The organism is Nostoc sp. (assembly GCF_036917415.1).
In the GTDB taxonomy this organism is placed as follows: Bacteria; Cyanobacteriota; Cyanobacteriia; order Cyanobacteriales; family Nostocaceae; genus Nostoc.
The window spans coordinates 1-54,043 of record NZ_JBALDJ010000097.1 but is presented as its reverse complement, the minus strand read 5'-3'; the positions used below and the strand labels follow the sequence as shown (position 1 = coordinate 54,043).

The 54,043-nt window shown below is 42.2% G+C and carries 58 protein-coding genes, 1 tRNA gene and 3 pseudogenes; 25 read left to right on the top strand and 37 right to left on the bottom strand.

Annotated elements, in window-relative coordinates; genetic code table 11:
* Positions 1 to 281: 281 nt before the first annotated feature.
* From recR to V7K41_RS22000, 3 genes are all read right to left on the bottom strand, one after another.
* Entirely contained in the window at positions 282 to 839 is a 558-nt protein-coding gene (gene recR / locus V7K41_RS22010) for a recombination mediator RecR (protein ID WP_334851618.1), read from the bottom strand.
* A 127-nt stretch (positions 840 to 966) separates the two neighbouring features.
* Positions 967 to 1,461, bottom strand: a complete 495-nt coding sequence (locus V7K41_RS22005) for a hypothetical protein (protein WP_334851616.1) — start codon at positions 1,459 to 1,461, stop codon at positions 967 to 969.
* A gap of 145 nt (positions 1,462 to 1,606) precedes the next feature.
* Entirely contained in the window at positions 1,607 to 2,644 is a 1,038-nt protein-coding gene (locus V7K41_RS22000; RefSeq protein ID WP_334851615.1) for an aldo/keto reductase, read from the bottom strand.
* A gap of 494 nt (positions 2,645 to 3,138) precedes the next feature.
* Between V7K41_RS22000 and V7K41_RS21995 the strand changes: the two genes are divergently transcribed.
* From V7K41_RS21995 to V7K41_RS21985, 3 genes are all read left to right on the top strand, one after another.
* The gene (locus V7K41_RS21995; RefSeq protein ID WP_334851613.1) at positions 3,139 to 5,031 is read left to right on the top strand and encodes a lipoxygenase family protein; all 1,893 of its coding nucleotides are present in this window, start codon (positions 3,139 to 3,141) and stop codon (positions 5,029 to 5,031) included.
* Between the two features lie 58 nt (positions 5,032 to 5,089).
* Positions 5,090 to 6,439, top strand: a complete 1,350-nt coding sequence (locus V7K41_RS21990) for a cytochrome P450 (protein ID WP_334851612.1) — start codon at positions 5,090 to 5,092, stop codon at positions 6,437 to 6,439.
* 244 nt (positions 6,440 to 6,683) lie between these two features.
* Positions 6,684 to 7,244: a hypothetical protein gene (locus tag V7K41_RS21985; protein WP_334851610.1), complete on the top strand. Its 561-nt coding sequence runs from the start codon at positions 6,684 to 6,686 to the stop codon at positions 7,242 to 7,244.
* Positions 7,245 to 7,294: 50 nt separating this feature from the next.
* Here the strand turns inward: V7K41_RS21985 and V7K41_RS21980 are convergent, their stop codons facing one another.
* Both V7K41_RS21980 and V7K41_RS21975 read right to left on the bottom strand, forming a co-directional pair.
* Positions 7,295 to 8,035: a chromophore lyase CpcT/CpeT gene (locus tag V7K41_RS21980; protein WP_334851608.1), complete on the bottom strand. Its 741-nt coding sequence runs from the start codon at positions 8,033 to 8,035 to the stop codon at positions 7,295 to 7,297.
* A 206-nt stretch (positions 8,036 to 8,241) separates the two neighbouring features.
* A complete protein-coding gene (locus V7K41_RS21975) occupies positions 8,242 to 8,739 on the bottom strand; it encodes a GNAT family N-acetyltransferase (RefSeq protein ID WP_334851606.1) in 498 nt (165 codons plus the stop codon).
* A gap of 83 nt (positions 8,740 to 8,822) precedes the next feature.
* Between V7K41_RS21975 and V7K41_RS21970 the strand changes: the two are divergent.
* Positions 8,823 to 8,996: pseudogene (locus V7K41_RS21970) on the top strand (IS630 family transposase); the annotation flags it as partial.
* A 29-nt stretch (positions 8,997 to 9,025) separates the two neighbouring features.
* Here the strand turns inward: V7K41_RS21970 and V7K41_RS21965 are convergent.
* The gene (locus V7K41_RS21965; RefSeq protein ID WP_334851604.1) at positions 9,026 to 10,009 is read right to left on the bottom strand and encodes a polysaccharide deacetylase family protein; all 984 of its coding nucleotides are present in this window, start codon (positions 10,007 to 10,009) and stop codon (positions 9,026 to 9,028) included.
* 613 nt (positions 10,010 to 10,622) lie between these two features.
* Between V7K41_RS21965 and V7K41_RS21960 the strand changes: the two genes are divergently transcribed.
* A complete protein-coding gene (locus V7K41_RS21960; protein ID WP_334851602.1) occupies positions 10,623 to 10,751 on the top strand; it encodes a hypothetical protein in 129 nt (42 codons plus the stop codon).
* A gap of 21 nt (positions 10,752 to 10,772) precedes the next feature.
* Positions 10,773 to 11,093, top strand: a complete 321-nt coding sequence (locus V7K41_RS21955; RefSeq protein ID WP_334851600.1) for a helix-turn-helix domain-containing protein — start codon at positions 10,773 to 10,775, stop codon at positions 11,091 to 11,093.
* Positions 11,094 to 11,390: 297 nt separating this feature from the next.
* Here V7K41_RS21955 and V7K41_RS21950 read toward each other — a convergent pair whose 3' ends face one another.
* Positions 11,391 to 11,678 carry a DUF1822 family protein gene (locus V7K41_RS21950; RefSeq protein ID WP_334851598.1) on the bottom strand — a complete coding sequence of 96 codons (288 nt, stop codon included), beginning with the start codon at positions 11,676 to 11,678 and terminating at the stop codon, positions 11,391 to 11,393.
* A gap of 85 nt (positions 11,679 to 11,763) precedes the next feature.
* On the opposite strand from V7K41_RS21950, the pseudogene V7K41_RS21945 reads away from it, so the two are divergent.
* Positions 11,764 to 11,919: pseudogene (locus V7K41_RS21945) on the top strand (DUF6888 family protein); the annotation flags it as partial.
* Positions 11,894 to 12,076 (top strand): DUF6887 family protein, encoded by a 183-nt coding sequence (locus V7K41_RS21940; protein ID WP_334851596.1) that lies wholly within the window; start codon positions 11,894 to 11,896, stop codon positions 12,074 to 12,076. The pseudogene V7K41_RS21945 and the gene V7K41_RS21940, both read left to right, overlap by 26 nt.
* 134 nt (positions 12,077 to 12,210) lie before the next feature.
* On the opposite strand, the gene V7K41_RS21935 is transcribed toward V7K41_RS21940, so the two are convergent.
* The 5 genes from V7K41_RS21935 to V7K41_RS21915 form a co-directional block, all read right to left on the bottom strand.
* Complete coding sequence (locus V7K41_RS21935; RefSeq protein WP_334851595.1) at positions 12,211 to 13,425, bottom strand: ATP phosphoribosyltransferase regulatory subunit; 1,215 nt, start codon at positions 13,423 to 13,425, stop codon at positions 12,211 to 12,213.
* Positions 13,425 to 14,381, bottom strand: a complete 957-nt coding sequence (locus tag V7K41_RS21930) for a J domain-containing protein (RefSeq protein ID WP_334851594.1) — start codon at positions 14,379 to 14,381, stop codon at positions 13,425 to 13,427. The genes V7K41_RS21935 and V7K41_RS21930 overlap by 1 nt, the downstream gene beginning before the upstream one ends.
* Before the next feature lie 73 nt (positions 14,382 to 14,454).
* Complete coding sequence (locus V7K41_RS21925; protein ID WP_334851592.1) at positions 14,455 to 15,267, bottom strand: inositol monophosphatase family protein; 813 nt, start codon at positions 15,265 to 15,267, stop codon at positions 14,455 to 14,457.
* A 298-nt stretch (positions 15,268 to 15,565) separates the two neighbouring features.
* A complete protein-coding gene (locus tag V7K41_RS21920; RefSeq protein WP_334851590.1) occupies positions 15,566 to 16,111 on the bottom strand; it encodes a thermonuclease family protein in 546 nt (181 codons plus the stop codon).
* Between the two features lie 172 nt (positions 16,112 to 16,283).
* Positions 16,284 to 16,652, bottom strand: coding sequence for a 2Fe-2S iron-sulfur cluster-binding protein (locus tag V7K41_RS21915; RefSeq protein ID WP_292867508.1), 369 nt, complete (start codon positions 16,650 to 16,652; stop codon positions 16,284 to 16,286).
* A 106-nt stretch (positions 16,653 to 16,758) separates the two neighbouring features.
* On the opposite strand from V7K41_RS21915, the gene V7K41_RS21910 reads away from it, so the two are divergent.
* A tRNA-Ser gene (locus V7K41_RS21910) sits at positions 16,759 to 16,843 on the top strand.
* A gap of 402 nt (positions 16,844 to 17,245) precedes the next feature.
* Positions 17,246 to 17,401: a hypothetical protein gene (locus tag V7K41_RS21905; protein ID WP_334851588.1), complete on the top strand. Its 156-nt coding sequence runs from the start codon at positions 17,246 to 17,248 to the stop codon at positions 17,399 to 17,401.
* A 350-nt stretch (positions 17,402 to 17,751) separates the two neighbouring features.
* Here V7K41_RS21905 and V7K41_RS21900 read toward each other — a convergent pair whose 3' ends face one another.
* The 4 genes from V7K41_RS21900 to V7K41_RS21885 all read right to left on the bottom strand — a co-directional run bounded on the left by V7K41_RS21900 (position 17,752) and on the right by V7K41_RS21885 (position 23,180).
* Complete coding sequence (locus tag V7K41_RS21900) at positions 17,752 to 19,986, bottom strand: glycoside hydrolase (RefSeq protein ID WP_334851586.1); 2,235 nt, start codon at positions 19,984 to 19,986, stop codon at positions 17,752 to 17,754.
* 78 nt (positions 19,987 to 20,064) lie between these two features.
* Positions 20,065 to 20,295: a NifU family protein gene (locus tag V7K41_RS21895; protein WP_012408256.1), complete on the bottom strand. Its 231-nt coding sequence runs from the start codon at positions 20,293 to 20,295 to the stop codon at positions 20,065 to 20,067.
* A gap of 706 nt (positions 20,296 to 21,001) precedes the next feature.
* Positions 21,002 to 22,765 (bottom strand): sensor histidine kinase, encoded by a 1,764-nt coding sequence (locus V7K41_RS21890; protein WP_334851584.1) that lies wholly within the window; start codon positions 22,763 to 22,765, stop codon positions 21,002 to 21,004.
* Positions 22,766 to 22,943: 178 nt separating this feature from the next.
* Positions 22,944 to 23,180, bottom strand: a complete 237-nt coding sequence (locus V7K41_RS21885; protein WP_334851583.1) for a hypothetical protein — start codon at positions 23,178 to 23,180, stop codon at positions 22,944 to 22,946.
* Between the two features lie 633 nt (positions 23,181 to 23,813).
* On the opposite strand from V7K41_RS21885, the gene lepA reads away from it, so the two are divergent.
* From lepA to V7K41_RS21870, 3 genes are all read left to right on the top strand, one after another.
* Positions 23,814 to 25,625: a translation elongation factor 4 gene (gene lepA / locus V7K41_RS21880; protein ID WP_334851581.1), complete on the top strand. Its 1,812-nt coding sequence runs from the start codon at positions 23,814 to 23,816 to the stop codon at positions 25,623 to 25,625.
* 238 nt (positions 25,626 to 25,863) lie between these two features.
* Complete coding sequence (locus V7K41_RS21875) at positions 25,864 to 27,051, top strand: glycosyltransferase family 4 protein (protein WP_334851579.1); 1,188 nt, start codon at positions 25,864 to 25,866, stop codon at positions 27,049 to 27,051.
* Positions 27,052 to 27,129: 78 nt separating this feature from the next.
* The gene (locus V7K41_RS21870; RefSeq protein WP_334851577.1) at positions 27,130 to 27,279 is read left to right on the top strand and encodes a hypothetical protein; all 150 of its coding nucleotides are present in this window, start codon (positions 27,130 to 27,132) and stop codon (positions 27,277 to 27,279) included.
* 43 nt (positions 27,280 to 27,322) lie between these two features.
* Here the strand turns inward: V7K41_RS21870 and V7K41_RS21865 are convergent, their stop codons facing one another.
* The 3 genes from V7K41_RS21865 to larC form a co-directional block, all read right to left on the bottom strand.
* Positions 27,323 to 27,574, bottom strand: a complete 252-nt coding sequence (locus V7K41_RS21865) for a hypothetical protein (protein WP_334851575.1) — start codon at positions 27,572 to 27,574, stop codon at positions 27,323 to 27,325.
* Positions 27,534 to 27,635 carry a bacteriorhodopsin gene (locus V7K41_RS32970; protein WP_442943249.1) on the bottom strand — a complete coding sequence of 34 codons (102 nt, stop codon included), beginning with the start codon at positions 27,633 to 27,635 and terminating at the stop codon, positions 27,534 to 27,536. The genes V7K41_RS21865 and V7K41_RS32970 overlap by 41 nt, the downstream gene beginning before the upstream one ends.
* 247 nt (positions 27,636 to 27,882) lie before the next feature.
* Positions 27,883 to 29,166 carry a nickel pincer cofactor biosynthesis protein LarC gene (larC, locus tag V7K41_RS21860; RefSeq protein WP_334851620.1) on the bottom strand — a complete coding sequence of 428 codons (1,284 nt, stop codon included), beginning with the start codon at positions 29,164 to 29,166 and terminating at the stop codon, positions 27,883 to 27,885.
* Between the two features lie 138 nt (positions 29,167 to 29,304).
* On the opposite strand from larC, the gene V7K41_RS21855 reads away from it, so the two are divergent.
* The 3 genes from V7K41_RS21855 (at position 29,305) to V7K41_RS21845 (ending at position 32,561) form a co-directional block, all read left to right on the top strand.
* Entirely contained in the window at positions 29,305 to 29,964 is a 660-nt protein-coding gene (locus V7K41_RS21855; RefSeq protein ID WP_334851573.1) for an L-threonylcarbamoyladenylate synthase, read from the top strand.
* A gap of 405 nt (positions 29,965 to 30,369) precedes the next feature.
* Positions 30,370 to 31,590: a HetZ-related protein gene (locus V7K41_RS21850; protein WP_334851571.1), complete on the top strand. Its 1,221-nt coding sequence runs from the start codon at positions 30,370 to 30,372 to the stop codon at positions 31,588 to 31,590.
* A 494-nt stretch (positions 31,591 to 32,084) separates the two neighbouring features.
* Complete coding sequence (locus tag V7K41_RS21845) at positions 32,085 to 32,561, top strand: PD-(D/E)XK nuclease superfamily protein (protein WP_334851569.1); 477 nt, start codon at positions 32,085 to 32,087, stop codon at positions 32,559 to 32,561.
* Here the strand turns inward: V7K41_RS21845 and V7K41_RS21840 are convergent.
* Complete coding sequence (locus V7K41_RS21840; RefSeq protein WP_334851568.1) at positions 32,533 to 33,390, bottom strand: DNA adenine methylase; 858 nt, start codon at positions 33,388 to 33,390, stop codon at positions 32,533 to 32,535. The two genes, V7K41_RS21845 and V7K41_RS21840, sit on opposite strands and share 29 nt — an antisense overlap.
* A gap of 165 nt (positions 33,391 to 33,555) precedes the next feature.
* Here V7K41_RS21840 and V7K41_RS21835 point away from each other — a divergent pair, with 165 nt between their 5' ends.
* From V7K41_RS21835 to V7K41_RS21825, 3 genes are all read left to right on the top strand, one after another.
* The gene (locus tag V7K41_RS21835) at positions 33,556 to 33,762 is read left to right on the top strand and encodes a DUF751 family protein (protein WP_104908071.1); all 207 of its coding nucleotides are present in this window, start codon (positions 33,556 to 33,558) and stop codon (positions 33,760 to 33,762) included.
* 123 nt (positions 33,763 to 33,885) lie between these two features.
* Positions 33,886 to 34,305, top strand: a complete 420-nt coding sequence (gene rbfA, locus V7K41_RS21830) for a 30S ribosome-binding factor RbfA (RefSeq protein ID WP_334851566.1) — start codon at positions 33,886 to 33,888, stop codon at positions 34,303 to 34,305.
* A gap of 1,123 nt (positions 34,306 to 35,428) precedes the next feature.
* The gene (locus tag V7K41_RS21825; RefSeq protein ID WP_334851564.1) at positions 35,429 to 35,665 is read left to right on the top strand and encodes a DUF4327 family protein; all 237 of its coding nucleotides are present in this window, start codon (positions 35,429 to 35,431) and stop codon (positions 35,663 to 35,665) included.
* Between the two features lie 223 nt (positions 35,666 to 35,888).
* Here the strand turns inward: V7K41_RS21825 and V7K41_RS21820 are convergent, their stop codons facing one another.
* The 3 genes from V7K41_RS21820 to V7K41_RS21810 form a co-directional block, all read right to left on the bottom strand.
* The gene (locus tag V7K41_RS21820; RefSeq protein WP_334851562.1) at positions 35,889 to 36,128 is read right to left on the bottom strand and encodes a hypothetical protein; all 240 of its coding nucleotides are present in this window, start codon (positions 36,126 to 36,128) and stop codon (positions 35,889 to 35,891) included.
* Positions 36,129 to 36,188: 60 nt separating this feature from the next.
* A complete protein-coding gene (locus V7K41_RS21815; protein WP_334851560.1) occupies positions 36,189 to 36,542 on the bottom strand; it encodes a hypothetical protein in 354 nt (117 codons plus the stop codon).
* A gap of 393 nt (positions 36,543 to 36,935) precedes the next feature.
* Positions 36,936 to 37,124 carry a hypothetical protein gene (locus V7K41_RS21810; protein ID WP_334851558.1) on the bottom strand — a complete coding sequence of 63 codons (189 nt, stop codon included), beginning with the start codon at positions 37,122 to 37,124 and terminating at the stop codon, positions 36,936 to 36,938.
* 112 nt (positions 37,125 to 37,236) lie between these two features.
* Here V7K41_RS21810 and V7K41_RS32965 point away from each other — a divergent pair, with 112 nt between their 5' ends.
* Positions 37,237 to 37,563 carry a TetR family transcriptional regulator C-terminal domain-containing protein gene (locus V7K41_RS32965; protein ID WP_442943247.1) on the top strand — a complete coding sequence of 109 codons (327 nt, stop codon included), beginning with the start codon at positions 37,237 to 37,239 and terminating at the stop codon, positions 37,561 to 37,563.
* Positions 37,564 to 38,038: 475 nt separating this feature from the next.
* Positions 38,039 to 38,944 (top strand): cation diffusion facilitator family transporter, encoded by a 906-nt coding sequence (locus tag V7K41_RS21800; RefSeq protein WP_334851555.1) that lies wholly within the window; start codon positions 38,039 to 38,041, stop codon positions 38,942 to 38,944.
* A 114-nt stretch (positions 38,945 to 39,058) separates the two neighbouring features.
* Here the strand turns inward: V7K41_RS21800 and V7K41_RS21795 are convergent, their stop codons facing one another.
* From V7K41_RS21795 to V7K41_RS21740, 12 genes are all read right to left on the bottom strand, one after another.
* A complete protein-coding gene (locus V7K41_RS21795; RefSeq protein WP_334851553.1) occupies positions 39,059 to 39,463 on the bottom strand; it encodes a response regulator in 405 nt (134 codons plus the stop codon).
* A gap of 654 nt (positions 39,464 to 40,117) precedes the next feature.
* Complete coding sequence (gene guaA, locus V7K41_RS21790) at positions 40,118 to 41,740, bottom strand: glutamine-hydrolyzing GMP synthase (RefSeq protein WP_334851551.1); 1,623 nt, start codon at positions 41,738 to 41,740, stop codon at positions 40,118 to 40,120.
* A gap of 228 nt (positions 41,741 to 41,968) precedes the next feature.
* The gene (gene cbiD, locus V7K41_RS21785; RefSeq protein ID WP_334851549.1) at positions 41,969 to 43,081 is read right to left on the bottom strand and encodes a cobalt-precorrin-5B (C(1))-methyltransferase CbiD; all 1,113 of its coding nucleotides are present in this window, start codon (positions 43,079 to 43,081) and stop codon (positions 41,969 to 41,971) included.
* A 153-nt stretch (positions 43,082 to 43,234) separates the two neighbouring features.
* A complete protein-coding gene (locus V7K41_RS21780) occupies positions 43,235 to 43,417 on the bottom strand; it encodes a type II toxin-antitoxin system HicA family toxin (RefSeq protein ID WP_334851548.1) in 183 nt (60 codons plus the stop codon).
* Entirely contained in the window at positions 43,414 to 43,605 is a 192-nt protein-coding gene (locus tag V7K41_RS21775) for a hypothetical protein (protein WP_334851547.1), read from the bottom strand. Before V7K41_RS21775 ends, V7K41_RS21780 begins: the two co-directional genes overlap by 4 nt.
* 85 nt (positions 43,606 to 43,690) lie before the next feature.
* Entirely contained in the window at positions 43,691 to 43,990 is a 300-nt protein-coding gene (locus V7K41_RS21770) for a DUF705 domain-containing protein (protein ID WP_334851545.1), read from the bottom strand.
* 245 nt (positions 43,991 to 44,235) lie between these two features.
* A complete protein-coding gene (locus tag V7K41_RS21765) occupies positions 44,236 to 44,451 on the bottom strand; it encodes a hypothetical protein (RefSeq protein WP_334851544.1) in 216 nt (71 codons plus the stop codon).
* A 3-nt stretch (positions 44,452 to 44,454) separates the two neighbouring features.
* Positions 44,455 to 44,706, bottom strand: a complete 252-nt coding sequence (locus tag V7K41_RS21760; RefSeq protein ID WP_334851542.1) for a DUF6887 family protein — start codon at positions 44,704 to 44,706, stop codon at positions 44,455 to 44,457.
* On the bottom strand, positions 44,693 to 44,881 hold the full coding sequence (locus V7K41_RS21755; protein ID WP_334851541.1) for a DUF6888 family protein: 189 nt from the start codon (positions 44,879 to 44,881) through the stop codon (positions 44,693 to 44,695). Before V7K41_RS21755 ends, V7K41_RS21760 begins: the two co-directional genes overlap by 14 nt.
* A gap of 45 nt (positions 44,882 to 44,926) precedes the next feature.
* Positions 44,927 to 45,223, bottom strand: a complete 297-nt coding sequence (locus V7K41_RS21750; RefSeq protein ID WP_334851540.1) for a DUF7734 family protein — start codon at positions 45,221 to 45,223, stop codon at positions 44,927 to 44,929.
* 36 nt (positions 45,224 to 45,259) lie between these two features.
* Positions 45,260 to 45,856 carry a DUF3177 family protein gene (locus tag V7K41_RS21745; protein ID WP_334851538.1) on the bottom strand — a complete coding sequence of 199 codons (597 nt, stop codon included), beginning with the start codon at positions 45,854 to 45,856 and terminating at the stop codon, positions 45,260 to 45,262.
* A gap of 589 nt (positions 45,857 to 46,445) precedes the next feature.
* A complete protein-coding gene (locus V7K41_RS21740; protein WP_069074399.1) occupies positions 46,446 to 46,691 on the bottom strand; it encodes a Calvin cycle protein CP12 in 246 nt (81 codons plus the stop codon).
* Between the two features lie 374 nt (positions 46,692 to 47,065).
* Between V7K41_RS21740 and V7K41_RS21735 the strand changes: the two genes are divergently transcribed.
* Complete coding sequence (locus V7K41_RS21735; RefSeq protein ID WP_334851536.1) at positions 47,066 to 48,301, top strand: FIST signal transduction protein; 1,236 nt, start codon at positions 47,066 to 47,068, stop codon at positions 48,299 to 48,301.
* A 524-nt stretch (positions 48,302 to 48,825) separates the two neighbouring features.
* Here the strand turns inward: V7K41_RS21735 and V7K41_RS21730 are convergent.
* Positions 48,826 to 49,953: a metallophosphoesterase family protein gene (locus V7K41_RS21730; protein ID WP_334851535.1), complete on the bottom strand. Its 1,128-nt coding sequence runs from the start codon at positions 49,951 to 49,953 to the stop codon at positions 48,826 to 48,828.
* A 397-nt stretch (positions 49,954 to 50,350) separates the two neighbouring features.
* On the opposite strand from V7K41_RS21730, the gene V7K41_RS21725 reads away from it, so the two are divergent.
* The 3 genes from V7K41_RS21725 (at position 50,351) to V7K41_RS21715 (ending at position 52,765) form a co-directional block, all read left to right on the top strand.
* Complete coding sequence (locus V7K41_RS21725) at positions 50,351 to 51,223, top strand: S-methyl-5'-thioadenosine phosphorylase (RefSeq protein WP_334851533.1); 873 nt, start codon at positions 50,351 to 50,353, stop codon at positions 51,221 to 51,223.
* A 515-nt stretch (positions 51,224 to 51,738) separates the two neighbouring features.
* Positions 51,739 to 52,542 carry an Rpn family recombination-promoting nuclease/putative transposase gene (locus V7K41_RS21720; protein ID WP_334851532.1) on the top strand — a complete coding sequence of 268 codons (804 nt, stop codon included), beginning with the start codon at positions 51,739 to 51,741 and terminating at the stop codon, positions 52,540 to 52,542.
* Between the two features lie 7 nt (positions 52,543 to 52,549).
* Positions 52,550 to 52,765 (top strand): DUF4351 domain-containing protein, encoded by a 216-nt coding sequence (locus tag V7K41_RS21715; protein ID WP_334851530.1) that lies wholly within the window; start codon positions 52,550 to 52,552, stop codon positions 52,763 to 52,765.
* 437 nt (positions 52,766 to 53,202) lie between these two features.
* Here the strand turns inward: V7K41_RS21715 and V7K41_RS21710 are convergent.
* Positions 53,203 to 54,043, bottom strand: a pseudogene (locus V7K41_RS21710) (AAA-like domain-containing protein); the annotation flags it as partial.

Here is a 54,043-nt window from a genome sequence, read left to right as displayed (position 1 = left end):
ATTCGTAAACAGTTAATTCAATTTGACTGTCTTCGCAGTGCTATGGAAGATGTTCTTGGTACAGCGTCCTAACCAGCCTGGCGGCTGCTATATCTTCCTGAATACTACAAAGATTTATCTAATCTAGCTGTGCTTCCAGTAACAGGTATGGCTTTGTGTTTTGTCCACGAACTAGTACATGAAGGCGCTACTATTATCCAGGGGCGAAAGTATGTCTTGCGATCGGATGTTATGTACAGTCAATAGTCTAGAAAGTGATTAACCAGCAAAATAAACAAAATTTAATCTAACTCCCGGCGTCCTTCCAACGCCCTCGCCAAAGTCACTTCGTCTGCGTACTCCAAATCGCCACCTACAGGTAAACCAAAAGCAATCCGCGTCACCTTGGTAAATGGTTTCAATAGCTGACCGATATACAGGGTTGTTGTCTCCCCTTCTACACTCGGACTAATTGCGAGAATTACTTCTTGGGGTTTTTGCTGACTCACCCGGCGCTGCAAAGCTAGTATAGTCAATTGATCTGGCCCAATTCCATCAATTGGCGAAATCACCCCGCCCAAAACGTGATACTTGCCTTTGTATTCGCGGGTTTTTTCCAGCGCAATCACATCGCGAGGATCTGCAACAACACAGATAGTATTGTTGTCACGGTTGGGATTGCGGCAGATTTCACAAACAGGTTCAGCAGATAAGTGAAAGCAAACAGAACACAAGCCTATTTGTTTTTTTGCCTCAATTAAAGCTTGTGCCAAAGCTTCTACTTCTGCTTCTGGTCGCTTCAAAATATGCAAAGCCAGTCGTTGGGCACTTTTGGGGCCAACTCCCGGTAGGCGTTGCAATTGTTCAATTAACCGTGCTAAAGGGCGTGCGTAAACCGTTGTCTTGTCTCCAAAATGTTTTCACTTTAACTATGATGACATTTTTTCAGTACTTCCATCAGGCGCAACACTTCCAACTCACGATCGCTTAGTACAGCATTTCATTAATTTGTAGTGAATTAAAGAAAGGCAATACCTTGCAATGCCAATGCATCCCAATACAATTAGGACTTACGCACAAGTTACGGAATAACGAACCGCAGAGGCACAGAGAAGCCAGTGCGTTGGGCGGGTTCCCCGACTTGTAGCAACTGGCGCGGCACGGAGAAATCAGAGTTTGAGAGATATTTTGCGTAAGTCCTAACAATATTAATGCATCTTTCTGCAATGGCAATGCATCCCAATACAATGTTAATGCGTCCCTCTGCAATGGCAATGCATCCCAATACAATGTTAATGCGTGCCCCTGCAATGCCATTGCATCCCGATACAATGTTAATGCATCATCCTGCAATGCCAATGCATCCCCCTGCATTAAAAACGCTACACTTTTACGCAAAACTGTACTTAGTTCTGGATTTTGCAGCTGCTCTGCCAGTTTTGTGCCCACAGCAGGATAAGCTAAAAATCTTTTAATTTGCATCCTCCAAAAAATAAATCTCTTGTGGGGTGGGCATCTTGCCCGCCCTAGTTGTGCAAATTAAATGCGCAACAGCTTATACGGTTGTTTGCTGTGAGCTGCCCAAATCGCTTTCATCCTTAGTTTTCAAACACGCCCTAGCTAAAATTTATCCTAACCACTCAGGATTTTTGGCTGTACCATCAAACTGGCTAGTAGTTTTAAACAGTTCATACTGACCTTTGAGAGCAGCTTGGCGAGTCCGATTCAGTAATGCTCTAACTTGTTCCTGGCTCATGGGTGTAAAAGTACGTACTGCCTCGAAAGCTTGGTTTAAGATGGGCATACTTTCAATACCTGTAATCACCGTTGAAGTTGGCAGATTCATCGCGTAATGCAGACATTCAATCGGTTTGACCACATTGCTTTTGAGAATGTTTTGGTCGCCCATTGATTTCATCCCCAGTACAGCAATTCCATCTTGAACCAGTCTGGGTAAAACCTGCCTCTCAAAACTGCGGAAATGGGCATCCATAACATTTAACGGCATCTGCACTGCATCAAAACGGAAGTTGTTTTGATTGGCAACTTCCAACATTCTCAGGTGTACTAAAGGGTCTTTGTGTCCAGTAAAGCCTATGTAGCGAATCTTGCCAGCTTTTTGTGCTTCCACAACTGCTTCCATTGCACCACCAGGGGCAAAAATCCGGTCTGGGTCTTCCATGCGAATGACTTCATGATGTTGCAACAAATCAATCCGGTCTGTTTGCAAACGTTTTAAAGATTCATCAATTTGTTTAGCAGCAGCTGCCTTTGTGCGACCGTCGATTTTAGTCATCAGGAAAGCTTTTTGACGATAACCATTTTGCAGAGCTTTACCCATGCGAATTTCGCTACCTCCATTATGGTAATCCCAGCTATTGTCCATAAAATTAATCCCGCGATCGAGAGCAGTACGGATCAGCTCAATACCCTCTTGTTCGTCTTTTGGTCTACCAATATGATGACCACCTAGACCAATTACAGATATTTGTTCTTTGGTGCGTCCTAGTTGCCTATAGAGCATTTCACCTTTTTTAATCTGGAGTGGGGTAGACTGATTTTGCGCTAAAACTTGTTTGGTTAAACCTTGTAAAGCAAATACCCCGGCTCCACCTAAACTAGAAGCAGAAACTACCTTCAGTAAATTTCGTCTGCTAATATCCACAAATTTATCCTTTTGCCACAGTATGAAAACTTGCCTTCATAGCTTTGCATAGAGCAAAATTCGCTGCTTCTAACTGTTGAAGGATAAAAGCAGTAAGGTAGAGATAAATTTTTGATAGAGGGAAGGTAATAGAAAAATATGCGATCGCTGTGTAAGCAGAGGAAGCATTAGAGACATCGGCAGCAGAGGAAGAATCTGATAGTCCTATTCCTGATATTGTTTCAGTGGTTCAAATGTCAACTCAAACACAATACCTTAGTACGAAAGTCTTTTTTGAGAATTGTTTCTAAATTTTGGCAAATATTATTTGTATTGCTAAATATTCCTTGCAAGATTTATAAATATTTGGTGCATGGTTCAGGAGTTGATAAAATCCAGAAAATTTCTGGAGAAAAATCGTAATTTTAAACTTGATTGCGATAATATGTTTAGCTAACTCAAACCTGTTTATTCTAAACTATTAAAGTTCCCCGTACTAAACATGAGTAAAGTCAATGACTGCTTCATCACTAGATAATTCAATCAGTTCATCAAGTACTCATACTTTAGATATAGCTAGGCAACAGTATCAATATAACTACATCCATATACCATCTATCGCGATGCTAGATCGGCTTTCTATTGCCGAAGAGTTCACCACTAACTGGTATTTTTTATTAGCCCAGCAGTTACGAGTTGTGTTTATCAATACCTTGATTGTGAACAGAGGCAATCAAGGTTCTAAATCGATTCGTGATGATGTCGGAAAGTTTATTTTAGAAGCCTTGCTCAAGGGAGCAGTACCAGTCAGACTCAGCATTCTGGCAAGAATCTTGCAAATTATCCCTCAGTTTTTGCTCAATGGCATATCTAAGGATCTTAGAGAACTCGACGATCTTTTTTATTCTATTTTGAAAGAAAACGGACTTGTGATCCTCAGAGATGCTCTAAATAGGATAATTAACCTTCTATATGAAGGACAGCCTACAGGACATGCAACCAGTCTCAAGGACTACGAAAATTTGTTTCCAGTGATTGGTGTACCAGCGATCGCTAAAATTTACCAAGAAGATGAAGTATTTGCCTACATGCGAGTAGCTGGCTACAATCCCGTCACGATTGAGCGAGTAACGACTCCAGGCGATCGCTTCCCAGTCACAGACGAACATTTCCAAGGAGTAATGGGAACTGACGATTCATTAGCAGCAGCCGGACTTGAAGGCAGGCTCTACTTAGCTGACTATAAAATTTTAGATGGTGCGGTCAACGGTACATTCCCACACGAGCAAAAATATCTTTATGCTCCCCTAGCACTGTTTGCCTTACCCAAAGGCTCAGACCCCACCCGTCTATTGCGTCCGATAGCCATTCAATGCGGTCAAACCCCAGGCCCAGATTATCCGATTGTTACCCCTAACTCCGGTAAATACTCTTGGCTTTTTGCCAAAACAGTAGTCCAAATAGCAGATGCCAACTTCCACGAAGCTGTTACTCACCTAGCAAGAACTCACTTGTTAATTGGTGTTTTTGCGATCGCCACCGCTCGACAACTGCCACTCACCCATCCCCTAAAAATTCTCCTGCACCCGCATTTTGACAGCACTTTAGCAATTAACGATGCCGCTCAACGTATTCTCATAGCTCCAGGCGGTGGTGTCGATAGATTACTTTCAGCATCAATCGACAACTCTCGCGTTTTAGCAGTGCTAGGATTACAAAGCTATGGTTTTAACAGCGCCATTTTACCCAAGCAATTCCAACAGCGCGGTGTAGACGATCCTAACCTATTGCCTATTTATCCTTACCGGGATGATGCACTACTAGTCTGGGATGCCATTCATCAATGGGTTTGGGACTACCTAAACCTTTACTACACCACGGATGAAGACATTCAAAAAGACACAGCCCTGCAAGCGTGGGCAGCTGAAATCTCAGCTTACGATGGTGGTCGCATCCCCGATTTTGGCGAAGATGGGAGCATCAAAACGCGCAATTATCTAATTGATGCCACTACGCTGATTATTTTCACTGCCAGTGCTCAACACGCTGCGGTTAACTTTCCGCAAAAAGATTTTATGGGCTACGCCGCAGCGATTCCAATGGCAGGTTATTTACCAGCCTCAACTCTCAAAAGAGAAGTTACTGAGCAAGACTACCTTAATTTGCTCCCTCCCTTAGATCAGGCACAACGGCAATACAACCTACTTAGCTTGTTGGGGTCTGTGTACTATAACAAGCTGGGCGATTATCAGCAAGGAGACTTTACAGACCAAAAAGTAAAACCATTCTTACAAGCATTCCAGAATAATCTTCAGCAGGTAGAAGACACCATCAAGCAACGTAATTTACACCGTCCACCCTATGAATATCTACTTCCTTCTAAAATTCCTCAGAGCATCAATATCTGAATTGCAGACAAATGACCAATGACCAATGACAAATGACAAATGACTCAAAATAAATACCATGACACTTAAAGATAAAGTCCTCAAAGCTCACGATCGCCAGCTTTGGCTTGCACCTATACTAGCTAAAGTAGGTTACGACACTGCGATCGGCAAGTTTCTACGCTTGATTTTTTATTACATGGATGCATCAATCATGCTCAACGCATGGCGAGACTTTCTCTACATCCGTAAGGATAATATTGGAGACAAGTATTTTGCAGTAGACCAAGCAATTATGCATTCCTCTCACTCCCAGGTGAGAGAACTAATGCAAACCCAACCACAACTGCGGGGAAATGATTTAGGCATTATCAGAATATTAGCTCCTAGCTACTTGCTTGATAATCCTCTGAGCTTGGGAACAAACGGTAACGAACACACAGGACTACGTACTGTAATCTTACAAGCCTTACCGGAACCGTCTCAAAAAATAGACTTTTTAGGGAATCTAGTTGAGGAAAGGCTTTTAGAGGCTGCTAAACAAGGCAAATTACACATCGGCAACGATTTGCCAAAGATCATGCTATCGATTTTGCATCAACTGGTTTTTCAGATATCTTTATCTGAGGAAGAAATCACAGCATCCGATAGTTACACTAAAGGTTTGCCTCTCGCATCCTTACCTAATTTTATCAGCAAGTATCTGCTAGCAATCTTAACAGCGCCAAAAATTCGGCATCGTCAATATTTAATTAAGCGATATAAACAATCAGCTTTATGGGCATCTTACTTTGAAACAGGTGCTCAGTATCAGTTGAACGAACACCAAATCGCTAATACCCTTTTCGATATGATTCATATCGCTGGTACTGCCGGCACACGTGCGCTTTTGGGATCTGTGATTGGTGTTCTCTGCTTAGATAATACCCTTAGAAAGGATGTTGTATCAGAAATCAATGCAGTCTGGAATGGCAAGAAAAGTTTAGATCCAGATGCTCTAGAAAAGTTAACACTTCTTAATCAAGTGATTCTAGAAACGGCTCGTCTCTATCCACCTGTACGATTTGTTAGCCAACTCACCACTGAAGCGGGTGAAGTTGAGATTGGAGAACAAAAATGTCCATTCCAAAAAGGTACTCGCTTGCTTGGCTCTATTCTTACAGCTAATCGGGATGCCAATAGATACCAAAATCCAGATAATTTTGACCTAACACGAGATTTTTCAGATATCTTATCTTGGAACGGCGAAGGGCATGAGCGAGCCTGTCCTGGTAAATCCTTATCAATTGGCTTTATCAAAATTTTCTGTTTACATCTGTTTCACAACTATCAATGGGACTCAATTACAGAAGTCAAATGGGATTTTGAAAAAGTGACTGCCGTTACTCCTAATAATTTAGTACTACAAGGTTTTGCTCAACGACTGTGAGTCAGGGACTTCCAATTAAAAAAACATCTCATCGTAGGGGCGCACAGCTGTGCGCCCCTACCTCTCGTCCTCGATTAAGGAAGCTTAAAGCAAGTGGTATTCCTGAATTATAATTTGGTAATTGTTCTGGTTTTTTGAGTTGATTTTACTCTTTTTCTAGTGCAAGATTACTCATCTTTTCTCTGACTCGCATCTTGAAAAATTTAGGTATTCATTTAGCCAAAAGGAAGTAATTACAAATTATATGGCTGAATTAATTGAGAAAAAGCAACTTAATAATATTGCTACCTGGATGATTCCAATCAAAGAAACAAACTTACCATCTGTCCTGAAAGGTGTGTTTTTTATGGATGGTAATCCACTGCCAGATACTTGCATTACTATGTACAATTTAGAATGGGATATACAGAATAGAACTTTGCTTTTACCGATCTTTGCCCCATTACAGTGGACTTTTCATGACTCGATTGCTGGCTGGATATTACTACGTTTAATTCAATGGTTTCAAGTAAGTTACAAAATTCAGTTTGAAGATGAAACTTTGCAACAAGCTCAAGTCACACCTATTGTGCTAGGAATACCAATTTCAAAATCGATTGTCAATTTCACAATGTCCCAATACAAAAATTCTCTCAATGGAGATATTTGGCACAGAAAGAACGTTTGGTTCGGCGGACTTTCTCGGGCTGGTGAGTATACTCTCCGTAGGGTTGTTGATAAAGATGGTTGTTATACTCCTGCTTTTAACGATATGCTTACCAGAGTCCAAAATGAATGTTTAGTGATTGGACACCACTCAAATTGATCCAGCTCAGGTTAGTCAGCTAAAGCTTAGAGCCTTGTCGCCCCCCATCGCTAACTTGAAACAGAGGTTTTATTCTTTTTTGATTTCTGTTTTCGCAAATCTGAAATTGTATTTTTTGTACTCCAAATTCCCAAAGCCAGCAACCCGAATGTGACAGAGGGTTCTGGAACAGAATTAACTCGACGGAATTCGATGGGTGTGGCCACAAGTAAATTGCCTTTGTTGTCAAAAATTTTGTCTAAGGAGTCGATGCTACTCTGTTTAATAGTTACATCGGAAACCACTTTGAAGCCATTACTTGTTATACAGCCATTGGGAGCGTTATTCCCAATGTAGCTGTTCGGCTCCCAAAATAATTGCAGATTACAGGTGTTGTTCTTGACATTGTTAATACTAAGCTGTCGCCTAGACTGAGAATGATTGCACAACCCGCGTACAGTATTTTCATTTAAAAAGCTGCTAATACTTAGATTCACAGCAGAATTTTCTTCATTAAAAGAATAAAGGCGTAGCCGCTCAAAACCTGGACTTTCTTGCTCTAGATAAACGTTCTGTGTGTCAGCCAAAGGATTAGTATCATCCAGTTGCACACTACAATTTGACATAGTGATTAATGGCACAGAGGGGCTATTAGCAATCTGTTGGGCATTATCAAAAAAACCAGTGAACCACTGTGCTACTTCCTGAACCTGTGTTTTAATTGGGGGCGCACTGGTATCAGCACGGCTTTGTTGAAGAAATGAAAATGTTGTTACCAAGAATGTCAAAATTGATACTTTGAGTAAATGCATAGAGGTTTGGATTTCAACAAGAGCAGATTACAGACTTATGGACAAATAATTTACACCATTAAGCCCCATCTTTCGTCATGAAATAAATTTCTTGGCTGTTGGCTAATAACCCTCTTGTGTCACTTTCCAGATTAAGCCAATAGTAAATAACTTAAATTATCCAGATTAACCACTCAGTTTCATCTCAAAGAGAATCTATCAAGTAGTTAGCCATTATACGCGAATATCAAAAATTCAGTGCTTTCATAGATGAACTCTGCCATCTTGCACATACCCATCTTTTGATGTGCTTGAAGTGATGCTTTGTTGTTTGCCTTGATGAACAGTATTCCTTCCCGCTCTGGTAAAAAATCTTTCAACTTAGCAAACATTACCGCAGCAATACCTTGCCCACGCATAGTTTCATCAACACAAATGGGGCCATACAAATAAGCATCTTTTGTACCAGGATAGGCTTGTAACATCACCTTTATAATTGGTAAATTAGCAGTTGTCTTTGACCAACTGAGTAAGAATCCTACAACTTGACCATCTTTACGGGCTACAACGCTCGGCATTTGAGAGATAGTCATCATCACAGCCTCTGGCTCAAGATGACCTAACAACATACCACCATGTTCTGCGTCATTGGCTTGGGCCAACTTGACGATTTCAGTAACATCATTGAGGCTGGCACAGTCAATCACTACATCATTGAGACACATATCTGGTTGACATAAATAAGAGAAAGACTTGGAGCAAAAGAATTTTCTTTTAGAAGAATAACAGAGAAGAACATTTGCTCGCCTCTGCACCACAACAAAATCCTGTAGAGGATATTTGGTTGCAGGCGAAAAGAATAATTCGAGAGTTTTATTTTTTCTGTGATTCTTTCTCTGTAGTCAAGGCTTTATTTGAACTCTCAGTAAATTGTCAAATTTTGGACTTTCCAAAGCTCCATGAATATGGTGTTTTCTCATGAATTATTTAGGATTGCTATAGATGATATTTTTACCTCTTTTGAGGCACTAATACAGGCAGTTTACGTCTATCGGCTGCAAATTTAGCGTGTTGTCCAACAGTCAAAACATTAAACTGACTGGATATAATTTCTAAACTTTTGTTCACTATTGCCAGCTTTTTGTAGGTAGGGACACTCATACCTGGGAAGAATGATAGTTCTGGCACATCTTCTTGACTTACAAAGTCTGTAGGATGAAGTAGCAAAGAAGGCTGAATGTGTGTAATTTTACACAGCCATAGGGCAATTCGCAAGTAGAATAAAGCCACTTCCGAAGAAAATGTACTTAGAAACATTATGTAACTGAAGTGAATTGGCACTTTAAAAATTGGCATGGTGGTAACGGGAATCTCAGTCAGTTTATCCTTATCTAGTTGCCACTGGTAAGGTTTTAGAGGCTGCAAACCCTCTTTAAAACCGCCAAACAGCGCTTCCCGTTTTTTACGTTCTTCCTTGCTCAATTTACAAGTTATTAAATAGTATGCTCGTGCTATGGGCCCCAAAAATGTGGGAAAAGTCGAAGCATCATATTCGTATCCCCGGCGTGCTAAGACTTTCAATACTGCTGGAGAAAAACTGTATCCTGGCCCCCGAAAGCCGATAGGATGTTGATGAGTGACACGCTTGATATGTTCTTCGGCGAGCGCCACCTCTTCTTCAATCTCATTCTCTGAATATAGATGTAGCCAAGGATCGTGATAGAATGAATGGTTGCCAATTTCGTGACCAGCACTAGCGATCGCTTGTATTGCCTTAGTATTCTTTTCTAGCGCTGCATCCTGACCGACAATGAATACTGTGATTGTCAAATCCCATTGCTGGAGAATATCTAAGAAACGAGGTACTGCGATATCGAGGTAAGAAGGATAAGTCTCCCAACCCAAAGCGCCCTGATTTTTTAAATAAGACCAAATATTATCCAAGTCTAAAGAAAGACTGGCTATTGGTTTGTTTCCTTTTTGCTTTGTTCTCATTATGAATTAAATTATTTGGACAATTTTAAGCGTCAATTATAGTCTAAGGTTTGGACTTTATTGGTCAAATTTCATAGTTCGACCAGGGGTGAGTTTAAGGGAAAACTCAAGCTAGAATATTTGCGGCTCCTAATTTTCAAAATAAAGAGTTACTTTAAGAGCAGCATTTCATAGACATCGCCCGTCATACAGCAGTTTGCAACAAGCGTGAGGTACAAAACCGAGACTCAAAAATTAAATTATTCTTCTCCCTCCTGCATAGCTGCCTCCTGCCTCCTGCCTCAAAACTAGTGACTTTGTACTTCATCCAAACGAAAACTGCTGTATCATGTCTGCTTGATTACTTCTTAAACCTAAAGAACCCCACCCCGCCAAAGTTACGCTTTGTCTCCCTTACCTTTAGCAAAACTACAGTGTATACACAAGTCTAAAATAGTTTACTCACCTGGTTTTTCGTGTCAGTTTTACCCCACCCTAACCCTCCCCGTATGTATTGGGGAGGGAACTAGTACAACACGGCGGAAATAAAGTACCCATATTATGAGATACTAATCAAACAAGGGCGCGTGAAAGGAACTGGGACATGGCACGATTAGCTCCAAAATGATTAAACTTGACTCAGTGCGATCGCCAAGAGCTAGAAAAGCTACTGAATCGTCATAACACACCACAACAAATCGCACTAAGAGCGCATATTATCTTGCTAGCAGACAAAGGAAATAATAATCGTGAAATTGGGTGAGAACTGAGTATCAGCCGATTCATGGCTCGGAGATGGAGAAATGGGTGGTTAGAGTTAACAGAGCGTTTGATTCCAGTAATTGAAAGATTACAGGACTTTGAACGCAGTGGTACGCAACCGTTGTTTAATATGGAGCAAGTAGTGGAATTATTTGCTCTTGCTTGTAGTAAGCCAGAAGACTACGGACGACCTATAAGTGATTGGACGGCAAGAGAATTAGCACAAGAAGTAGAAAAACAAGGTATTATCGATAGTATATCTCCACGTCATGTGGGGCGGTTGTTAGAAGAAGCTGAAATCAAGCACACGCGAGAGCCGTTACTGGTTAACCCCCCCTGTTGATCGCGAATTTGATACCAAAGTTGAAAATATATCTAATCTATACATCACAGCAATTGAACGTGCGAAAATAGCTAAAACTTTGATCGGTGCTTTGAGAATGGGTACTCGACGATAATAGTTAGTGAATAAAGCTAACTTGGCATTAGGAAGCTGGCTCTGGCTAAATAAATCCCATAAATGCCAGGGAAGCCTACGCAAAATATCATTTTCTCTGTTAGATGTTGTAGAGCATCTAATAATAATAGGGACAGATTGATCGGTGCGGACTCTTGCATTTACCCGAATGCGATCGCTTCGTCAGAGCGATCGACACTCTAAAAAGCCTCGCACACTGGGAATATACAAGTCTGCAATATTTTCTACCAGGCGATTGAGAGGATTCCAGCTATAACTTGCTTCTAAATCCGTATCGATACCTAACAGTTGTAAATAACGCCTAGTTACTAACACGGCTAGTGTATTCCGATAAACCTGTTGCGAGCGCTCTTGGGTTGGCTGTTGTTGAGCAAACTGGTACGCCTGACTTCGGTGGGTAGCTGTAATGGGAATTGCGATCGGCATAAATTTTGCTGTGGTATCAATCATGATTTGTGTGAAGAAAACGGCTGAACTTTGCGGAATATTATTTAGGTAATAACTTTCTGAATAGAGGGAAACATCGTGTTTTACAAAATCTTTTCAGCTAACAAAAATGTACACGCCTATATATTTAATAACTACCGACACTAGAACAGGCGACTTAATCATTATTGCTGGTGAAGAGATAGAAGCATCAATTAGCCCAGAAGGAAAGGTGAGTTATGAGTCAACCGAAGCCGAATTTTGAACAAATGACCATGAAAGACCTAAGACAGTACATCTTAGCTCATAGAGATGACGAGGATGCTATTCATGCAATGGCAATACGTTTTCGCAATCAAGGGAAAACAGGTACAGTTGAAGAATTTTTAGAACATGTCAAAGAGCAAACTCTTGAGGATTAGGGAGTGAGAAGTGGTGAGATGGGGAGGTGCGGAGATGGGGGAGATGAGGAGACAAGGGGACAACTTGCAACAAGTCTTTCCCTTTGTCTTCTATCCTTTTACTTCCCAGTGTCCTCTTTACATGCCCAATTCACCTAACGCAATGATTCTATTTTTGGTGAGCCATCAGCTTTAATCCAGGCAATTTGGGCAATGCCGCGATCGCTTGCATATTGGCGAATCGCCTCTGCATCCCTTCCGCCCAAATCAATTTCTACCCGCACCAAATCAGTAGAATTTCTGAGTTTTTGCGCGTAGACAAAGGCAGCGGCGTTAGCGTTAGCTGTCTCTGGTGCTACCAACCAGTCACTGGCTGGAGTTTCTTGTGGTAATTGCTGAGTAGATAACAAAACTTGGTATAAATCTTCGATACTTAGTCCAAAACCAATACCAGGTATGTTTTCTCCTAGAGGATGATATAGCCCTAAAAGCTGGTCATAGCGACCACCGCGCCCTAAAACTCTGGCTTGGGATTCGGTATCGTTGACAACCTCAAAGACGATGCCAGTGTAGTAATCTATGGTTTGGATCAGGCTGAGGTCGAGGATTAACGGAAATTTTTTCTCTGATTCTAGTAATTCTACTAGGGATTTGAGGTTATTCACTGCCTCTCGCTGTTCTCGATCTAGATCCAAACTACTGACTTTTTGTAATACATCTGCACTTGGCCCGCGTAAATCCATGATGACTTGGGCGCGATCGCGCAGTTTGTCACTTAGAGGTAAATTATCTATGGTGATGCGGTCAAGATGAGCGATCGCACTGCGAACTTTATCCTGTAAATTAGCAGGAAAGGCACTCAGGAGCGATCGGGTAATTCCCGCCTCACCTAAAATTAAATGCCATCCCTGCAAACCTAATGCTGCCAAACAATCTGCTACCAATAGCAGTACTTCGGCATTCGCCAGCAATCCACCAGCACCTAACAACTCTACTCCAGCTTGATAAAACTCTTGCTGGCGATTGTGTCTACTTTCCCAAGTGCGGCGAAACACATTGGCATTGTAGTACAACCGTTGTGGATAAGTGACACCAGCCATCCGAGTGACAACGGTACGAGCAATAGATGCTGTTAATTCTGGACGTAGCCCTAATTCATCATCTTCGCCATTTTGTTGTAGTTGAATCACCATCTGACGCTGGATTGCTTCCCCCGCCATCAGGGTATCCATGCGCTCTAAAGTCGAGGTGATTATCCTGTGATATCCCCAACGATGAAACACTTGCTGTAACCGATCTTCAATCCAGCGTTTTTTCTCCACATCCAAGGGCAATAAATCCCTGGCTCCCGCTGCTGGTTGATACACCATTATTTTTTCTTCCCACCAAACAAACCACCGAACAAACCACTACCAGATTTATCTGGTTGCTTATCTCCATTATTGGGGGATGAAGTCACCTTACGATCGCTAGGTTGTTGTCCTAAAGCCTTATCTATTTTAGGTTTCCATTGCAATGCCGTTTCGTCACTGGGGTCTAATTTTAGAGCGTTATCAAAGTGGATTTTTGCCATTTTTAGCTGATTTTGCTTCAAATACACCATTGCAATCAAGCTATGACAGCGACTATTTTTTGGTTCTAGCTTCAGGGCCTCTTGCAACTCTACTTTGGCTGGGGCAAATTGGTTTTTGTCAATCAAAGATTGAGCGCGACGAATATACTGTTCTACAATCAAGTCTTCTTTTGCTGGTGCTGGTGTTGGTGCTGGTGCTGTATTTTTTGGTGTATTTGGCTGAGGTGTAGCTGATTGGACTTTGGATTGAGCTGGTGGCGGCGCTGCGGATGCTTTACCTGCACTCCGCATTAAATACACTAAATTCAACTCACTAGCTTGGGCAATGACTTGCTGCGCTTGTTCTAAAGAATCATATTGGGTTTGGGCTAGTTTCGCGATCGCAGTTTTATAGAAATGATCGATATTAGCTGCCTCAACTAACTGTTTGGCCAAGTCGGTGTTTAGAGTTACCGAAGTAGACTCTTGTACCAGACGCTTGCCAATTTGCGACAAAATTAGAATATATTCAGTGCGAGTGCGATCGCCAGAGAGTTTTTCGTAAGCTGGGTTAACCAGCTTTGATAACAATTCATTACCGAGATGTTTTTTAGCAGCAGTTTCAGTAAAACTACTGTCTGGGTGCAAACGACGGGCAACTTGGAGATAGCGTTTGCGAATCTCTTTGACATCGGCATCAACTGGAACGCACAATACTGCGTGATGATCTATGAAATCATATTTAAATAGTCCACGATCTATTTTGAAAGACATATAGAGTTTTTGCACCAAGGGAGCAGTTAGATTGCTTTTAGTTTACCCAAAGTCTGGGGGAAAGCCCCATCTGCTACACCCATGCTGACAGTGGCGGAACCTGTAAAAGTTCGTTACTGAGGGAGTCGTGAATATAACTATTTGTGGTAAGAATTCTACCTGACTCAATTTTGACAGCAGTGCCATCGTAGGCGGTGACTTTGCCTCCAGCTTCTTGTACCAAAATTATCCCAGCGGCAATATCCCAAGGAGAAAGTCCCCGTTCCCAGTAACCATCGACACGTCCACAGGCAACATAAGCCAAATCTAGCGATGCCGAACCGCTACGTCTAACTCCTTGGCTAAGATGGGTGAGGTGACTAAATTCTGCGTAGTTGTTATCAGAGGTTTCGCGGCGATCGTAGGCAAACCCTGTTACTAGTAGGCTTTTACTCAGTTCAGATGTTACCGAAACCTTGATGGGCTGACGGTTACGTGTTGCTCCTAAGCCAGCAGCAGCACGGAATAGCTCATTGTGAAATGGGTCATAAATTACACCAACTTGGGGAACGCCATTAATTAGCAGCCCGATGGAAACGGCAAAAAATGGGTATTGATGAGCGTAGTTGGTTGTGCCATCGAGAGGATCTATTGCCCAGAGATATTCATTCTCTTGATCACCTAATTTCCCTGATTCTTCAGCGAGGATCGAGTGCTGGGGAAAGTGGCGGCGCAAAATTTCTAAAATCAACTCCTCTGAGGCTTTATCAGCAGCCGTGACTAAATCACCAGGGCGTCCTTTTTCAATAATTGCGTCTTCTAACTTACCCAAGTAACCTTGCAAAATAGCACCAGCAGCTAAGGCTGCTTCCGTAGCAATATCTAGAAAAATTTGTATATTTGTCATTTGTTATTTGTCATTTGTCATTTGTTATTTGTTATTTGTTATTGGGCACTTGTAGTGAGCGAAGCCGTTGGCGCAGCCTCTCGTAGAGAAGTATTGGGAATTGGGCATTAGTTTCTCCTACTCCCTCATCTTCCCCTGCCTCCCCTGCTCCCACAAATTAAAAATGAGGCCATTCAACGCTACGCCTCATCTTCCCCTGCCTCCCCTGCTCCCACAAATTAAAAATGAGGCCATTCAACGCTACGCCTCATCTTCCCCTGCCTCCCCTGCCTCCCCTGCTCCCCTACTCCCCTGCTCTTCAAAGATTTTGGCGGCGGAACTCGGCGGGAGTGAGGCGCATGGGTTTTTCTGGGTTCCAGATTCCTTGCCCCATGAGTCTAGCCCATTGTTGGGCACGTTCTAAACGCAGGTCATACTTATGGTTAGGCGATCGCCCCACAAACATTGCATTTCCTTGTTTGACTAATTCTTCATTCAATAACACCTTATTTTTCCACACATAAGCTAGAGTTCGCCCAATTTTGTCTTTTGCTTCTAAATCAAACTCCAGCGTTACCGATTGTTCTACACCACCAATTAGATTCTCTAACTGTTCTTTTGCTGCTTCCCCCCAAGGGCGCTGTCGCAAATCTGGTGCATCAATACCCACTAACCGCACTTGAGAAATCAAATTTGGTTGTTCAGCCATGCCTAAAACTTCCAAACTTTGCCCACTAACTACCCGCGCTACTTTCACCTGAGCCTCATTGTTTGGCAGCTGGTTTTTACCTTGGCAACTCACCAAGAGTAATAAACAAGCCAAAATAGCTATTTTTCGCACCCAGTTACCAAGAGACACAGGCATTATCAATTCTCCTATGGTCGCTGCTGCGCGTAGCAAGCAGAACCTCTTGCCCCCTGCTCCCTGCCCCCTGCCTCCTGCCCCCTGCCCCCTGCCCCCTGCCCCCTGCCTGCCCCCTGCTCCCTGCCCCCTGCCTCCTGCCCCCTGCCTCCTGCCTCCTGCCTTCTTCAATTGTTTATTCCTCATCTAAGGGTAAACCCGCTTTAATTCTTCCCCTAGCAAAATAGCGTCCAAACTGGAGTTCGTAGACTTCATCTTCGTCTTGTGTCTCCACTTCCAAGTCAGAACGGGGGTAACTCACACACAACAAGGCATAACCTTGGCGACGTAAATCTGGCGACAAGCCGATCGCCTCTGGTTGGTAAATTTCTCCTGATAACACTCTCACAGCACAAGCAGTGCAAGCCCCGTTGCGGCAGGAAAACGGTAGTTCCACCCCTTGTTTTTCGCCAGTGTGCAGGATGTAGCGGTCTTCTGGCACTTGTAGGGTGTATGTTTTGCCAGTAGCGCGATCGCGAACTTTAATTGTGTATGTACGGGACATCTGGATTTGCGTTTTGGGATTAGGACTATCAGATTCAATTTAGAATATCTTTCTTTATCTTTGCATTTTCTGGGATTGTATAGTACGATCGTAAATTGTGGCACCTGGAGAGGTGGCCGAGCGGTTTAAGGCGCAGACCTGGAAAGTCTGTTTAGGGAAACTTAACGAGGGTTCGAATCCCTCCCTCTCCGTTGAATGTATACAGTCCAAGGCTTTCAAACTTAGGTATTTGCCATTTTACCGTTTTGTGCACTGACTTGTGGTTTAGTAAAATGGTTTAGTTGGTTTAGTGAATTGGTTGAATCAATAACACCAAGTGCTATTGCTTGTACTACTGGCAATCATAATAAACTGTCATTGATGTTGAGTAATAATGATGGTTTTGCTTATAATCGGTGACTGATAAGTGAAACACCTGCGGAACTAAAGCCGTCAAAATTAACTTAAATTCTTGCATAACAAAACTTTAAGGTGCAGAATTGAATGTTTTTCTCAAGGACAGGCTATAGCTTGCTCTTATCAATGAATCATCCATAATTGAATACATCCTTTACTTAATACCTGCAACCCCATTTCCCAGAGCAGACTCGATTGTGAAAAACGCTTATCCGAACCGTATTGAGAGATGTGCGATCGCCATAATTACCAAAGTCAACGCAACCAATCGGACATCGAATGGTCATCTTTATGCCCCATGCACATATCAAAAAGGCGATCGCATCCTAAATAGTGCTCGATTAATAATATAGGACTTACGCACTGTACAAATTAACCATAATATGAGTTATGGTTTTTGGTTGTTTCAGGCGCTTTGTATAACCCCAATTTATTCCCATATTTGCGTAGCCGTAGACTGTCGTAGACTTCGCTGGGTGCTAAACACGGCTGAAATACCCAAATTACGTATAGTACTTATGTACGATGCGTAAGTCCTAATTAAACATGAGTTCAACGAAAAATTCAGCTTTTTACTCCCCTCTCCGAGACGGAGAGGGGCTGGGGGTGAGGTCAAATAAGACTTGTCGAACTCACGTAACATTAGGGGCGTTACATCTGTACGCCCCTAATTGGTATTTCGTAAAACCAAAGGTATTGAGTTCTAAGGCACCTCAATGGGAATCAAAGCATTTTCTGGCAAATAGTTAGAAAAACGCCCTTCATCTGCAAGCACCAAAATCAGACGTAGAGGATAATCTGGCGGAACTTGCAAGTCTGCCCACGGCACTGCCAACTCTAAACAACTATTTATTGCTACTTGAGCGCGACTGAAACGGGGATGCCATTGATAATTGTCTCCAGCTTCCCGAAACTGAATCGATTGCGTCAGCAAGTTAACTTCTAAAAGATGGTGGAAAAGGTAATTAAGTGGGGCTGCATCTGGTACATCTGCTAAGGGAACTGGGCTGTTGACCATTGTTTTTTCTGGATAGAACCACAGCAAATTCAACTCTGCTGGCAAATCCTGCCCTGGTGCAGCACCACTTTTAAAGTCTAGCCGCAAATAGAAATTTAAGTGATCCACCCCATACCAAAGTCGCTGGATGACGCTGCTATTGTGCATCGTTCCCCGCGCCCCGCCGATTTCTATGCGTCCAGCTTTGTCCCAGTCTTGTTCGTCACCCCTACCATCAATCACGGGATGAATAAACCCTTGTGGAGTGTGGTTTCCCTGTGCTTGGTGGTTTTCCACTGGTTGCTTGAGATAGGGCGGTACAGGTTCATTTAATGCCTTGTAAATACCAAATAAGTGTTCTCGAAACAACCGATCAAAGATGGCATCCTGATTTGAGGAGTGTCCTGCACCAAACCACCAGAACCAGTCGGAACCCTCTGCGGCATACAATGCTTCCCATGCTTCTGGATTGTTTTCTTCCGTCGCTTCGGGATGACTTGCGAGCATAATCCTTGCTTCTGTCAAATAATCCCAAGCACGATTTTTGGCGGGATCGCCGATCCAAGTGGTGAAACTGCCATCTACCCAAGAACCGCTATGTAGTTGTCCTCCAGGAATGGTGGCTGTGGCTGGAAATTCTTCGAGAAATTCGGAGACGGTGACAAGTTTGAGGCGAGGTTCATCGCTCAAACTTTGATACAAAGCTTCTAGAAAGGGTTTGCCATCTTGGGGATAAAATTCCCAGCAATTCTCCCCATCCAGAGCGATGGTAACTAGCCAAGGTTGTTCGCTTTGACTATCTCTTTGCATTTTAGCGATCGCTTGCAAATGTCCCACTAAATCTGCTGCTGCCTGTTTCGCTGGCATCGCGCTATAAGTAAAGCCAATCAAATCTGATAATCTGTGGTCGCGAAACACAATTGACAAGTCACCCTCGGCAGTTTGCAGGCGATAGGGTCGATACAAAAGTTCTGGTTGCTGCACATTCCCCGCCCCATCCCGATGAAAAAGGTGTTTCAGCGTCCACCCCAAGACGGCTTCATCTGAGCATATCCACTTAAACCCTTGGTTAATAATATCTGGAAGTATTGCCGGACTTACTGATTGTTCCGAAGGCCACAAACCACGAGGAATCTGTCCAAAGCGGTCTTTATAAAAGTCCCAAGCTTTCCGCAAGTGGCGGGGAATATCTTCTGCCCACTGAAATCGCTGCTTAGGTAGTGTCATATTAGGCACAGCTACCCGACCGGAGTTAGTATCAGCTAACAACGGCAAAATCGGGTGGGTGTAAGGCGTGGTAGTAACTTCAAGCTGCCCCGCCTCCTGCATTTTCCGATGTTGGGGGATAATCCGGCTGAGAATTTCTCGCTGTTTGGAATAAATGCGCTGGCGATCGCTTAAAGTAAAATTCCGACCCTGTTTTAACCAAGCAGCAATTTCTGGGTCATCCCAAAATAGCGGATCGATCCAAGCCAAATTGTGCCAAGCTAGCAAATCACCATAATCTGGCAATTCCCAATTTGCCAAACACCAAGCTTGCCCTTTTTCCTGCCTTTGCTGGTACAACTCGGCATAGCGCGGATGAGGGTCAATCAGGGTATGGTGATTGGCATCAAAAAAGTGTTGGATAATAAATTCGCGCTGTTGGTAGGTGAGTTGTTCATCCGGCGTTAAGCTGGCTGCGAGATAAGGGTCAAAAGCAGTGCCAGCAATATAATCTTCGAGTTGCAATATCAGTGATGGTACTAAATTCACCGTTTGGTGTAACTTAGGATATTGCTCTAAGAGTAATACTAAATCCAGATAATCTTTAGTTCCATGCAAACGTACCCAAGGTAGACGGTACTGCTGACTCGGAGATAGCGAAACGCCGCTGCCAGGAGATTTGTACAGCGGCTGATGTTGATGCCAGATAAAAGCAATGTAGAGAGGATGGGACATAAGAATGGTTAGGAGTTAAGAATGAGGAGTTAGGAGTTGATTCAAAACTCATAACTCCTAACTCCTAACTCCTAACTTTTACACCACTTGCTCAATTTCTGCAATTTCGGGAATCATTTCCTTCAGGCGGCGCTCAATACCCATTCTCAGGGTCATTGCAGAACTGGGACAAGAACCACAAGCACCTTGCAGCCGCAGTTTTACAACAGGCCCGTCAAGTTCTACGAGTTCCACATTGCCGCCATCAGACATGAGATAAGGGCGCATTTCATCCAAGACTGTTTCAACGTTGTCAATTGTGAGTTCCATAGTTTAGACCTGCTAAGTTAAAGATGGGTATGGGGAATGGAGAATGGGGCATGGGGCATTGAATAATAACGATCCCTGTCACCAATGCACCCTTACTCATTAACCATTATCCAAAGTTTTATTTTCCAGCTTTGTTAAATCGATCCTAAATCTAGTTGCCGATATGATTGTCAGGTGTCAGTTTTTAATGACTTTTGACTAAACCACTGCTGGTTTTAGCAACTTGAGATTAGATTAGCTGAAACATTGTTTTCCTTTGAGCCTCCTACTTTACTCTAGCCTTTAGGTTCTGTTTTGCAGTCCAACGGAAGACAGGATTTTATGCTCCTCAGTACACTCACTGTAAAAAAGGGTCAAAAATCTATTTCTCGTAGATGGAGTAAAGCCGAGCAAAAGCCAATATTTAGGCGTTTGTGGTATTTTGTTCTTCAACAGAATGGCATTAAGTTAAGATACAGCCCTTGCCCCAACTGGTTAAGAGCCTACAATAAGTCTTTGGGCTTTTTTTAGTACGATTCGTTCTTCAATCCAATCTATAATTATATAACTCTAATGGCTAGGGACAGAACTCTTGTAATGGCTAGGGACAGAACTCTTGCCAATTTAAAATTTAGTTATTAAATAATAATTGCTCAAAAAATTTAAATTTAAAATCTCAAAACCCAGTATTGGTAATGTTCCAAATGACCAATGACCAATGACTAAATCAACACTCAGCACTACTTGTTGAGTCGCTATCATTAGACGAAACCATGACTGGTTGTTGATATAGTGGCACGGTGAATGTGACTGTTGAGCCAAGTCCTTCGCCCAAACTATAAAAATGTACCTCGCCGCCCATTGCCTCCACTAGCTTTTGGGATATTGCCAGTCCCAAACCTGTGCCGCCGTACTGGCGAGTGCGGGAACCATCCACTTGAGAGAATAATTGAAATAGTTTATCTTGTTTGTCTAAGGAAACACCAATACCAGTGTCTGCCACACGTACTCTCACCATCCCAGGAAATTGCTGATCTTGAAAGTTCGCCTTTTTGAGTACTAAATCGGCGCTGACGGTAACACCACCCTCATGGGTAAATTTGATCGCATTACCTACCAAATTGAGCATCACTTGTAACAACCGTTGGTAGTTGCTTTGGACAATGATTTCATCGGAGGTAGCAGGCATTTGCATCAGAAAACTGAGGTTTCTCATTTCTGCTTGGGGACGCATGAAACCTTCTACATGACTGAATAGCTCATCTAGCTTGACTGGAGCGTAAGCTAGCTCCATTTTACCAGCTTCGATTTTGGCAATGTCCAAAATATCGTTGATGATATTCAGCAGATGTATCGATAAGTGGTGAGCTTCTGCCAAAAACTGATTTTGTTCTTCTGGGTCATCTGCCATCCCTTCCAAAATCAGCTTCAAAAAGCCAATCATACCGTTGAGGGGAGTACGAATTTCATGGGATACATTAGCTAGAAACTCGCTTTTGAGACGGGAAGCTTCTTCGGCTTTTTGACGCGCTATTTCTAATTCTTCATATAAAGTAGCATGAGCGATCGCAGTTCCCAATTGATCTGCTGCTTCTTTTGCCAGTTCTAATTCCGATTCTGTTAATGTGTAGCATTCATCTTGCCAATTCAAGGCAACCAATCCATTGGCTTGGTCTTGATAGCAAGTCGCAACTACCAGAGTTTTCTGCCGCCCAGACTCCTTGTATCCAGGCACTTCCATCATAACTGGTTCTAGGGTTGCCAAGGCTTGAGCAAAGGCAGGCTCAGAAGCTATATCTATATCCAAGCCAAGCATTGATTTTAGTTCTGGCTGGCGATATTCAGCCTTCACCTGCACTTTTGAGCTTGAGGGCTGATAAGGACAAATAATGCAGCGTTCTAGTCGCAGTGCTTTCCCCAAACTGTCAACTGTTTGCTGCCAAATAATATCTAAATCCAATGTCCGGCGAATATTTCTGGTAATGCGATTTACCAGTTTTTGGTGTTGCTGTGAACGTAAAGCCAACTCTATTTGTGTGGGCGTTTTTGATGCCGCACGCGCTTGTTTTTTGTTTAGTGTCGCTTGCACTAACCGTCCCATCACTAAAACTGTAGTGGCAGTTGTTCCCAAACTCGGCATAATCGGACTAATCACTAAGTCCAACTCAAATAATTCCTTATGATAGCTAAACCAACACTGAAACCTTTCTGGCACCAAACTTGTCAAAATTCGGTGCAATCGTTCCAAATAAGTAACCTTATCCACAGGGACAAAGGTTTGGGTCTGGTTCAGCTCGTCAACTATTTTTTCAGTATTTAACCCCAGGAGTTCGCTGTACTGCCAACAAAAGGTCAGATAGCACCCTGCCCCATCTTGCGTATACACCAACTCGGCTCCTAAAGTTGGTAATGAGCCATCGGTCTTACTGGTAATAGATTCCAGATTTTGGGAAAATACATTCGACAATTGGGAATTGGCAGTAATAGTCATTAATTGAGTTGGATAGACAAAGGGTATCCGACCGTAATTTTACTAAAGCCGCTGAAATTTATACATAAATTTTTACAGCTTTTTTGTGTTTTATTGGTTATTTTTTGGTGTTTTGGAAACCAGATTGGCAAACTTTACTTTTTTTAACTTGCATTGACATCTGAACTAAATAATGGCGTCAATCGTTCCATTCACCGCGAGGAGGAATAGGGGTACGCACAGGTGTACGCGTTAGTTCGTCATCTCTGAGGAGTTCACCCCGTAACCACTGGCGAACCGCCACCTCAATTACTTTACTTGGGTCATTGGTAAGATGCTGAATTTGCTCTACTAACTCTGAGTCCAGGCGGACAGCAATTTCTACCTTATCGGCTTGTCTTTTTTCCGCTTCGGTAGTTTTCTCTTTCATATTCATAGGTTTATATACTCTGAATTCTCTGAATTGGTTTTGTCTAAAGCTTTGTAAAGTAGTTATATTCATTAATTTGGGCTAATTCGCTGAAAAATTTTCAAGGGTACAGTTCAATACTTCCCTGAAATAGCACCAAAGTAACAGCTTTAAGTTTTAAATCGCATTTTTCATATAACTGACTAGACAATGGCTCTAGAAATTTTGCCGATAGATCGGCGATTGTGGGCAATTACCGATCGCAATTGCCCACGATCCCTACCCGATCCCTACATGTACTTATTTACATTTATTGTACGCTCCTAGCTGTTGAATACTAGCAGCGACAAATAGACTTTCATAATATTCTTAAATGTCCACCTATTTAGATCGAAAGTTAAAGATGGGGTGAAGAGGGCAGGGGGCAGGGGGCAGGGGGCAGGGGGCAGGGGGCAGGGGAGCAGGGGGAGCAGGGGGAGAATAATAACTTCTAACTCTTAACTTTTAACTCCTAACTCCTGTACAGACGCGATTAATCGCGTCTCTACTAACTCTTAACTCACCACTAAAAAGCTAGCAGCGTCTTGGCTAAGAAAGCATTAAAATACATTAAGTAAATTGCCCTTTTAACTTTGGTTGCTGCTAAGGCAAAGATAGTATATGACTGACGTTCCCGCAGTTCGCATTCGCAATTTTTGTATTATTGCTCACATCGACCACGGGAAATCAACCCTCGCCGATCGCTTGCTACAAGCTACTGGCACTGTTGAAGACCGACAAATGAAGGAACAGTTTCTCGACAACATGGATCTGGAACGGGAGCGCGGCATTACAATTAAGCTGCAAGCTGCCCGGATGAACTACACAGCTAAGGATGGTCAGCAGTATGTGCTGAACTTAATTGATACTCCTGGACACGTGGATTTTTCTTATGAAGTCTCCCGCTCTCTTGTTGCTTGCGAAGGAGCGCTATTGGTAGTAGATGCGTCCCAAGGTGTGGAGGCGCAAACTTTGGCTAATGTATATTTAGCGTTAGAGAATAACCTGGAAATTATTCCGGTTTTGAATAAAATTGATTTGCCGGGGGCTGAACCAGAACGGGTAATTGGCGAAATTGAAGAAATTATCGGTCTAGATTGCAGTGGTGCGATTCTGGCCTCTGCTAAAGAAGGAATTGGTATTGATGAGATTTTAGAAGCAGTTGTTGAACGGATACCGCCACCACCCAATACCATAAATGAACGCCTACGAGCGTTAATATTTGATAGCTATTACGACAGCTATCGGGGAGTAATTGTGTATTTCCGGGTGATGGATGGCACCGTGAAAAAAGGCGATCGCATCCATTTAATGGCATCCGGTAAAGAATTTGAAATTGATGAGTTAGGTGTCCTTTCACCGACTCAAAAGCAAGTTGATGAACTCCACGCTGGGGAAGTAGGCTATTTGGGAGCGGCAATTAAAGCTGTAGCTGATGCACGGGTAGGAGACACAATTACCCTCAGTAAGGCGAAAGCAGATGCACCTTTGCCAGGTTACGCAGAAGCGAACCCGATGGTTTTTTGCGGGATGTTCCCCATTGATGCCGATCAATTTGAAGATTTGCGGGAAGCCTTGGAAAAGCTGGAACTCAACGACGCAGCGCTACATTACGAACCCGAAACTTCGAGCGCGATGGGGTTTGGCTTCCGTTGCGGGTTTTTAGGTTTGCTGCACATGGAAATTGTTCAGGAACGTCTAGAGCGAGAGTATAACCTAGATTTAATCATTACAGCCCCCTCGGTGGTTTATAAGGTGATTACCCTCAAAGGTGAGGAACTGTACATCGATAATCCTAGCCGCTTACCTTCTCCCAACGATCGCGAAAAAATTGAAGAACCCTACGTCCAAGTAGAGATGATTACGCCGGAAACTTATGTTGGCAGCTTGATGGAGTTGTCACAAAATCGCCGGGGTATCTTCAAAGATATGAAATATCTCGCCCAAGGACGAACCACACTTACTTATGAACTACCCTTGGCGGAAGTTGTAACTGACTTTTTCGATCAGATGAAATCGCGATCGCGCGGTTACGCCAGTATGGAATATCACATCATCGGCTACCGTGAAAATCCTCTGGTAAAGCTGGATATCATGATTAACGGCGATCCTGTGGATTCCTTGGCGATGATTGTGCATCGAGATAAAGCTTACAACGTCGGGCGGGCAATGGCAGAAAAACTCAAGGAATTAATTCCCCGCCATCAATTCAAAGTGCCAATTCAGGCATCTATTGGCAGTAAAGTTATTGCCAGCGAACACATCCCCGCTTTGCGGAAAGATGTGCTAGCCAAATGCTACGGTGGTGACATCAGTCGGAAGAAAAAACTTTTGCAAAAGCAAGCAAAAGGTAAAAAGCGGATGAAATCTGTAGGTACTGTAGATGTACCCCAGGAAGCCTTTATGGCAGTACTGCGCTTGGATCAAAGCTAATAGAATTCAGGAGTCAAAAGTCAGAATTCAGAATTCAGCTAAATCACGTATTGGCGCATAGGGTAGGTTCCTCCTGCCCGTTGCCTCCTACCCCCTGCCTACTGTTGATAAGCTTTAACAAAATCACTGTTAAAAAATCTAAAAATTTTAGTAAAAGTACTTACCGCATTAGCCAGACTTGTATTTTTAGGTAAATGTAGTTTGTTAGATACTTATAAAGAGTCGGGGAGTCTAGTAAATGAAAATACTTGTACTGAGTTGGGAGTTTCCACCAAGGATTATTGGGGGAATTGCGCGTCATGTGGCGGAGTTGTACCCGGAACTGGTCAAGCTAGGACATGAAATCCACCTGATTACAGCGGAGTTTGGTCAGGCATCAATGTATGAGGTAGTTGAGGGAGTAAAGATACATCGAGTGCCAGTGGCATATAGTAATGACTTTTTCCACTGGGTAGTCAATCTCAACCTGAGTATGGGAGATCATGGTGGTAAGTTGATTTTAGAGGAAGGGCCCTTTGATTTAATTCATGCCCATGATTGGTTAGTCGGAGATGCTGCGATCGCTCTTAAGCATAATTTTAAAATACCACTAATTGCTACAATTCACGCTACAGAATACGGGCGCTATAACGGTATTCACACAGATATCCAAGGTTATATAAATGGCAAAGAAACCTTGCTAGCTTACAATGCTTGGCGAATTATTGTTTGTAGCGACTATATGCGCCAAGAAGTAGAACGAGCGCTCTACAGTCCTTGGGATAAAATCGATGTCATTTATAACGGTATCCGAGCTGCAAAGAAACAACATCACATAGATTTTCCTGCTCTGGATTTTCGCCGCCAATTTGCCACAGACGATGAGAAAATCGTTTATTACCTTGGTCGTATGACATACGAAAAAGGTGTACCTATATTGCTCAATGCTGCACCTAAAATCCTTTCCCAAATGGGAGGTAATGTTAAATTTGTGATCGTTGGTGGCGGCAATACTGACCATCTCAAGCGCCAAGCCTGGGATTTGGGAATTTGGCATCATTGCTATTTTACAGGTTTTCTCTCTGATGAATACTTAGATAGATTTCAAACTGTCGCTGACTGTGCGGTTTTTCCGAGCCTTTACGAACCCTTTGGGATTGTGGCTTTAGAAAGCTTTGCTTCTCGCGTTCCTGTAGTAGTTTCTGATACTGGTGGTTTTCCAGAAGTGGTGCAACATACCAAAACAGGCATTGTCACTTGGGCGAACAATCCCGATTCTTTAGCTTGGGGAATTTTGGAAGTGTTGAAAAATCCAGGTTATCGCCAATGGCTGGTGGATAACGCTTATGAGGATTTAGAGCGACGCTTTAGCTGGCCGAAACTAGCCAAGCAAACCGAGCAAGTATATCAGCAAGTTGTCCAAGAGCGATCGCAAATAGCGTGGTAATATAGATCCCCGACTTCTTGAAGAAATCGGGGATCTAAAATTTTATTTAAACTTGCATAAATCCTTAATCAACCTTTGATGAGTATAGCCTTAACGGTAGATTGGGGCTTTTTACCAATTGGCTATTTTGGTATAGATGAACGATTTGGTAAAAGAAAAGATTTACAAAGTTTAATTGATGCGGCACATCAAAATATAAAACTATATGGGGTTGCGATCGCAAACTAGGACATTTAATTTTCACTATCCAAAAATGAGAGCATCCATGTTATCAATAAGGACTCCGTTCTCTTTCCTCACTCTGCATATACGAGTGAACGGCTTGCATGATGCGATCGCTGTTGCTAGCTTGTGCTAAAGTTTCATTGCCAGCTGATGTGATATCATTTCCGGGTAAAGACTTATCATTTAGACCGCAGTTCTTGCTGGGAGCAGGGGGCAGGGGGAAAGAGGCTTTTGGGATTTTTGCACAGATGCGGTAATCATAAGTGATTAACCGGACTTGATATGAGAATAAAACCAAAACCTACCTTGGCACACAAGTCTAAAATTGCGTAGAGTGCAGTCTTAACACCAGGATTAATCGCGCGGAATGTTTCTGGATAGTTTAGTTTATTTACTACTTACTTACCCCGGAAAGTGACAGAAGAGGGATAATCTGATAATTTATCCAACACGATCAGCTTTTTTCCATTCCTCCAAAAACCGTATCGTACACTACTATTTTTTAGCGTAGGCGTAGCCCGCCGTAGGCATCGCAAAAGTTTTCAGTCTACTGACAGTAGGAGAAAAAAGGGATATACGGAGACAACGAAGAACATGGAATTTGTATCAGCCATTGACTAAATACCAACGCTGTAGCGCCAACCGTTGAATTTCGCGCCAGGGAATATTATGTTTTCGGGCTAAGTCTGCACAATCTTCATATTCTGGCTGCACATTTGCAATAACTTTTTCTGGTGATTGTCCCTTCCATGCTATCTTGACACGCACTTTGCCATATTCCGTTTCCACTTGTTGAATTTCCCGTTGTAAAATGGCACGTTGCTGAGTTGTTCGCCGAATGCCTAAAGTTGTAGTTTCGCGGAAGATAACGGCTTCACAACTGAGTAAATTTTCTGGATGACAAATCACAGTTAGTAAAATCCCCGGACGGGACTTTTTCATACCGATCGCCTGAGTAAAAACATCCAACGCACCAGCGACAAACAACGCCTCAAACGCATAGCCAATCGCTTGTGGATTTAAATCATCAATTTGGGTTTCTAATACTGAGATGGTTTCCAAGTTTGAGCTAGTAGCTTCAGAATCACTGAAATTTGCCTGTAAACTAGCGCTTTCACCCAACCAGAGGCGTAAAATATTGGCAATGGGTAAATTTATGGTTCCTGCTCCCAGTCCTATCTGCTTGATAGCGATCGCAGGTGGTGAACCAAAATCTCTTGCCAAAGTAGTGGCGATCGCGGCTCCTGTTGGTGTTACTAATTCTCTGTCAATGCCATTACTATAAACTGGACAACCCCGCATTTCCCACAGCTTTAATACCGCTGGGACTGGTACTGCCATCTGACCATGTGCAGCCCGAACAGTGCCGCCACCAGTCGGAAACGCCGAGCAGTAAAGCAGGGGCAATCCTTCGTTATTGCTTTCAATCCCCAACCAATCCAACCCCAGGCAAGTACCCACAATATCTACGATCGCATCTACAGCACCCACTTCATGAAAATGAACTTTTTCAGGCGAAATGCCATGCACCGCCCCTTCTGCCACCGCTAGCTGTCGGAATACCGCCAAACTCCAAGCTTCTGCCCGTGATGGCAACCCCGCTTTGAGAATCATCTGCTCTATTTCTGGCAAGTGGCGTGTGTGATGGTGACTGTGTTCGCGATCGTGGTGATGGTGGTGATGATTGTCTAGTAAATCCACATGGACTTTAGTCGCCTGCTGACCATTGCGTTGGACAAGTTCTGCCCTCAACTGATATTCCTGTTCAATACCCAACCCATTAAGTTTTGCAATTAAATACTCCACAGGAACACCCAAACTTACCAAAGCACCCAGGCACATATCACCAGAAATTCCTGTCGGACATTGAAGATAAGCGATTTTATTCATAATAAATTTGTCATTAGTCATTAGTCATTAGTCATTAGTCATTAGTCATTTGTCAAGAATCATTTTTTATTCTCCCCAGTCCCCAATACCCAGTCCCCAATACCCAATCCCCAATCCCCAGTCCCCAATCCCCGTCCTATGGCAAAAATTTTCCCAGTTCATCCGGATAATCCTCAAATTCGCCGAATAGAGGAAATAAAGTCGGCGCTCTCTAGTGGCGCAGTCATGCTTTACCCTACTGATACAGTCTATGCGATCGGTTGTGATTTGAATGCCAAGTCGGCGGTAGAACGAGTGCGGCAAATTAAACAGCTAGCAAACGATAAACCATTGACATTTTTATGTCCCTCGCTTTCAAATGTGGCAACTTATGCCTTCGTAAGTGACACAGCCTATCGGATTATGAAACGCCTGATTCCAGGGCCATACACGTTTTTGTTCCCAGCTACGAAGTTAGTACCGCGATTGGTGCAAAACCCCAAACGGAAAACTACTGGAATTAGAGTACCAAACCATACTGTATGTTTGGAGTTGCTGGCAGCATTGGGCAATCCGATTATTTCAACTTCAGCACATCTGCCACCAGATGAAGCAGATAATGGCATGATTCGGATAGATCCTGAAACGATTCAGTCGCGGGTAGAGCTATTCGATCGTTTGGACAAGTTGGTAGACATAATTGTAGACACTGGCGAAGAACCTACTTATGAAGTATCTACCATCTTGGATATGACCGGAGACGAAGCAGCAATTATACGGAGGGGTTTAGGTTGGGAAACAGCAGCAGCATGGGTATAAGAATTCCACTTCACAGGCGCACCTTTCCGTTTCGGAAATTGTGATAAAAATAACTCCAGTTTTAAAATTGTCATATTTAAAAGTGATGTCTAGGATGGGCTGTTCTGTGAGGCAGTGGATATAAGAGGATGGTGGCAAAACTTGGCACGGTAAGGTATTTGATAACTTTAAGAAAATGGCGGGTACTCGTGTGCCAGCGTTGAGATGGTGGCTTGTGAAAAAAACCGACACATTGCCAGAACTGTAACTCTTTCGTATTTCCTATAGTTTTGATATATGAGCTTTAGATGTGAGCATTATATACGGCAAGTCTTGATGGATGAATGCCTAAAGATTCTCCAGCCCAGGACGGTCTTGATTGCTGTGTCTGCGTTGTAATTACGGTGCAATACTACTGGAAAAGTCATGAAAGCTAACGTCGTCAATCTACCAAACTCTACACCCATTTTTGACAACCACATTTCGACTGAAGAATTTTTAGATAGCAATAGCGATCGCTTGATTCAATTGCTGTCTGAGGAAATGCAAGCGCAAGTGAAAGCAACACCCAAGTGCGTAGAAGCTTTAGCAAAGCGCATAGCTGTAGAAGTAGAACGCATTTGCGACAAAAGCTCCCGCATTCAAACATCTGGGGAAATCAAGTCCTGGCAGATGACGTTGGGAAGGCATCGGATGCAAAAATGCTTACGTTATTACCAACTAGGTTCCAAACAAGGGCGGGTGGAATTACATAGCAATTTGGGTGCTATGGTTTACCGTCATGTAACTATGTCTGGTTCGGAGTTGGGCTTTGATGCTCGTTACAGCCTAATTGAAGATTTTTTACAAGCATTTTATATCGAAGCGATCAAAGCTTTCCGTAGAGAAAACGAACTACCAGAGAATCATACGCCGCGTACTCAGCTGCAATTAGCTGAATACATGGCCTTTACAGAACAGTATGCCAAACGTCGGATCAATTTACCTGGTGGTGCAAATCAGCAATTGATTATCTTGCGCGCCCAAGGTTTTGCTCGTCGTCAGCCCCAAGAAACTACCGTGGATATTGAAATGGCGGTAGAGTCTGCTAAGGGTGAAGAAGCCGAATCTTACCAGCGCAACTCGGCGGTGCAACAGCTGCGATCGCAAATGATCGCCCAAACTAATTTCGATCCATCTGAAGAATCAGAACGCGATCGCGTCATCACCGAATTGATGAAATATCTGGAGTCTCAAGGTCAATCTGATTGTATGAACTACCTCAGCTTGAAACTTCAAGACCTTTCAGCCCCAGAAATTGACCAAATTCTCGGTTTAACCAGCCGTCAGCGCGATTATCTCCAACAACGGTTTAAATACCACGTAGAAAAGTTTGCCAAACAACACCATTGGCAATTGGTACATCAATGGTTAGGCGCGGGTTTAGAGCAAAAGTTGGGTTTATCTTCCCAGCAGTGGGAAATCTTTGTGAATCAACTCACAGAACAGCAACAGCAAATATTAGAGTTAAAAACTGCACGGGAAAACGACGTTGCGATCGCCAAAGCCATCAAATGCACCCCCAAACAGGTACAAAAGCGCTGGACTCAACTGTTAGAACTAGCATGGTCTATCCGCAACGGTCATACTGAAGCCCAGACAGGTTGATTATGACTGGTACGAGGGGCGGAAATTTGGCTTAGGCGCTGAGTTCCTATGATGTATTGATTCCTGCCTAAATTTAATTTAGCATCACCCCAACACATAGCAGATTATTCATGAAACTTATCGCCGCGCTACAATTAGCCATTTTCCCTACGTCGTTTTTTACGAGTTTAATGAACAGGAGATTATTATCTACGCTGTTTTCTACTGTTCCCAAGACCCAGAAAAATGGCGTAGCCGCTTGCAATAGTTGGTCTTTGAGACTAAAGAGAAATCCATTATTTTAACTATTATCTGAATTAGTAACTCCTTTCTTATCCAAATTATTAATACATTTGTATTTAATTAGTACAAAAATACTAATAAATTCAGACTTTTTTACCTATTAATCCAACCTCGTTAAGTCAAAATCAAAAATTCATATTAAGCAACTGACCATTTTTTACTGCTTCTGTGAAATCCTATAATAAGCAGGACTTTTGGCAGAGGGATTTAGGATGGCTCTGACTCAAGGCGGACGGGCAAATAAGTCTGGGAATATTTTAGAAGCAAATGTAGAAGCAATCTTGAATGGGCATAATTATTTCCAAGTAGGAAACTATGTCCAAAAAGAATTTATACTAAATGCTACTTTATTGCCAAAACGTTATGGTAAAGAAATTTATATTGGAACTGGAATTTATCATACCTATTTAAAGGTTGATTTTTATGTTGTCGGCTCATCTGCAATGCCATCCGGTTTAATTTTCGAGTGCAAATGGCAAGAAAGTCCCGGTTCAGTTGATGAAAAGTTTCCTTACTTAAACATGAATATTCAGCACTATTACCCTGCACCAACTATCGTAATTTTAGGCGGTGAAGGTATGCGAGAAGGCGCAAGCAAATGGCTGAAAGCAAGAGTTAATGATAACCATAATTTATTAGCAGTTTATAGCTTAGATAGGTTTATTGCCTGGGCAAATAAAAATCTTTAAAAGATGTAATTAATAGTTCGTTAATAACGCCTCTATTCTTTATATTTGAGTTAATTGAACGCGCTGCTTTAATTTTGTAAGTTTCAAAATTGATATCAGTATAAATTTTACTAATAAATTCACTATCAGAATTGCATACCATAACTTTGACACCACGACTTGCTAACTCTGCACAAGTATCTCTTAAAATTTCTTGGTCTTTTTTACTAAAACAATTTTGACTATAAGCAGTGAAATAGCTAGTGTCACTGATCGGATGGTAGGGCGGATCAAAAAATACAAAGTCATCACTGCTAGTCGCACGATTTAAGACTTCTGTAAAATCTGCTTGTTTAATTTCTGCATAGGAAAGCGCTTCGGAGGCTGCTTTGAGTAAAACTTCAGCACAAATATTGGGATTATTATATCTGCCTAAAGGCACATTGAATTTACCCTGTGAGTTGACTCGATAAAGACCATTAAAACAAGTCTTATTAAGATAAATTAGACGAGCAGCTTTTTCTATATCAGTGCCACTAGAGTTATTTCTGACGCTATAGTAATAATCTTTACCATGTCGGCTTTTATGCTCTTTTAATAGAGAAATTAATTCTTCGACACGATTTCTAACACAACAATAAGTGTTAATTAATTCGGCATTAATATCAGTTAAAATGGCTGCACTTGGTTGGAGATAGAAAAAAACAGCACCACCACCTAAAAATGGCTCATAGTAATTTTTATAACTCTTGGGAAAATAAGGAATATATTGCTGTATTAACCGACTTTTACCCCCTGCCCACTTCAAAAATGGACGCGGGTTAGTTTCCTTTGAGACTTGAATTACCATTTATTTACAATTTAACTGAAAATAATCATGACTAAATAAAGCCAATATAACCGACGAACCAAATTTTAGATTAACTGGCTAATTTTCCAGCCGCATATATTACAATTGAGTAGATAAAGCATATCAAAACAAACGTAAGTATATAACAAGGCAGTTTAGATTCAGATGTTTGACGGATTTTGGGATAACGTCTTTCGCTACCCCCGATACTTAATTACGATCGTCTTAGGCTTGTTTCTGAACACCTTTGCGCCATTAGTGCCATTGTTGAAACGCCCTATCACCTTGATCGCTATCTTAGGTTTATTTGTGAGCAGCCTAGTCTTCCTGACTTTCACCCTACGGGCAATGCTGGGCTTGAGTACAATCTAGACTAGTGTTATATCGGGGCTGTGCCCCACAGACGGTTGCTCTTGGCGTTGCTCCCGCTAAGTACTGTCTACCCAACTTGCATATATTTTTGTCGTACAACCTCTGTGATGAGGCGAAATTTTTATGGCTACAAATCGTCGGGTTTCCCGCGTTGCTGAACTGATCAAACGGGAAGTTAGCCAAATGCTGCTTAACGGCATTAAGGATGACCGTGTGGGTACTGGAATGGTCAGTGTTACTGATGTTGATGTTTCCGGCGATCTGCAACACGCCAAAATCTACGTCAGCATCTATGGTACAGATGAAGCTAAGGAAGAAACAATGGCAGGCTTAAAGTCGGCCACAGGTTACGTCCGCAGCGAACTTGGGGCGCGGGTACGGCTACGTCGTACACCAGAAGTAATATTTCTCGAAGATCGCTCCATAGAACGCGGTAATAAGGTATTAGCACTACTAAACCAACTTAACCACGATCGCCCACCAGAAAATCTAGTAGCAGTAGAAGACAGCACTGGTCAAAACGATCGGGAATTCTCCGAATAAGTAACTAAAACAACAATGTAACTTCAGAACAATTAATCTCAGCAAATCCGCCAAACAGTTTACAGACGTGACTAGATCGCGTCTGTTTTAATGTAAACATAACCTAATTCAGCAAGACACTTCTCTTGTTGTGGGCGAAACAAGGTTTAAACATTCTTCCTTGCTAAAACTTCATCAAAAAAGTTAGGTTTAAAACCTCGCCCCTCGTGGGCGAAAGCATCCTTATCTCACTCGGTAGGTAGAAACCCTACCCCTTGTGGGTGGCTGAATTTAATTTTGAATTTTGAATTTTGAATTTTGAATTGATTATTTATCGCAAATAAAGGGTTTAAGACGCCTACGTCTACACGTAGCTTGGAGGCGGAGTGGCTCCGCTCCGACTCCGCTCCGTTTCAGTCGGGGCTTAAATCCCCCGGAGTTGCTCCTCTTGGGGAGACCCCAAGACCGCACTCCTCTTCGTCTGAAACTGTCTTAAATTTTGAATTTTGAATTTTGAATTTTGAATTGTTAAGTGTGTCCTAATTCCGAATTAGTATTATTCCACCCTTTTACAGATGTTTTTCAAAAGAAAACTGGATGATGTTAGTGCTGAAATTAACTAATAAATTACGGGCTTACTTAAGAAATTGTTAACAGATGCTATGGTTAAAGCCTTCGTAGTATACTTTAGCCGTTAGGTTTTGCAACAGTTTATACCCTAGTAACTGACAAATATTATTGTGTTGTTTACCCTAAGATGAAGACCAGCAGTTATAGATCCAGCTTTTAAGGTGATTATTTGATATGTAAGCGATCGCGATATAAACTCTCCCCACCCACCAAATCTTGCCTAAAGACAGTAATGGCAAGACTTTCAGACTTGTAGCATTAAAGTCATACAGCTACATAAGCAGGTTAAGTTAACTACTCGGAATTTTTTTTGTAAAGCGGATTTTCCAGAAATGTCAGGATTCGTTGACTTTCTTAACATTTCTTGAGATATTTTCAGGAGATGTAGCGTCAAAATAAAAATAGTTCCGTATAGCAAACTACAAAATCTTAGCCACAAGTCTAATTTCTGTAATGTTTGTTCCTAATTATTAACGGGAACACTATCGTAAGTGTTAATTTGTGAGTAAAAAACATGAGTGTGAATACGGTGCCTTCTATCAGTTACTACTCTCTAGATGTGATTCAAGACGAAGCACGCCGACTGGTGCAAAAAGGAATGATTAGCCGACAACAGCCAATATATACCCTCTGCCAATACATTCCAGCGAGAGAGTGGGTTTGCGTTGAATGTGAATTAGAGAAATGTGACTTTTTGTTACGCGATCGCATTGGCGACCTAATTGGTCGTGAACAGTGGGACAACGACTAATCAATGTTTGATTTCGGGTTTGGATTGGGAGTTTGTTTTTGATGTGTGGATGTCACCATCAACGATTCAACGCTCAATCTAGGGGATAATCTCTGGTTTTTAATGAACATTGCCCTATACAGAATCTTGCGTTTTTGATTAATACAGAAGCATTGGAGTCTGAATTTATACAACTTTTCAAGTTCAAGAAGGCATCAAAACCATTTGTTCTGTACATCTGGTGTCACGGCTTGAGTTTAGTATCTAAATTCTGTGAAGTTCCTACATCGACCCGATAAAAGTGTAGGAACTTCACTTTTGACTCGCAATTTATTGCATCGCTTACCTCAAGTAAGTGATAACCTGTTTGCTGTTCAAAACCAAAATCTGTCTGGAAAAGTTTGCTAAGTCGGGCTAACCGACACCAGTTGCGACAACAAAGGGAAACTCCGCCAGCAACTGGCTCAACTTTCACAAAATCCAAAATTTGTATAGTATTTTTTCGGAAAAAATCTCGAAAAGCAGAGAAAAATCGGATGAACTATTATCCTACTTGCTCTAAATACTGATTAACGTCTTCAATGATGCGAGTAAGTTCAGCTTCAGTAGTCAAGCGGATGTTAACGTTGCGGACAGTCAGCAAAACTTTGGCTGCGAAGGGCGTTGGCCAGATATTAGGATTACAGAAAATTTCTAAAAATACTTCACCCGTATAACGATATTCCAGGGGAGGCTGGGGAGTGACTCTACCACCGCCAGGAGTGGGTTTAGCGGCGATCGCTTTTAGGCGTTCCATCAGTTGATCCGTCGCTGTCTTTAATTCTCGTGCTGCTTGGGGTGAAAAACTGAAGGAGACTGAACCTTCAATTAAGTTCAATGTTAGAGGAATTGAAGACATATTTTTTTTATTAAAACTTCTTGATAAGTACTTATATTACCGGAAGAAGGCGTCTGAATCCCACTCTGATAAGTTGCTGGTGTCTTCTTCAAAGACCACTAGTAGCGTTGTACGTAATTCCTTAGTCTGTCAAGACAAGTATTTTGTCCTGGATAAATTAGTTTGTAGTAACCCTCTTCTATCACTTTGGGGAAAGAAAAATAAATGTAGGTTGGGTTGAACAAAGTGAAACCCAACTTTTCTAAGGTCTTTGGGTGTTGGGTTTCGTTCCTCAACCCAACCTACGTCTAAATTGATAAAAGTTAGGACTTACGCACAGGTAACGGAAAACGAACCACAGAGAACGCAGAGGTCACGGAGAAATGAGAGTTTGAAAGGGTTTTTGCGTAAGTCCTAAAAGTCATGAGAAATAAGGGTTTTAGATTTTTCTCTACCGATAGTGATTAACCCTCTTCTATCACTTTGGGGAAAGAAAAATAAATGTAGGTTGGGTTGAACAAAGTGAAACCCAACTTTTCTAAGGTCTTTGGGTGTTGGGTTTCGTTCCTCAACCCAACCTACGTCTAAATTGATAAAAGTCATGAGAAATAAGGGTTTTAGATTTTTATCTACCGATAGTGATTAAAGAGGGGTAAGGACTTTAGTCCTTGTGTTAAGCACTGAAGTGCTTACTACGTACCAGGTTGCCGAGCGGATGATGCATGGGGTCGTTGATTTGGGAACCGATCCGCGCAATCCACCCGGATGTCTCTGGGTTCATGGCACACTTTCATGCGGAGATCCAGCCGATCCGATCCAACAGGAATTGTCCGCACGCAGAGAATCGAGTGAAGCATCCTTGCGTAAGCGTTTCGAGCAGGCGATTTCGGAGGGGGACTTGCCAGCTAATTCCGATCCAGCTGCTCTCGCCCGCTTTGTTGTGACGGTCAATTGTGGAATGTCAGTCTTGGCAGCAACCAAAGCCACCCGAACGGAACTCCTGCGGGTTGTGGAGACAGCATTGCAAGCTTGGCCACAGTAGAATAACACCTATTTGGTGTTGTATAGACATCTGACGTGGAAAGAGTCAGATTTCGCTCCTCAAATTTTGACCATTTTCTGAATAAACCATCAGCTTCCTTATCCTTATTAGGCAGTAAATAACACTCATTAAGCCGATCGGTTATTTAGAGTAAATACAGACCACTGATGGTTATCATTATATCTTTGAATACAATTTGATCTGACATCAGTTGATGTATTAATAACAAAGTTAATTACAATATTACTTAAAATTTAATGCTAAAAATACGCGGTTATTTCTAAAGCCATTAACAATAAATATCCAGCTTGTAGCTGGCGTTAGTTAAAAAGAATCTCAACAAAACGATCTAAAATATAGAGGCTATAGAGAGATTTAGCTCTTACTGCGTAAGACTTTGATACACTTTATTTGTGTTTATTTGTATTTTGGGGTCTACATTAGAAGTCATAGAATTTGATGTGATAAATTATCTATGACTTACGATAACCGCGCTGAAGTAAGAAAGGTTTTAATTATTACCCTACTACTCAACCTATTTGTAATGGGATTGAAAGCACTTGTGGGCTACTGGACAGGTTCTTTGAGTTTACTAGCTGATGCCTTGCATAGTGTGACAGATAGTGCAAACAACGTTTTAGGATTAATTGCGAGTAAATTTTCTTCTCCACAACCCGATCGCGAACATCCCTACGGACACAGCAAGTTTGAAGCTGTGGGCGCTCTAGGAATAGCCTCATTTTTAGGAATAGCCTGTTTTGAAATTCTGCAAGGAGCAATCGAGCGAATTCTCAAAGGTGGTGGTGAATCGATAAAAATATCGCCACCTGAGTTGTGGTTATTGCTAATTGTGCTGGGTGTGAATATTTTTGTGGCCTTTTATGAACGTGCTGTGGGTAAGCGAGTAGGTAGCTCAATTCTCATAGCTGATGCGACACATACCATTAGCGATATTTGGGTAACAATCTCTGTAATTGGCGGTTTGATAGGAGTTTGGCTAGGTTATCAATGGATGGATTTGGTGTTAGCTTTTCCTGTCGCCTTGTTGGTATTTTGGAGTGGCTGGTCAGTTTTAAAAGAGAATTTGCCTTGGCTTGTGGATCAAATGGCGATCGCACCAGAAGTAATACACGCCATCGCTACTTCTGTTCCAGGTGTAATTAACTGTCATGCGATCGCTTCTCGTGGCGTTCTTGGTCGTCAAGTGTTTATTGAAATGCATTTAATAGTAGATGCATCAGACGTAGAAACTGCCCACCACATCACCGAAGAAGTAGAAAGCCGATTAGAAGAACGATTTCGTCCAGTAAGAATTTTAATTCACGTCGAGCCACCAGCGTATAAGTCTGAGCAAATTAGCTTTGAAACTGGAACAAAGTAGTCTCAGTAATTCTAAATCACGCCCTGTTCAAGTGTAAAACAACGCTTGATTTCTTCGTTTAAAAAATATGATAAGGAAGAGATGAGGTAAATAACAAATAACGATATCTTTGTATTAACTCTTATAAGAAGCAACCAATTCTGCGACGATCGCAACTAGTTCTCCTGGATCGACAGGTTTAGCCACATGAGTCTGAAAACCCGCTTCCAGAGCACGGCTACGATACTCGCTATCGCCATAAGCAGTTAAAGCGATCGCGGGAAGTTTTTCATAAATATTAGGCTTCAGTGCTCGGATTTTACGGATAAAGGTGTAGCCATCTTCATCAGGCATAGCAATATCACAAATCAAGACATCTGGTTGCAACTCAGGTAATACTTTCAATGCTACCGCTGCCGATGCAACTGCCATAATGGTGGCTCCATCAGCTTCCAACACAGTAGTAATGTAAAAGCGGCTATCATCATCATCATCAACTACGAGGATGTTTAAGTCAGCAAGGGGAAGGGCAGGTTCCATAACATCTCCATTAATGTTGATCGAATGAAATGTATTTCTAATTTTGAGCTGCTTGTTTTTATTTCTATCACCATACCATTGGTAATTTTACTGCGATCGCGCTGATTTTCCTAGAAAACAACTCAAATTGTCTAGTTACCATCCAATTGATACTTAATTATTCACTGGTATTTATAATTATTGACTGGATAAAATTATGTTAGTGTTTAAATTCCTTTACATTAAAAAATTAACTTTAACGAATAGTTTAAGTTCAAAAATAATCTTGCTAACTACTGACTACTTTATTACTAACAGGTTTGGATTTTGATGGAGCTTGAAAAAAGTCAAAAAAATAGACAATACCGAGTCTTAAAAGGAGTCAGGTCGGCATTGTTATTTTTAAATCAATACAGTTCAGATAAGCTCAAAACCTAGATGTAGAGACGCGATTCATCGCGTTTTGAAAGACCAATTATCTACACCAATAAACCTTAACTCAAGCTGATTGAAACGAAGCCGAAGACGCTCCAGATCCAGCCAGAAATTAGGAGTCAGAAGTAATACACTTAACTATTAACTTGCAAACTGCTGTATGTGAATCTCAACTCCTGCAAGTAATCTGAACCTTAGTAAAGAGTAATGAGCTTTTAGTTAAGTCAACTCAAAACTTGATTACTCCCATTCAATGGTTCCAGGCGGTTTAGAGGTGATGTCATAAACCACCCGATTCACCCCTTTTACCTCATTCACAATTCGAGTAGAAATCACTTCCAGGACATCATAAGGCACTCTCGCCCAATCAGCAGTCATGCCATCTTCACTGGTAACAATCCGCAAAACAATGGGATAAGCGTAAGTACGTTGATCTCCCATAACGCCAACACTACGAATCGGCAGCAATACAGCAAATGCTTGCCAGAAATCATGATACATACCGCGTTGGTTAATTTCTTGCCGCACAATCAAATCGGCATCGCGCAAAATATTTAACCGCTCAGATGTAACTTCCCCCAGAATACGAATTGCTAAACCAGGCCCAGGAAAAGGTTGCCGTTGAACAATTTCCTCTGGTAAACCAATGGAACGCCCAAGTTTGCGGACTTCATCTTTAAATAGTTTCCGTAGAGGTTCCACTAATTTAAATCTTAGGTCTTTGGGCAAACCGCCAACATTGTGATGACTCTTAATTTTCACCGCTACCCGCTCACCAGTTTGGGGATCGACGTTGGTGTCCGCAGATTCGATCACATCTGGATAAAGAGTGCCTTGAGCTAGATAGTCAAAGTGACCGAGGCGCTTGGATGTTTCCTCAAATACACTGATAAATTCGTGTCCAATGCGGCGGCGTTTTTCTTCAGGATCTGTGACCCCAGCAACTTTAGCCAAAAAGCGATCGCGGGCGTTAACATATTCAACAGGAATGTGAAACTGCTCTTGAAACAGCTTTACCAATCGCTCTGGCTCATATTTCCGCATGAAGCCTTGATCGATAAACACACAAGTCAGTTGCTCGCCAATTGCTTTGTATAGCAAGAAAGCCAGGGTAGAAGAATCCACTCCACCAGACAGCGCTAACAGCACCCGCTTTTCACCAACTCTGGCGCGAATTTCTCGAATTGCCTCTTCGACAAAAGCCGCTGTTGTCCAAGTGGGTTCGCAATCGCAGATATGGTAGACAAAATTACGGATTAATGCTATACCACCAAGAGAATGTACCACCTCTGGATGGAACTGAACGCCGTAAAGTTTCTTTTCGTGGTCGGCGATTGCAGCACAGGGAGTATTTTCTGTATGTGCTAGCAATTCAAATCCTGATGGCATTTGGATAACTGAGTCTCCATGACTCATCCACATGGTAGTGCCATCTTCAACATTAGTGAGCAAATCTGTGGGATCGTCAATATATAATGAGGCTTTGCCGTATTCACCTCGATCGGCCTTTGCCACTTCCCCACCGAGTTGGTTTACCATCAACTGCATCCCATAGCAAACACCCAAAACGGGTATTCCCAAATTCCAGATTTCTGGGTCACAATGGGGAGCTTTATCACCATAAACTGAACTTGGACCACCTGAGAGGATGATTCCCTTGGGATTAAGTTGGCGCAAATGTTCAGAAGTAGTGCGATAGGATAAAACTTCGGAGTATACTTGAGTTTCGCGGATGCGACGTGCAATCAGCTCAGAATATTGAGAGCCAAAATCCAGAATTACAATCAATTGGCGATCAAGCCGCCCAAAAGTTTCTAATGTTTGGGGCGCTTGTTCTGTTGGTAGAGTCACCGCTGTATTCATGACGGGAGTGTTATATCTGTTAAGGATAAATAGATGCTTTGTGGTCTATGGTGATGCTATTATCCAGCCTGGATAGGCTGATAATGGTATAGAAAGCCTTGACAAACGCTAGGTTACGTGCATTTGTCAAACCCCGGAGTTGGAGATGGTATTAAAACGATAAATCTACCCGAGAGTGGTTACTTAAAGGATTATTTTTTTAGATTGTTTACGATTATTCATAATAAATTAACATAATTTTCCGATCAACAGACCAGCAGTTTTACTCTTCACGATAATTTTGCGATCGCGATCAAAGAGAATAGAGCCACAGACTGTTACTTTTTTGCCACTTTCGCTATGACTTTGGATGTATTCTTGAGAACGAACATCGATAGTTTCTGCGATCGCACTGTAAACTTTATTTACCCAATCACTACCAGTTGCAGTATCTATGGATTTTAGGTGTGTGAGTGCTGCTTCAGCAGTTGCACTGTTAAACACAGCTTGGATATCTGGTAATTTTAAACCTGCGATCGCACAGTGCGCTGCCAAAATTTCTCGCCGTCCATCAGCTAAGTAATGATGGGTGTGAAAAATTCCCCCAGCCAGTTTCATCAGCTTACCGTGATAGCCAAATAATAAGATTTCTTTTACACCCAGCACATCAGCTTCTACTAACATTGGGCCAATCCAGTTAGCAGTTTTGACCAATTGTTCAGGATTAATCCCTAGTTTACGCGCCAAATCTAGGCCATTTTCCCCGATACAGAATACTAAACTCTCAAAACGACTGGCTTTATTTTGTAATTGGGCCCGAAAAACTGCAAGCTGATCTGGTGTACTCAAAGGTTGAGAAATACCGGTTGTGCCTAAGAGAGAAAGTCCTTCAACCACACCAAAGGCAGAATTGGAAGTGCGAAGAGCAAGTGATCGCCCTTCGGGTAAAATAATTGTCACCGTGATTTTTTCCCCCGGTGCTAGCATCCGTTGCAAATTCTCTTGCAACAGCCTTTGAGCATAAGCATAAATAGCAGGCTTGTCATCAGCATTCATCTGCCTACCAATCCCTTCCCCACCTTTAATAATTACTGCCTCACCCTCTTTTCTCCATTCCACCAATGCCCAAATCGGTGTATTTTTGGTCAGGTCAAGATTATCACCAGGATCGCTGCGAGCGATCGCTAAAGCTGTATTCTCAGACAGTCCTGCTACCTGTTCAATGGCGATTTCTGCAATTTCAGCGGGTTCAATCAAATCTACTGATGCTATGCTTAGGGGTTGGCGATCGTGTAACCAGTATAAAGCTGCAACAGCAGCAGCGCACGCAAAGACGGGAAGTGTGTATCCAGGACGGGACATTTTGTAAATTTAAAAGTCAAAAGAATTCTTCAAAATTGTTCTCGCAGCGTCTGGTAGAGAAGACAGTTTCAGATGGCAATTTAGACCTCAACTGTAGCTTACTTCCTTCAGGGTGCGGCAAATAACCTCTCGGTGTTCGGCTCCAACGCCGTGTTAGCCTTCGTCACCAAGCATTTTGATGATGTGTTTAGCAAGCTGTTCCTTAATTTCTCGATGCCTTGGAACAGGTTGAGATACCTTCGTTCTTGGGTTCTGATACCAGTCATGTTTGCCACCATGACGAATAAATACACAACCGATTTCTTCAAGGCGTTTTATCAAGTCCCGTCGTTTCACGATACCTCAAGTTCAGCCACTCTTCGGATATTGGGGATTGTCCCACTGGTTAATTCTTTGTAAATATCAGTTAAGCTCTCCTTCAATTCGTTTTCGGTTTCTGCCTGAGTCCAATAGTCTGGATACTCCTCTAGATAGCCAAGCCACATCTCCTCATCTTGCCAGTAAACATATTTCTTGGTTGTCATAGGGTGAAAGACTTATGAACTTCTTTAACTATGCCAACCATCTTATCAAACTGGGCGATCCACCCGATCACAGTTGTCCAGAGTGCTACTGACTAAGCAAACTGTTAGCCTGCAATGGATACACATGGCGTAAGCTTCGCCAAGCCTGAAATGGTTGATCATCAATCATTGCTTCTGGCTTTGGGAGATAACCAGCGAAGCAATCCTCTAGCCCAAACTCCTTTGCTGAAGCACGAGCGTAATTACTGCCTCCACTGCTCCAGCAGTACAGTACTGCTCCTTGCGCCTTTAACTGTCGAACTACTTCAATGACGCTGGGTATTGGAATTCTTTTCGTTCCAACCGAGCGAACAAGAGTGTCATCGACATCAACAAAAATTACCACAATTGAGTTTTCCGTGCTAATGCTTGATTCTACTTAAGTTTAATCGCCCAACCAAAGAATAACTATAACTACTCCATACAGGCTATTTATGTTGGGCTGTTGCCAATACGGAGATAAATAGGTCGGCGTGAATAATATATCGTTGGGATAAGGCAGTTCTTGCTGGGAGCAATAAGCAGGGGGAAAAAGGGTTTGAGGCTCATTTACTTTTCTTCACACAGTTTGGTTTTATTGTGCCGACTTACTTAGATAAATTTGGGTGGATGACCATAGAGAAGACTCAGGGGAAGCGCATCTAAATTAGTCTTGACAAAACCCTTGGTTAATGCATTAACGAAAGAATCAGGATTTATAGTTTGATTGATTTTTCGAGGGTGAAAGCGATCGCTTAAACTCAGGTTCAATCGTAATAATGTCGTGGTAATTAATAAAAAAGTAGATAACCTTTCTTTGGCTCTCACAGATCACTCTTGGTCAGTCGGCTCTAACGCAGTATTAGCCTGCTGACTACTACTTCTTGCTGCTTCTAGCTTTTGGCGAATCGCTGCTTGAACCTTCTGCTCAAAATCGGGATCGTCGGGGCTTGCAACAATCCTACGCGGACGCTGATTAATCCTGTCCAAGTATGCTTGAAAAGCAGCTTGATCTCCACGATGCTTGAGAAAATATTGTTTCAATTCAACATCAGACATTGAATCGTAATTAATTCGGCTCATCAGACAACTCTCCATTGGGTAAAATTTGAAATTCAATCTCTTCGTCATACCCAGCAAGGATGTATATATTACGAGTCCGATTATCAACGCAAATGAGGTATATAGGCTGAAGCATGATATACGTCAGTTGATAGCTAATACGATACAAACTTGCTACTTGAGCAGCAGTAGGCATTTTAGTTAATTACAGCAAAATTCCGAATTACGAATTAGTAATTAGTCAAACACCTACTTCTAATAATAGAGCTTCCATAGCTTCCCAAGAAATTCCTTGTTGAATATAACGGGGTGCTTCAGGATTGTAAGGACTGGCTACTCGGTCAATGTTGAGGATGTTTGCCCCATCTGGTAGAACAGGCACATCTGCATCAAATGCCGTTGGGCGCATCAAAGAACTGGAAAAGCCTTTGAAAATAGCAATTATATCTTGCTCATCGGCAATTTCCACCGTTACAATTAAGACTTCTTGGGGGCGTTTAACGGTGTATTGTTCCAGTCGCTTGCCAATGGAATTCATTTTTTTAAGAGTAGAAGTAAGGTGGTGCAGCGACGGTTACTGTGGTGTGGCTGAACGTCCCTGCTTGCCCAGCTTAATTAAAACAAAATAGCTCAAGTAAAGCACATAAATTACTAAACTAGTTATGCCAAGAAAACCTAAGAACTCAGCCTTGCTGTTAGCATGAAAATATTCTTTGAATAGTAACGGAGCCTCGAACCAGACACGACAATAGGGAGTCTTGAGCATATTGCCAGAAAAAGCACAACCCAAAAAAGGGATAAAGGCTAGTGTGCCCAAAAAACAATAAACAGTTGTCGCCCAGCGCCAAGAGGTAAAAATAAATTTCAAAGAACCACTGGTTTGATACTCAATTTCGTCGTTGATATCCACCCAGAACCACAACGAAATCGGGATCAAAATCTGAGCTATCAACCCAGAGATAAAGCTAACTGGATACTGGGCAATCATTAAGTAAATCGTGATTGCTACCAGACTTGATATTCGCCAGTATATAGCCAATAAGCGTTGTATGCCTTCTGCTTTTTGTACAAATGCCCAAATTAGAAGAATTAGCGGAATAATTACCAGGAATAATACTGCTAGTCGGTAATCAATCCAGACGAAAGGTCGAAACCAAATATTATAGTCCATATTTTTTCTCAAACAACAGATAAAAAGAAGTTAGGAGTCCGAATAAATCAAGTGGGGTTTTATACCACTACCTGATTGTAAACTGTTAAATAAGGCAGGGGTATTAAAAACCCTTTTATTCAAGAGTCAGTCGAACCCCCATTCATCCTGAATTCTTCTTGATAATAATTTATTGAACTTCGTATGACTAGAAGTCACGAGTATTACAAAAAATTTATAGGGGCGTACACCTGTACGCCCCTACTGCCAATTAATTGGTTGTTTAATTTATGAAAATCGCAACTTATCCCTTTGAGAGAAGCCTCTTGATTCTAATAAGGAATTTACAGCGGATTTCAAGTTAGTGAGGTACACAAGCTAAGTCTCAAAACCAGGTATAAAGCCTGTTTTGCTTCTGTTAGCGCAGCCCATTTTGACTCCTGAATTCTGCTGTATTTTTTGTTTCCACGATTAGAATCAGGGGCTTTAAATAAAACCCTTGCAAGTGGAGGATATTGGTGAGTCCCTGCGTCCTCCACTCTGGGCGTCTTTTTTGATCAATCCTGGCTGTTTGCTAACTAAACAACAGAAAATCCAGTTGCCTCAATTTCTAGTCGTCGTAAACCCGGCATTCAATGGCATCTGGGTTGTCATCACAATACTGTTCTAGAGAATTTTTTGGCTTGCTTTGGCGCTTGTGGGAAGCTTCAGCTTGCAATTCTTCTACTGCATCCCAAGCAGCAGCACACTCTGGTGAGTTGCTACCGTTAATATCACAGACAGTACGCGCTTGTTCCACTTCTTCTTGGATTTTCTCTTGGATGTCGCCTTTTGCTGTTTCTTGGATGTTGGTCATTGCTTTAATCTCGTTGTGTGTTGTTAATACTAGTATAGAAAATGTTCAGAAATGGCAGTTTTTCGCTTGATTACTAACCATTCTAACCATTTAGCCGATGGTAAGTTAGTTTTTTAGCCTATTGATTTATAACCAATACAGCAAGCTCCCCTATCTATAATGCATTTACCTTTATTTTTTAAGATTTTGTGGAATTAGTAGCATAGATAAATAATCATACAATATATTTAGATGCCTATATTAGGGAATGACAACTCCAGCTTCTTGCGATGGAGAAGACAAATGGCTGGCATCAATTCTTGTAAGATGCAATTCTTCCTAAAATAAAAAGTCAAAACCTACTAGCCTAAAATAGAAAAAGAAGCTCAAAACTCATGGCAGACCAAATGCAGTGGGCAAATGCCCTATCAACCCGTCATTCTCTGGAAGCCGCTGTTACAGATGTGGTAGAACGAGCTGTTTCATTGTTAACAGCACCTGCGGATCTAGGACTGGTATTCATTTCGTCTGCTTTTACAAGTGAGTATTCCCGACTGTTACCCTTGTTAGCTGAAAAACTTTCTGTGCCTGTGCTAATTGGCTGTAGTGGTGGTGGTGTAATTGGGACGACAGCTAGCGGAGAAACCCAAGAATTGGAAGCTGAACCAGCTATTAGCTTGACTTTGGCACACCTTCCAGGAGTAAAGATTCAAGTTTTTCATATTGTTGCTGAAGAATTACCTGACTTAGACAGTTCGCCAGATGCTTGGCTTGATTTGATTGGTGTACCACCATCACCGAAACCGCAGTTTATCTTGCTGTCTAGTTCTTTCGCTTCTGGAATCAACGATTTGTTGCAAGGGCTGGATTTTGCTTATCCAGGATCGACGATTGTGGGGGGACAGGCTAGTGGTGGAGGTATGGGTGGTCGTGTTGCCCTTTTTTGTAACGATACTAACGGTGAGGAACACCAAAACTTATATCGTGAGGGCACTGTTGGTATAGCTTTGACTGGCAATATTGTTTTAGAAACGATTGTAGCCCAAGGATGCCGACCGATTGGCAAACCATTGCAAGTCACAAAAGCCGATCGCAATATCATCCTAGAGTTAGATGAGCAAGTGCCTCTAATGGTGTTGCGAGATTTGATTGCCAGTCTCAGCGAACAAGAACGGATTTTAGCACAGCATTCTCTGTTTGTTGGTGTGGCAATGGATGAATTTAAGCTGGCTTTGCAGCAAGGAGACTTTTTAATTCGTGGTATTCTTGGGGTCGATCCAAATGCTGGGGCGATCGCAATTGGCGATCGCGTCCGTCCCGGTCAAAGGCTGCAATTCCACCTTCGCGATGCCCAAGCCTCTGCTGAAGACCTCGAATTACTCCTCCAAAGTTATCAACATCAACGAGAATCTGAACCCTCGGCTGTAGCTGCTTTGATGTTTTCTTGTCTGGGACGAGGTGAAGGACTTTATGGTAAACCTAACTTCGATTCTGAATTATTTCAGCGCTACCTTAACGATATTCCTATAGGTGGCTTTTTCTGTGGCGGTGAAATCGGCCCTGTTGGTGGCAGAACCTTTTTACACGCCTACACTTCAGCATTTGGAATTTGTCGCCAAAATCAGTTATGAGTTTGTCATTTGTCATTTGTCATTGGTCATTGGGCATCGGTTATTACAGCTATTTTCAGGTAAATAGACCACGCGGTAGGGGCACAGCATTGCTCATTGGTGTCAACTTAACGCTAAACCCGCTTGGTGAAAACATTTTGCCCTCACCCCCAGCCCCTCTCCCAAGAGAGAGGGGAGCTAGACATTCAATTCCCCTTCTCCTTTGGGAGAAGGGGTTAGGGGATGAGGGCGTGAGGGATTTACAAAACGCCTGTCTGATATAGTTTTCGGCTTAAGTTGACACATATGAGCAATGCTGTGCCCTTACGACAGATGTGGTTCAAATACATGAAAACTGCTGTAATTATTCCCTTTTGCCCTGCGTCAGCCCTAATAATTACGTGTTGAACCGGACTTGATATAACTCGTCACTCCTAATTCAGCCAATTTTAGATTTTGGCCGCACCTTTGGTATGCTGACAGTGCAACTTGGATTTTGAATTGCCTTTCTTTGTAAAAATCTAAAATCCAAAATTGAATGACTCCTAACTCTTATTCAGTACAAGTGTGCTGTTATTATCAATCATCGTCAAATTTCCATTAGTGGCGATACCTGGATTGGGCTGTGATGCACTATATGTCTGAATATAGCGCTGCACTTCTGGGGGAAAATGAGGGTAATCTAACACTGCATCCCCATCGGCAATAGTTGCCCAGAAGTCGCGCAAACCAGGAGCTAATTCTTTTGCCTGTGATAATGGTAAGTTTAATGGAGAGTGAGTTAGTAGCTTGATTAAAAAAGGGAAAGAGCGATCGCCCATCCACTGCCGCGATGACTGTTGCAAGTCAGGGAACTCAGGCACTGACTCTACGCGATGGGATAAAATTTGCAACGATTCTTTACCTTGGTTATCCCGATGAAACTCTAACACTCGATAAGGGTGAGGATAGCTAACTAAAGAACCAGTGGTAATATCATATACCCCATCTGAGTAAGCAATATCCTGAACGTGCAAATGCCCCGTAAATACTAACTTGACTCCGTAGTGCCTCAACAGCTGCAATAGTTCTGCTGAATTGGACAACATATAACGATTTGCCAGTGGATGATTCGATTGATTGGGCAAATGTTCCACTACATTATGATGCACCATCACCAAAACTAAGTCATCAACAGATGCCGCCAGCACCTCTTCTAACCACCGTAGCTGTTTGGCATCCAAACACCCCACTTGCTCACCCCGGTCATTAAAGGAGTTAGAATTCAATCCAATCAGCTTAACTCCAGGCAGTAATTGATGAATGTAGTAAATCTGCCGTGGATCTTCGTAGCCAAACTTCGTGTAATAGTAGGGAAAATCTGCAAAAGCAATTGATTGCCGATCGGCCAACAGCACAGGAACGTCATGATTACCAGGAATAACATAAACGGGAAAAGGTAGCTGGGCTAAACATTGTTGTAACCAGGCGTGGTTCTCTGGTTCGCCGTGCTGGGTTAAATCTCCTGGCAACAATAAGAAATCTAAATCAAGTTGTGTTAAATGTTCTAGTACACTTTTAAATGCTGAGATACTTACTTCCACCAGATGAAATCGGCTGGGATGATCCCAGATTGTGTGAGGAAGTGCCAGGTGTAAGTCGCTGACTACCGCAAAGCGAAAATTGAGAGTCATTGATTTATGAAAATGTTAAAAGCAGGGGTTAAAATAAGCCTTTTCCCAAAAGTATAACGCTTGCTTTGTTTCCCTGCGTAGGAGTGCGTATACTTAATATTTATATACATTAAGCAGTGATTACACATTATAGTGACGATTAACTTAAGGGCTAATCATAATTATTAATCTCCAAAAATTATCGAAAATTTGATTGCTAAAAATTATTAATTAACGCTCGAATAACTGGGCGATCGCTTCTATCTGCACCTAAACAAACAATTAATGAGTAATAATTCAATAGTGTTAGCGGCACGAAATGCGATCGCATAGCTCATTGTAGACATCGCTTTGTTTTCTGCTACTCCCCTTTTCGATAAAATAACTGAGCAGATTAGCAGGGAACAGGTTCAGAATCATGGCTCAAGCTAGTATTGGGATTATAGGTGGTAGCGGTCTTTACAAAATGGATGCGCTCAAAGATATCGAAGAAGTGCGAGTAGAGACTCCTTTTGGTTCACCATCTGATGCTTTGATTCTGGGGAGTTTGGATGGTACACGGGTAGCCTTTTTGGCGCGTCATGGCCGCAATCATACGCTTTTACCCTCTGAGTTACCATTTCGCGCTAATATCTATGCGATGAAGCAATTGGGTGTGAAGTATTTAATTTCAGCTAGTGCTGTGGGTTCCTTGAAGGAAGAGGCGAAACCACTGGATATGGTAGTGCCAGATCAGTTTATCGACAGAACAAAAAATCGGGTTTCAACGTTTTTTGGTGAGGGAATTGTGGCTCACATTGCCTTTGGTGAGCCGATTTGTCAGAATTTGGCGACTGTGTTGGCAGATGCGATCGCATCTCTCAATTTACCAGAAGTTACTCTCCATCGCGGTGGTACTTATGTGTGCATGGAAGGGCCAGCTTTTTCCACAAAGGCAGAATCGAATCTTTACCGCAGTTGGGGTGCAACAATCATTGGGATGACGAATTTACCTGAAGCGAAGTTGGCAAGGGAAGCGGAAATTGCATACTCAACTTTAGCCCTGGTAACAGATTATGATTGTTGGCATCCAGGCCATGACACTGTGACGGTGGAGATAGTGATTGGCAATTTGCTGCGGAATGCGGTGAATGCTCAAAGGGTGATTCAAGAAACTGTGCGGCGCTTGAGTGAAAATCCCCCGCCGAGTGAAGCGCATTCAGCGTTGCAATATGCGATTTTGACTCAATTGGATAAAGCACCAGCAGCGACGAAGGAAAAGTTAGGGTTATTGTTGCAGAAGTATTTGTAGTATTGCTGATGAATGAGCGATGTTGATGACGGGCGTAGCTGCGGCACTTTCTTAGATTACAGCTACAGCGATCGCGTGTGAATATATAAGCTGTCATCAACAAAATGATCATTTTCATTAACAAAATCATGATTTTCATTAACAAAATCATGATTTTCATTAACAAAATGATCATTTTCATCAACAAAATGATCATTTTCGTTATGAGGCTTTGCTTGTTCGTTGTGTCTAGCTTGATAATGGTGCGATCGCACCATTATCATAAATCATACAGGCGATCGCAGTTTCTTAGATTAGAGCAAGAGCGATCGCTACGATGAGCTATTCGGTGACGCACCATTATCTGAAATTATAGAAGCGATCGCTTTATTCCAACTTCGGGTAATCACTCATTACTAAAATCTCTTTGGTCAGAGCGTTAGTTCAGCGTTATACCATTTTTAAAAGAGAATAGGACTGGGAGAAATAACTAATGACAAATGACAGACAATATCTTGCTGATATAATACCTGTCTATGTTTGATAACGTCTGTCGCTTTTTAGCAGAATCATTTTCAGCCGATTTCGCCACCTGGTTACTTGGCGAATCTATTGCACTCACCCAACTCAGTCCATCAGAATTATCTCTCGAACCGATTCGAGCAGATGCGTTAATTCTGTTACAGTCAGATGAAATTGTTCTGCATATCGAATTCCAAACCGAAGCAAAAGCCGAAATTCCCTTTCGGATGACTGATTATCGGTTAAGAGTGTATCGTAGATTTCCCCGAAAGCGGATGCATCAAGTTGTCATTTACCTGCAACCCACCACATCCGAATTAGTTCAGCAAACAGCTTTTGTTTTAGAAAATACCCGTCATGAATTTGGCGTTATTCGTCTTTGGGAGCAACCCAGCGACATATTTTTGACTACTCCTGGTTTGTTACCGTTCGCAACTCTCAGTCAAACTGAGGATAAAACGCGAACATTAGAACAGGTTGCACAAGCCATTGAGCAAATAAACGAGCAACGGACACAAAGTAATATTGCTGCGTCAACGGCAATATTGGCTGGGTTAGTATTAAACAAAGAACTGATTAAAAGATTATTACGGAGTGATCCTATGCGCGAGTCTGTAATTTATCAGGATATTTTGCAGGAAGGAGCTTTATCGATTGTTATGCGACAACTTCGTCGTCAAGTCGGAACTGTTCCACCTGCACAGCTATTGAAAATTCAAGCTTTAGATTCAACACAGTTGGATGATTTAGCTGAGGCTTTACTTGATTTTTCGGGTTTAACCGATTTAGAAGCTTGGTTAGCGCAAACTCAAGGTTAGTGATGCTATGCGCGAGTCTGTAATTTATCAGGATATCCAGCAGGAAAAAGCTTTATCGATTATCATCCGACAACTTCGGCGTCAGGTCGGAACTGTTCCACCTGCACAGCTATTGAAAATTCAAGCTTTAGACTCAACACAGTTGGATGATTTAGCAGAGGCTTTACTTGATTTTTCGGATTTAACCGATTTAGAAGCTTGGTTAGCGCAAACTCAAGGTTAATACAGTAAAATTGGGGAATTATCAAAAGTGAGAATAGTTTTATAAGATTACAGCAAGAGCGATCGCACCATCATTTGAAATGATAGAGCCGATCGCAGTTTCTGAAATTAAAACAAGAGCGATCGCTACGACGGGCTATTCGGTGACGCACCATCATTTGAAATTATAGAGGCGATCGCAGTTTCTGAAATTAGAGCAAGAGCGATCGCTACGACGGGCTATTCGGTGACGCAGTAAATCTTACCCCTCCCTAACCCTCCTCGATGTATTGGGGAAAAAACCCATCGCAATACGGTTCGGATAACGATCCCCCCGCCTGTGGCGACCCCCTTAAAAAGGGGGTAATTAGAAGAAAAAGCCCCCCTTTTTAAGGGGGGTTGGGGGGATCTTCGAGGAATAAACACGTTAACCGAACCGTATTGGAACCCATCGCCCCACTACTCACCCCGCAACTTCTTCAACTCCTTTGGTGTAAACGGATTTTTGCCTGCATTTAGGGCATTAACCCAACTTTGGCGTTGTGCTTTATTCTCATTAGCATTATCAGTTGATTTAATATATGCTTCAAAATCTTCAACTGCGCCTTTAGTATTGCCAGTTAGCGCCCTAGCCAAACCCCGGCTATCTTTAATATTGATATCTTTAGGTGCAAGGAGAACGCCTCTTTCACAAGCGAACATTACATCAGCAGCATGGTTATGTAGGCTACCTTCCCAACAGAGGTTATTCCAAGAATCAGCAAGGATTTTTGGTGTTGGTTGCAGCTTTTCAATCTCTGCGTATTTTTTAATTGCTTGTTTAACATCACCCTGCTTTAAAAGTTCTTCACTTTGAGCAACTAAAGCTTCTACTACAAGCTTTTTGGCAACAACTTCTGGATTATTTTGCAACCCTTGTGTATCTGGTTCCAGGTCAATTTTTGAGTCAAGTTGCTGTGCTTGTTTGAACTTTGCCACTGCACCCGGAAAATCACCATTTGTTGCGAGTTCCTGTCCTTGCTGTACTAAAGCTGGGATTACAAGCTTTTTGGCAACAGCTTCTGGATTATTTTGCAACCCTTTTGTATCTGGTTCCAGGTCAATTTTTGAGTTAAGTTGCTGTGCTTGTTTGAACTTTGCCACTGCACCCGGAAAATCACCATTTGTTGCGAGTTCCTGTCCTTGCTGTACTAAAGCTGGGGTTGCAAGCTTTTTGGCAACAGCTTCTGGATTATTTTGCAACCCTTTTGTATCTGGTTCCAGGTCAATTTTTGAGTTAAGTTGCTGTGCTTGTTTGAAC

Excerpts from the sequence above, each read along its gene's own strand:
- V7K41_RS21890 (WP_334851584.1), bottom strand. The coding sequence starts at position 22,765 with ATGACTATTACTGCCAATTCCCAATTGTCGAATGTATTTTCCCAAAAT.
- V7K41_RS21950 (WP_334851598.1), bottom strand. The coding sequence starts at position 11,678 with ATGATTGATACCACAGCAAAATTTATGCCGATCGCAATTCCCATTACA.
- V7K41_RS21740 (WP_069074399.1), bottom strand. The coding sequence starts at position 46,691 with ATGACCAACATCCAAGAAACAGCAAAAGGCGACATCCAAGAGAAAATC.
- V7K41_RS21725 (WP_334851533.1), top strand. The coding sequence starts at position 50,351 with ATGGCTCAAGCTAGTATTGGGATTATAGGTGGTAGCGGTCTTTACAAA.
- V7K41_RS21855 (WP_334851573.1), top strand. The coding sequence starts at position 29,305 with ATGGCAAAAATTTTCCCAGTTCATCCGGATAATCCTCAAATTCGCCGA.
- V7K41_RS21955 (WP_334851600.1), top strand. The coding sequence starts at position 10,773 with ATGGCTCGGAGATGGAGAAATGGGTGGTTAGAGTTAACAGAGCGTTTG.
- V7K41_RS21985 (WP_334851610.1), top strand. The coding sequence starts at position 6,684 with ATGGCTGAATTAATTGAGAAAAAGCAACTTAATAATATTGCTACCTGG.
- V7K41_RS21995 (WP_334851613.1), top strand. The coding sequence starts at position 3,139 with ATGACTGCTTCATCACTAGATAATTCAATCAGTTCATCAAGTACTCAT.
- V7K41_RS21975 (WP_334851606.1), bottom strand. The coding sequence starts at position 8,739 with ATGTGTCTCAATGATGTAGTGATTGACTGTGCCAGCCTCAATGATGTT.
- V7K41_RS21775 (WP_334851547.1), bottom strand. The coding sequence starts at position 43,605 with ATGACAACCAAGAAATATGTTTACTGGCAAGATGAGGAGATGTGGCTT.
- V7K41_RS21715 (WP_334851530.1), top strand. The coding sequence starts at position 52,550 with ATGCGCGAGTCTGTAATTTATCAGGATATCCAGCAGGAAAAAGCTTTA.
- V7K41_RS21870 (WP_334851577.1), top strand. The coding sequence starts at position 27,130 with ATGAGTATAGCCTTAACGGTAGATTGGGGCTTTTTACCAATTGGCTAT.
- lepA (WP_334851581.1), top strand. The coding sequence starts at position 23,814 with ATGACTGACGTTCCCGCAGTTCGCATTCGCAATTTTTGTATTATTGCT.
- V7K41_RS21800 (WP_334851555.1), top strand. The coding sequence starts at position 38,039 with ATGACTTACGATAACCGCGCTGAAGTAAGAAAGGTTTTAATTATTACC.
- V7K41_RS21840 (WP_334851568.1), bottom strand. The coding sequence starts at position 33,390 with ATGGTAATTCAAGTCTCAAAGGAAACTAACCCGCGTCCATTTTTGAAG.
- V7K41_RS21895 (WP_012408256.1), bottom strand. The coding sequence starts at position 20,295 with ATGGAACTCACAATTGACAACGTTGAAACAGTCTTGGATGAAATGCGC.
- V7K41_RS21850 (WP_334851571.1), top strand. The coding sequence starts at position 30,370 with ATGAAAGCTAACGTCGTCAATCTACCAAACTCTACACCCATTTTTGAC.
- larC (WP_334851620.1), bottom strand. The coding sequence starts at position 29,166 with ATGAATAAAATCGCTTATCTTCAATGTCCGACAGGAATTTCTGGTGAT.
- V7K41_RS21990 (WP_334851612.1), top strand. The coding sequence starts at position 5,090 with ATGACACTTAAAGATAAAGTCCTCAAAGCTCACGATCGCCAGCTTTGG.
- V7K41_RS21930 (WP_334851594.1), bottom strand. The coding sequence starts at position 14,381 with ATGTCTTTCAAAATAGATCGTGGACTATTTAAATATGATTTCATAGAT.
- V7K41_RS21795 (WP_334851553.1), bottom strand. The coding sequence starts at position 39,463 with ATGGAACCTGCCCTTCCCCTTGCTGACTTAAACATCCTCGTAGTTGAT.
- V7K41_RS21730 (WP_334851535.1), bottom strand. The coding sequence starts at position 49,953 with ATGACTCTCAATTTTCGCTTTGCGGTAGTCAGCGACTTACACCTGGCA.
- V7K41_RS21720 (WP_334851532.1), top strand. The coding sequence starts at position 51,739 with ATGTTTGATAACGTCTGTCGCTTTTTAGCAGAATCATTTTCAGCCGAT.
- V7K41_RS21755 (WP_334851541.1), bottom strand. The coding sequence starts at position 44,881 with ATGCCTACTGCTGCTCAAGTAGCAAGTTTGTATCGTATTAGCTATCAA.
- V7K41_RS21825 (WP_334851564.1), top strand. The coding sequence starts at position 35,429 with ATGAGTGTGAATACGGTGCCTTCTATCAGTTACTACTCTCTAGATGTG.
- V7K41_RS21760 (WP_334851542.1), bottom strand. The coding sequence starts at position 44,706 with ATGAGCCGAATTAATTACGATTCAATGTCTGATGTTGAATTGAAACAA.
- V7K41_RS21940 (WP_334851596.1), top strand. The coding sequence starts at position 11,894 with ATGAGTCAACCGAAGCCGAATTTTGAACAAATGACCATGAAAGACCTA.
- V7K41_RS21845 (WP_334851569.1), top strand. The coding sequence starts at position 32,085 with ATGGCTCTGACTCAAGGCGGACGGGCAAATAAGTCTGGGAATATTTTA.
- V7K41_RS21915 (WP_292867508.1), bottom strand. The coding sequence starts at position 16,652 with ATGTCCCGTACATACACAATTAAAGTTCGCGATCGCGCTACTGGCAAA.
- V7K41_RS21750 (WP_334851540.1), bottom strand. The coding sequence starts at position 45,223 with ATGAATTCCATTGGCAAGCGACTGGAACAATACACCGTTAAACGCCCC.
- V7K41_RS21980 (WP_334851608.1), bottom strand. The coding sequence starts at position 8,035 with ATGCATTTACTCAAAGTATCAATTTTGACATTCTTGGTAACAACATTT.
- V7K41_RS21885 (WP_334851583.1), bottom strand. The coding sequence starts at position 23,180 with ATGAATATGAAAGAGAAAACTACCGAAGCGGAAAAAAGACAAGCCGAT.
- V7K41_RS21735 (WP_334851536.1), top strand. The coding sequence starts at position 47,066 with ATGGCAGACCAAATGCAGTGGGCAAATGCCCTATCAACCCGTCATTCT.
- V7K41_RS32965 (WP_442943247.1), top strand. The coding sequence starts at position 37,237 with ATGATGCATGGGGTCGTTGATTTGGGAACCGATCCGCGCAATCCACCC.
- V7K41_RS21810 (WP_334851558.1), bottom strand. The coding sequence starts at position 37,124 with ATGACTTTTATCAATTTAGACGTAGGTTGGGTTGAGGAACGAAACCCA.
- V7K41_RS21935 (WP_334851595.1), bottom strand. The coding sequence starts at position 13,425 with ATGGTGTATCAACCAGCAGCGGGAGCCAGGGATTTATTGCCCTTGGAT.
- guaA (WP_334851551.1), bottom strand. The coding sequence starts at position 41,740 with ATGAATACAGCGGTGACTCTACCAACAGAACAAGCGCCCCAAACATTA.
- V7K41_RS21875 (WP_334851579.1), top strand. The coding sequence starts at position 25,864 with ATGAAAATACTTGTACTGAGTTGGGAGTTTCCACCAAGGATTATTGGG.
- V7K41_RS21900 (WP_334851586.1), bottom strand. The coding sequence starts at position 19,986 with ATGTCCCATCCTCTCTACATTGCTTTTATCTGGCATCAACATCAGCCG.
- V7K41_RS21965 (WP_334851604.1), bottom strand. The coding sequence starts at position 10,009 with ATGAGAACAAAGCAAAAAGGAAACAAACCAATAGCCAGTCTTTCTTTA.
- V7K41_RS21835 (WP_104908071.1), top strand. The coding sequence starts at position 33,556 with ATGTTTGACGGATTTTGGGATAACGTCTTTCGCTACCCCCGATACTTA.
- V7K41_RS21925 (WP_334851592.1), bottom strand. The coding sequence starts at position 15,267 with ATGACAAATATACAAATTTTTCTAGATATTGCTACGGAAGCAGCCTTA.
- V7K41_RS21920 (WP_334851590.1), bottom strand. The coding sequence starts at position 16,111 with ATGCCTGTGTCTCTTGGTAACTGGGTGCGAAAAATAGCTATTTTGGCT.
- cbiD (WP_334851549.1), bottom strand. The coding sequence starts at position 43,081 with ATGTCCCGTCCTGGATACACACTTCCCGTCTTTGCGTGCGCTGCTGCT.
- V7K41_RS21745 (WP_334851538.1), bottom strand. The coding sequence starts at position 45,856 with ATGGACTATAATATTTGGTTTCGACCTTTCGTCTGGATTGATTACCGA.
- V7K41_RS21815 (WP_334851560.1), bottom strand. The coding sequence starts at position 36,542 with ATGTCTTCAATTCCTCTAACATTGAACTTAATTGAAGGTTCAGTCTCC.
- rbfA (WP_334851566.1), top strand. The coding sequence starts at position 33,886 with ATGGCTACAAATCGTCGGGTTTCCCGCGTTGCTGAACTGATCAAACGG.
- V7K41_RS22005 (WP_334851616.1), bottom strand. The coding sequence starts at position 1,461 with ATGCAAATTAAAAGATTTTTAGCTTATCCTGCTGTGGGCACAAAACTG.